This is a genomic window from Diplocloster agilis (assembly GCF_019042275.1).
Classification (GTDB): domain Bacteria; phylum Bacillota; class Clostridia; order Lachnospirales; family Lachnospiraceae; genus Diplocloster; species Diplocloster agilis.
The window spans coordinates 1-57,671 of the sequence record NZ_JAHQCW010000030.1; the positions used below are offsets into that span (position 1 = coordinate 1).

Annotated in this window: 55 protein-coding genes, 1 other RNA gene and 1 pseudogene (1 of these 57 running past the window's edge); 14 read left to right on the forward strand and 43 right to left on the reverse strand. The window is 49.0% G+C overall.

The features are described from left to right. Positions 1-90 precede the first annotated feature (90 nt). The gene (locus KTH89_RS16455) at positions 91-588 is read right to left on the reverse strand and encodes a hypothetical protein (RefSeq protein ID WP_238722429.1); all 498 of its coding nucleotides are present in this window, start codon (positions 586-588) and stop codon (positions 91-93) included. A 204-nt stretch (positions 589-792) separates the two neighbouring features. Between KTH89_RS16455 and KTH89_RS16460 the strand changes: the two genes are divergently transcribed. After that, entirely contained in the window at positions 793-990 is a 198-nt protein-coding gene (locus tag KTH89_RS16460; protein WP_158347373.1) for a DUF6465 family protein, read from the forward strand. Positions 991-1,150: 160 nt separating this feature from the next. On the opposite strand, the gene KTH89_RS16465 is transcribed toward KTH89_RS16460, so the two are convergent. From KTH89_RS16465 to KTH89_RS16475, 3 genes are all read right to left on the reverse strand, one after another. Beyond that, positions 1,151-2,614, reverse strand: coding sequence for a sensor histidine kinase (locus tag KTH89_RS16465; protein WP_158347374.1), 1,464 nt, complete (start codon positions 2,612-2,614; stop codon positions 1,151-1,153). 75 nt (positions 2,615-2,689) lie between these two features. After that, the gene (locus KTH89_RS16470) at positions 2,690-3,370 is read right to left on the reverse strand and encodes a response regulator transcription factor (RefSeq protein WP_158347375.1); all 681 of its coding nucleotides are present in this window, start codon (positions 3,368-3,370) and stop codon (positions 2,690-2,692) included. Between the two features lie 20 nt (positions 3,371-3,390). Continuing rightward, positions 3,391-4,224, reverse strand: a complete 834-nt coding sequence (locus KTH89_RS16475; RefSeq protein ID WP_238722430.1) for a peptidylprolyl isomerase — start codon at positions 4,222-4,224, stop codon at positions 3,391-3,393. A 222-nt stretch (positions 4,225-4,446) separates the two neighbouring features. Between KTH89_RS16475 and KTH89_RS16480 the strand changes: the two genes are divergently transcribed. The 3 genes from KTH89_RS16480 (at position 4,447) to KTH89_RS16495 (ending at position 6,804) form a co-directional block, all read left to right on the forward strand. Next, positions 4,447-5,292 (forward strand): MerR family transcriptional regulator, encoded by an 846-nt coding sequence (locus KTH89_RS16480; RefSeq protein ID WP_238722431.1) that lies wholly within the window; start codon positions 4,447-4,449, stop codon positions 5,290-5,292. A gap of 612 nt (positions 5,293-5,904) precedes the next feature. Beyond that, on the forward strand, positions 5,905-6,348 hold the full coding sequence (locus KTH89_RS16490) for a SufBD protein (protein ID WP_238722432.1): 444 nt from the start codon (positions 5,905-5,907) through the stop codon (positions 6,346-6,348). A gap of 18 nt (positions 6,349-6,366) precedes the next feature. Beyond that, positions 6,367-6,804, forward strand: coding sequence for a hypothetical protein (locus KTH89_RS16495; RefSeq protein ID WP_238722433.1), 438 nt, complete (start codon positions 6,367-6,369; stop codon positions 6,802-6,804). A gap of 189 nt (positions 6,805-6,993) precedes the next feature. Here KTH89_RS16495 and KTH89_RS16500 read toward each other — a convergent pair whose 3' ends face one another. From KTH89_RS16500 to KTH89_RS16520, 5 genes are all read right to left on the reverse strand, one after another. After that, positions 6,994-7,323, reverse strand: coding sequence for a hypothetical protein (locus KTH89_RS16500; RefSeq protein ID WP_238722434.1), 330 nt, complete (start codon positions 7,321-7,323; stop codon positions 6,994-6,996). A gap of 124 nt (positions 7,324-7,447) precedes the next feature. After that, on the reverse strand, positions 7,448-7,642 hold the full coding sequence (locus tag KTH89_RS16505) for a FeoB-associated Cys-rich membrane protein (protein WP_238722435.1): 195 nt from the start codon (positions 7,640-7,642) through the stop codon (positions 7,448-7,450). A 29-nt stretch (positions 7,643-7,671) separates the two neighbouring features. Then, positions 7,672-9,822, reverse strand: a complete 2,151-nt coding sequence (feoB, locus tag KTH89_RS16510; protein ID WP_158347381.1) for a ferrous iron transport protein B — start codon at positions 9,820-9,822, stop codon at positions 7,672-7,674. 164 nt (positions 9,823-9,986) lie between these two features. Beyond that, the gene (locus KTH89_RS16515; RefSeq protein WP_158347382.1) at positions 9,987-10,208 is read right to left on the reverse strand and encodes a FeoA family protein; all 222 of its coding nucleotides are present in this window, start codon (positions 10,206-10,208) and stop codon (positions 9,987-9,989) included. Positions 10,209-10,265: 57 nt separating this feature from the next. Then, a complete protein-coding gene (locus tag KTH89_RS16520) occupies positions 10,266-10,481 on the reverse strand; it encodes a FeoA family protein (protein ID WP_334300827.1) in 216 nt (71 codons plus the stop codon). Positions 10,482-10,908: 427 nt separating this feature from the next. Between KTH89_RS16520 and KTH89_RS16525 the strand changes: the two genes are divergently transcribed. Further along, positions 10,909-11,280: a metal-dependent transcriptional regulator gene (locus KTH89_RS16525; protein ID WP_158347383.1), complete on the forward strand. Its 372-nt coding sequence runs from the start codon at positions 10,909-10,911 to the stop codon at positions 11,278-11,280. A gap of 218 nt (positions 11,281-11,498) precedes the next feature. Next, positions 11,499-11,786, forward strand: coding sequence for a DUF2325 domain-containing protein (locus KTH89_RS16530; RefSeq protein ID WP_158347384.1), 288 nt, complete (start codon positions 11,499-11,501; stop codon positions 11,784-11,786). Between the two features lie 45 nt (positions 11,787-11,831). Here KTH89_RS16530 and KTH89_RS16535 read toward each other — a convergent pair whose 3' ends face one another. From KTH89_RS16535 to eno, 11 genes are all read right to left on the reverse strand, one after another. After that, entirely contained in the window at positions 11,832-13,646 is a 1,815-nt protein-coding gene (locus tag KTH89_RS16535) for an ABC-F family ATP-binding cassette domain-containing protein (protein ID WP_238722437.1), read from the reverse strand. 138 nt (positions 13,647-13,784) lie between these two features. Next, positions 13,785-14,134, reverse strand: a transfer-messenger RNA (tmRNA) gene (gene ssrA, locus KTH89_RS16540). Between the two features lie 149 nt (positions 14,135-14,283). After that, a complete protein-coding gene (locus KTH89_RS16545) occupies positions 14,284-14,496 on the reverse strand; it encodes a DUF3791 domain-containing protein (protein ID WP_158347386.1) in 213 nt (70 codons plus the stop codon). Continuing rightward, positions 14,493-14,963 (reverse strand): DUF3990 domain-containing protein, encoded by a 471-nt coding sequence (locus KTH89_RS16550; protein WP_238722438.1) that lies wholly within the window; start codon positions 14,961-14,963, stop codon positions 14,493-14,495. The genes KTH89_RS16545 and KTH89_RS16550 overlap by 4 nt, the downstream gene beginning before the upstream one ends. Next, positions 14,960-15,199, reverse strand: coding sequence for a DUF3791 domain-containing protein (locus KTH89_RS16555; protein ID WP_158347388.1), 240 nt, complete (start codon positions 15,197-15,199; stop codon positions 14,960-14,962). Before KTH89_RS16555 ends, KTH89_RS16550 begins: the two co-directional genes overlap by 4 nt. Before the next feature lie 188 nt (positions 15,200-15,387). Continuing rightward, the gene (locus KTH89_RS16560; RefSeq protein ID WP_238722439.1) at positions 15,388-15,774 is read right to left on the reverse strand and encodes a hypothetical protein; all 387 of its coding nucleotides are present in this window, start codon (positions 15,772-15,774) and stop codon (positions 15,388-15,390) included. Between the two features lie 262 nt (positions 15,775-16,036). Next, positions 16,037-16,789, reverse strand: coding sequence for a DUF434 domain-containing protein (locus KTH89_RS16565; protein WP_330654918.1), 753 nt, complete (start codon positions 16,787-16,789; stop codon positions 16,037-16,039). A gap of 4 nt (positions 16,790-16,793) precedes the next feature. After that, on the reverse strand, positions 16,794-17,258 hold the full coding sequence (gene smpB / locus KTH89_RS16570) for an SsrA-binding protein SmpB (RefSeq protein ID WP_158347390.1): 465 nt from the start codon (positions 17,256-17,258) through the stop codon (positions 16,794-16,796). After that, on the reverse strand, positions 17,224-19,392 hold the full coding sequence (gene rnr, locus KTH89_RS16575; protein WP_238722440.1) for a ribonuclease R: 2,169 nt from the start codon (positions 19,390-19,392) through the stop codon (positions 17,224-17,226). Before rnr ends, smpB begins: the two co-directional genes overlap by 35 nt. A gap of 63 nt (positions 19,393-19,455) precedes the next feature. Next, positions 19,456-19,692 (reverse strand): preprotein translocase subunit SecG, encoded by a 237-nt coding sequence (gene secG, locus KTH89_RS16580; RefSeq protein ID WP_158347392.1) that lies wholly within the window; start codon positions 19,690-19,692, stop codon positions 19,456-19,458. Between the two features lie 95 nt (positions 19,693-19,787). Further along, positions 19,788-21,101: a phosphopyruvate hydratase gene (gene eno / locus KTH89_RS16585; protein ID WP_158347393.1), complete on the reverse strand. Its 1,314-nt coding sequence runs from the start codon at positions 21,099-21,101 to the stop codon at positions 19,788-19,790. A gap of 227 nt (positions 21,102-21,328) precedes the next feature. On the opposite strand from eno, the gene KTH89_RS16590 reads away from it, so the two are divergent. Both KTH89_RS16590 and KTH89_RS16595 read left to right on the forward strand, forming a co-directional pair. Continuing rightward, positions 21,329-22,174, forward strand: coding sequence for a YitT family protein (locus tag KTH89_RS16590; protein WP_238722441.1), 846 nt, complete (start codon positions 21,329-21,331; stop codon positions 22,172-22,174). Between the two features lie 47 nt (positions 22,175-22,221). Continuing rightward, the gene (locus KTH89_RS16595; protein WP_238722442.1) at positions 22,222-23,232 is read left to right on the forward strand and encodes a hypothetical protein; all 1,011 of its coding nucleotides are present in this window, start codon (positions 22,222-22,224) and stop codon (positions 23,230-23,232) included. Positions 23,233-23,454: 222 nt separating this feature from the next. Here KTH89_RS16595 and KTH89_RS16600 read toward each other — a convergent pair whose 3' ends face one another. From KTH89_RS16600 to KTH89_RS16650, 12 genes and pseudogenes are all read right to left on the reverse strand, one after another. After that, entirely contained in the window at positions 23,455-24,144 is a 690-nt protein-coding gene (locus KTH89_RS16600; RefSeq protein WP_330656709.1) for a Fic family protein, read from the reverse strand. Between the two features lie 87 nt (positions 24,145-24,231). After that, positions 24,232-24,348 (reverse strand): annotated as a pseudogene (locus KTH89_RS25040) (helix-turn-helix domain-containing protein); the annotation flags it as partial. Between the two features lie 188 nt (positions 24,349-24,536). Continuing rightward, positions 24,537-25,808: a diaminopimelate decarboxylase gene (locus KTH89_RS16605; protein WP_238722444.1), complete on the reverse strand. Its 1,272-nt coding sequence runs from the start codon at positions 25,806-25,808 to the stop codon at positions 24,537-24,539. A gap of 72 nt (positions 25,809-25,880) precedes the next feature. Beyond that, positions 25,881-26,846, reverse strand: coding sequence for a beta-ketoacyl-ACP synthase III (locus KTH89_RS16610; RefSeq protein ID WP_238722445.1), 966 nt, complete (start codon positions 26,844-26,846; stop codon positions 25,881-25,883). A 151-nt stretch (positions 26,847-26,997) separates the two neighbouring features. Continuing rightward, a complete protein-coding gene (locus KTH89_RS16615; RefSeq protein ID WP_238722446.1) occupies positions 26,998-28,440 on the reverse strand; it encodes a M20 family peptidase in 1,443 nt (480 codons plus the stop codon). A gap of 72 nt (positions 28,441-28,512) precedes the next feature. Beyond that, positions 28,513-29,172: a hypothetical protein gene (locus KTH89_RS16620; RefSeq protein ID WP_238722447.1), complete on the reverse strand. Its 660-nt coding sequence runs from the start codon at positions 29,170-29,172 to the stop codon at positions 28,513-28,515. A gap of 14 nt (positions 29,173-29,186) precedes the next feature. After that, a complete protein-coding gene (locus KTH89_RS16625; RefSeq protein ID WP_238722448.1) occupies positions 29,187-29,909 on the reverse strand; it encodes a DUF5058 family protein in 723 nt (240 codons plus the stop codon). Positions 29,910-29,958: 49 nt separating this feature from the next. Further along, positions 29,959-33,399 carry an ATP-binding protein gene (locus KTH89_RS16630; protein WP_238722449.1) on the reverse strand — a complete coding sequence of 1,147 codons (3,441 nt, stop codon included), beginning with the start codon at positions 33,397-33,399 and terminating at the stop codon, positions 29,959-29,961. Positions 33,400-33,444: 45 nt separating this feature from the next. Then, complete coding sequence (locus tag KTH89_RS16635) at positions 33,445-33,939, reverse strand: HD domain-containing protein (protein ID WP_238722450.1); 495 nt, start codon at positions 33,937-33,939, stop codon at positions 33,445-33,447. Between the two features lie 390 nt (positions 33,940-34,329). Beyond that, entirely contained in the window at positions 34,330-35,160 is an 831-nt protein-coding gene (locus KTH89_RS16640; RefSeq protein ID WP_238722451.1) for a class I SAM-dependent methyltransferase, read from the reverse strand. A 119-nt stretch (positions 35,161-35,279) separates the two neighbouring features. Further along, the gene (locus tag KTH89_RS16645) at positions 35,280-35,729 is read right to left on the reverse strand and encodes a YaiI/YqxD family protein (RefSeq protein WP_238722452.1); all 450 of its coding nucleotides are present in this window, start codon (positions 35,727-35,729) and stop codon (positions 35,280-35,282) included. A gap of 93 nt (positions 35,730-35,822) precedes the next feature. Further along, entirely contained in the window at positions 35,823-37,457 is a 1,635-nt protein-coding gene (locus KTH89_RS16650) for a Na/Pi cotransporter family protein (protein ID WP_238722453.1), read from the reverse strand. A 345-nt stretch (positions 37,458-37,802) separates the two neighbouring features. On the opposite strand from KTH89_RS16650, the gene KTH89_RS16655 reads away from it, so the two are divergent. Further along, on the forward strand, positions 37,803-38,996 hold the full coding sequence (locus tag KTH89_RS16655) for a DUF6179 domain-containing protein (RefSeq protein WP_238722454.1): 1,194 nt from the start codon (positions 37,803-37,805) through the stop codon (positions 38,994-38,996). On the opposite strand, the gene ybaK is transcribed toward KTH89_RS16655, so the two are convergent. The 3 genes from ybaK to KTH89_RS16670 form a co-directional block, all read right to left on the reverse strand. Further along, on the reverse strand, positions 38,983-39,456 hold the full coding sequence (gene ybaK / locus KTH89_RS16660) for a Cys-tRNA(Pro) deacylase (RefSeq protein ID WP_238722455.1): 474 nt from the start codon (positions 39,454-39,456) through the stop codon (positions 38,983-38,985). The two genes, KTH89_RS16655 and ybaK, sit on opposite strands and share 14 nt — an antisense overlap. Before the next feature lie 11 nt (positions 39,457-39,467). Then, on the reverse strand, positions 39,468-40,814 hold the full coding sequence (locus KTH89_RS16665) for an MATE family efflux transporter (RefSeq protein WP_238722456.1): 1,347 nt from the start codon (positions 40,812-40,814) through the stop codon (positions 39,468-39,470). 248 nt (positions 40,815-41,062) lie between these two features. Continuing rightward, on the reverse strand, positions 41,063-41,926 hold the full coding sequence (locus KTH89_RS16670; protein WP_158347409.1) for a DegV family protein: 864 nt from the start codon (positions 41,924-41,926) through the stop codon (positions 41,063-41,065). 682 nt (positions 41,927-42,608) lie between these two features. Between KTH89_RS16670 and KTH89_RS16675 the strand changes: the two genes are divergently transcribed. Continuing rightward, on the forward strand, positions 42,609-43,724 hold the full coding sequence (locus KTH89_RS16675; protein ID WP_238722457.1) for an iron-containing alcohol dehydrogenase: 1,116 nt from the start codon (positions 42,609-42,611) through the stop codon (positions 43,722-43,724). Between the two features lie 48 nt (positions 43,725-43,772). Here the strand turns inward: KTH89_RS16675 and KTH89_RS16680 are convergent, their stop codons facing one another. Together KTH89_RS16680 and KTH89_RS16685 are read right to left on the reverse strand one after the other, a co-directional pair. Further along, positions 43,773-44,816, reverse strand: coding sequence for a ribonucleotide-diphosphate reductase subunit beta (locus KTH89_RS16680; RefSeq protein WP_158347952.1), 1,044 nt, complete (start codon positions 44,814-44,816; stop codon positions 43,773-43,775). A 98-nt stretch (positions 44,817-44,914) separates the two neighbouring features. After that, positions 44,915-47,446, reverse strand: coding sequence for a ribonucleoside-diphosphate reductase subunit alpha (locus KTH89_RS16685; RefSeq protein WP_238722458.1), 2,532 nt, complete (start codon positions 47,444-47,446; stop codon positions 44,915-44,917). Positions 47,447-47,871: 425 nt separating this feature from the next. Between KTH89_RS16685 and KTH89_RS16690 the strand changes: the two genes are divergently transcribed. Continuing rightward, a complete protein-coding gene (locus KTH89_RS16690) occupies positions 47,872-48,390 on the forward strand; it encodes a transcription repressor NadR (RefSeq protein ID WP_158347948.1) in 519 nt (172 codons plus the stop codon). Between the two features lie 114 nt (positions 48,391-48,504). Next, positions 48,505-49,572: a PTS transporter subunit IIC gene (locus KTH89_RS16695; RefSeq protein WP_238722459.1), complete on the forward strand. Its 1,068-nt coding sequence runs from the start codon at positions 48,505-48,507 to the stop codon at positions 49,570-49,572. A 174-nt stretch (positions 49,573-49,746) separates the two neighbouring features. Here KTH89_RS16695 and KTH89_RS16700 read toward each other — a convergent pair whose 3' ends face one another. Beyond that, positions 49,747-50,019 (reverse strand): hypothetical protein, encoded by a 273-nt coding sequence (locus tag KTH89_RS16700; RefSeq protein WP_158347944.1) that lies wholly within the window; start codon positions 50,017-50,019, stop codon positions 49,747-49,749. 239 nt (positions 50,020-50,258) lie between these two features. Between KTH89_RS16700 and KTH89_RS16705 the strand changes: the two genes are divergently transcribed. Beyond that, positions 50,259-51,368 (forward strand): DUF362 domain-containing protein, encoded by a 1,110-nt coding sequence (locus tag KTH89_RS16705; RefSeq protein ID WP_158347942.1) that lies wholly within the window; start codon positions 50,259-50,261, stop codon positions 51,366-51,368. A gap of 106 nt (positions 51,369-51,474) precedes the next feature. On the opposite strand, the gene KTH89_RS16710 is transcribed toward KTH89_RS16705, so the two are convergent. From KTH89_RS16710 to KTH89_RS16730, 5 genes are all read right to left on the reverse strand, one after another. After that, on the reverse strand, positions 51,475-52,470 hold the full coding sequence (locus KTH89_RS16710; protein WP_238722460.1) for a sugar phosphate isomerase/epimerase family protein: 996 nt from the start codon (positions 52,468-52,470) through the stop codon (positions 51,475-51,477). 105 nt (positions 52,471-52,575) lie between these two features. Further along, the gene (locus KTH89_RS16715; RefSeq protein WP_158347938.1) at positions 52,576-53,025 is read right to left on the reverse strand and encodes an RbsD/FucU family protein; all 450 of its coding nucleotides are present in this window, start codon (positions 53,023-53,025) and stop codon (positions 52,576-52,578) included. Positions 53,026-53,184: 159 nt separating this feature from the next. After that, complete coding sequence (locus tag KTH89_RS16720) at positions 53,185-54,285, reverse strand: substrate-binding domain-containing protein (RefSeq protein ID WP_158347936.1); 1,101 nt, start codon at positions 54,283-54,285, stop codon at positions 53,185-53,187. Positions 54,286-54,580: 295 nt separating this feature from the next. After that, positions 54,581-55,564 (reverse strand): ABC transporter permease, encoded by a 984-nt coding sequence (locus tag KTH89_RS16725; protein WP_158347934.1) that lies wholly within the window; start codon positions 55,562-55,564, stop codon positions 54,581-54,583. Between the two features lie 16 nt (positions 55,565-55,580). Beyond that, positions 55,581-57,068 carry a sugar ABC transporter ATP-binding protein gene (locus KTH89_RS16730; protein WP_238722461.1) on the reverse strand — a complete coding sequence of 496 codons (1,488 nt, stop codon included), beginning with the start codon at positions 57,066-57,068 and terminating at the stop codon, positions 55,581-55,583. A 295-nt stretch (positions 57,069-57,363) separates the two neighbouring features. On the opposite strand from KTH89_RS16730, the gene KTH89_RS16735 reads away from it, so the two are divergent. Beyond that, positions 57,364-57,671: the 5' portion of an AraC family transcriptional regulator gene (locus KTH89_RS16735; protein WP_238722462.1), read on the forward strand. 598 nt of this gene lie beyond the right edge of the window; only the first 308 of its 906 coding nucleotides appear in the window; its start codon is at positions 57,364-57,366; its stop codon lies off the right edge, out of view.

Below are 57,671 nucleotides of genomic sequence, written 5' to 3' on the forward strand. Positions count from 1 at the left end.
GACCCTCCGCAAGCCCCCGGAACCGGACCGCTCCCCCTTCAAAGAAGAGCCGCCCCCAAGTTCCGAGCCTCCGGCGGTCCGCCTCCGCGGCTATTTTCGATCTATATCCAATACCCACTCTCCTGGGTCCGCCTGGATGGCCTCGGAGCGGTCGGAGCTCTCCGTTAGTACCTGGCAGAGTTTGGAGTGGACACGGATGAAATGGGACTTTTGATTGAAATAGGCGGTTTTTTCAAAGGGGAAACGGATGATCTGGGGATATTGGAAGCCTGCGCCCAGCTCCAGGATGAGAAGGTCGTGATTGAGGGTTTGGGACAGCCATTTCAGGTATGCGTCCCATTCCCGCTCTCCTTTTTCCTCTTCCGTGAACAGGGGAGTTACGATTCTGGCCTGATCGAATGGGGCGTGCAGCATCTGATCATCCTCTGCTAAAGAGACGATGTAGTAATTCTTTCCGGTTAGCAGGTTGTTTAGTGTCTCATAGACACATTTTCGCGTTTTCTGGTCGGATTTTGCGGTAATTTCTTCTCCGATTCCGATCAAAATCCGATCGGACCGTTGTAAATATTCTCTGATTTTTGAACTCATAATGCCTCCTGTTCTGCATATAATGAAAAGGGAAATGTCAGATTTTCCCTTTCGGTTTATGGATTATTACCTATATATCCCTGAATTTTAACGCTTTAGCGTAGAGAATTCCACAATCTTTTTGGGGCCAATTGCATTTTACCATAAACTGTACTATATTTATACCGTAGTTTTAATCTGTGTTTCTTTAGGGAGGTAAGTGTTATGAAATGTCAGGTGGTATTGGAATACGCTGGACGCCAGGTGTGTGAAAAGGAAGTCATTGATCACGTAAAGAGCATTTGGCTGGAAGCCGGCAACAAAGTGAAGGATATCAAAACAATGGATGTCTACTTGAAACCCGAAGAAAATATGATTTATTACGTAATTAACGAGACAGAGACCGGCAGTTTTCCCATGTAACTACATAGTTTCCGGATGAATTTTTATATGATCTGGTTTTCATCTGATATGGATCTGGTATGGGAAAGAGTTTAACAGAATAGGAGTGGGTGTCACACGAACACTTTGCGTCCCTTTCAGGGACTGTGTTTTTGCGGCACCCACTTTTTATGTCTGTGATTTAGAGGCCTTTATCCAGGTCAAACCAGAATTCCACACCATTCTCATAGTTCTGTACGCCGCATTCCTTGTGGAAAGATTCCATGATGGCTTTTACTATGGAAAGGCCGATTCCGCTGCCGCCGTATTCCCTGGTCCTGGCTTTGTCCACTTTGTAGAATTTATCCCAGACGTGTTCGATATCCTCCGACGGGATCGGGATTCCTGTATTAAATACGGAGATTCTTACATTTTTATCCATAGGAATCATCCGGATTTCAATGATTTTCTCGTTGGCTGCGTGATGGATCGCGTTGCTCAGGTAATTGGTAAATACTTCTTCCACCTTGAACTCGTCCGCCCAGACATAGACCGGTTCTTCTTCCTTGAATATCACTTTGATCCCGTTCTGGCGGATCAGGATATCCGTGGACATCAGGATATTCCGGATCAGGGAGGTCATGTCGAACCGCTCCATCTGTACTTTGTCATTGCCGAATTCCAGCTGGTTCAGGCTTAGCAGGTTCTTGACCATCAGGTTCATCTTGGAAGCCTCGTCCATAATCACTTCGCAGTAAAAGTCCCTGCTCTGTTCATCGTCATTGATGCATTCCTTTAATCCCTCCGCGTATCCCTGAATCAGGGCGATAGGCGTTTTCAGTTCATGGGAGACGTTGGATAGAAATTCCTTTCTCATCTCGTCGATCTGGATTTTCTCCTGTATGTCTTTTTGCAGCTCGTTGTTGGCCGTTTTCAGTTTGGAAATGGTGTGCTCCAGTGTCTCCGACATCTGATTCATATGGTGGCCCAGTATATCGATCTCATTTTTGCAGACCCTGTGGTATTTGGCGTCAAAATCTAACTTCGTCATTCTTTCCGATATCTGCGCCAGCTCCAGAATCGGTTCCGTGATTCTCCTGGAGATCAGCCAGATGATCAGCGCGCTGACCACGATAATGACCAGTCCGATATACGCCATAAAACGATTGGATATCAGAACGCTTTCCTGTATGCTGGATACAGGAGAACGCAGCAGAAAGACATCCCCTCTGTCCAGCATTCCCCACATTTCCACATATTCCGTTTTCGAATCCGGATCTATGAACTTGTGAACCTCATAAGGCTCTTTCCCGTCCATGGTAAAGTTCGGATCCGTGATATAGTCGTACAACTGATCCCGCAGAGTGGATTCTTCCTCGTTGGGACAGTATTTTAATGCACCTCCGTTGGGCGTAACCACATACATGGATATATTTCCCTTCTGAAGCCGCACTTTTAAAAGCCCCAGGCTCTCCGGTGAGGTGAAGTTATTCTCGCTGGCCGCACGGTTTAATTGCGTGTAGGTTCCCACCAGGTCATCCTGCTTCTTCAGAATATAATAATCTTCCAGAAATACATTGTTGATAACCCAGCCAATTAACAGGGTGGACGCCATAATGATGATAAATATGACGGCCATCTGTATCTTCAATGAATGTCTTTTCATTCTATCCTCCATGCATGCACTGTCCCGCATATCCGGATCAATCCCTTACAGATATACAATGGATGCGCCTTTCGTTCATCCTTCCACCTCGAATTTGTAACCCATCCCCCATATGGTTTTGATAAAGTCTCCTTTGCCGCCCAGCTTGCTTCTGAGTTTCTTTACATGGGTATCGATCGTTCTGGCATCGCCGAAGTAATCATAATTCCAGACATTATTCAGAATTTTTTCCCTGGATAAAGCCCGTCCCTGGTTTTCCATAAAATAAGTGAGCAGTTCAAATTCCTTATAGCTTAATTCCACCGCGCTGCCGTCAATGGTCACGATGTGGGCCGCTTTGTTCACTTCGATGCCGCCGGCGCTTAAGATGTCGTCGGACACGATAGCGTTCGCTCTTCGAAGAATCGCCTCGACTCTGGCTACCAGGATCTTGGGACTGAACGGTTTGGTTACATATTCATCCACTCCCAGCTCAAAGCCCTGCAGCTCATCCCGCTCATCCGCCCTGGCAGTCAGCATAATGATCGGCACCCTGGAGTATTGGCGGATCTCCCGGCACACCTGCCATCCGTCCATCTTCGGCATCATTACGTCCAGGATAATCAACGCGATGTCCTTCACCTTGAAAAACAGATCTATGGCCTGGGCGCCGTCTTCCGCTTCCAGAACCTCATAATTTTGTTTGGTCAGGAAATCACTGACCAGCTTGCGCATTCTGCTCTCGTCATCCACAACCAGGATTTTCAGTCTTTCCATGCCAAAGCCTCCTTCTTATCTCATTCTTTTACGTAAGTAGTAACTTTCTCTATTATTACATCTTGAACCGGTTTATCTTTGACTCCGGGTTCCGAAGTCTCTACCGCAGCGATGGCGTCCACCACGTCCATTCCCTCGAACACCTGTCCGAACACCGTGTGTTTGCCAAATAACCAGGGCGTTCCGCCTTTTTCCTTATATTTATCTATGATCTCCTGCGGCCATTCCATGGCTTCCATCTCGGATACCAGGGACTCATCATATTTTTCATTCTGCACAATAAAGAACTGGCTGCCATTGGTGTTACTCCCGGAATTCGCCATACAAAGCGCTCCGCGCCAGGGATAAAGGCTGTTTGAAAATTCGTCCTCAAACGGCTGCCCCCAGATGCTCTCGCCGCCGGTGCCGTCCCCCTTGGGATCGCCACCCTGAATCATGAACTCATTGATCACCCGGTGGAAGGTCAAACCGTCAAAATAACCGTCCTTGGCGTGGGTCACAAAGTTCTCCACCGCCTTCGGCGCCATATCGGGGAAAAGTTTTATCTGAATCGTTCCGAAATCTTTCACCTGAAGTTCCGCGATCGTATCTCCGGCCTTAGGCTCCTCGAACTGATATTCCACGTCGATGCCCAGATCTTCCGCCGACGCGGCCTGTCCATCCTTAGCCTCGCCGGAATCTGACTGGCCGCTACCGCTGTCCTGACCCTCGGAAGCCGCTTCCGCCTCAGAGCTCTGCTCCGTCTTCCCCGTGTTGTCCGTCGAGCCGTTATCCTTCTTGTCATCGGAACCGCAGGCTGCTGCAAACATAGTCATTGCCGCCAGTATTGCGGCAACTAATAATTTCTTTTTCATCTTTAAAGTCCTCTCTTCTCTTTCTTCTGGGTTTTACTGTATCACACTTTTTTTCAAAATTCCATCCTTCTGTCCAACTGTTCAGGGAATTTTCACAAATATATGACGTATCCGCCCTCTTGCACTATTCCCGTTCACCTTCTATAATAAGTTATACCGTTCGGCGCCGTTTTGCTGCGCCTTACACGAAGGCATCGACGGATCTCAAAGGAAGTGACCGACATGGAAGAATATACGCCCGCCTACTTTACAACCGGAGAATTTGCAAAGCTGTGCGGCGTCACCAAACATACCCTGTTTCACTACGACAGCCTGGGTATCTTCTCCCCCGCTGTACGGCTTGACAATGGTTACCGGTATTATACCGTAGCACAGATCGAAGTATTCAATGTCATCCATATGCTCAGGGAACTGGATATGCCGCTCTCCGATATCAAAGCCTACCTGGACCGGCGCAGTCCCCAGGAACTGGTCAGCCTGTTAAAGACAGAGGAAGAAAAGCTGCACAGCCGCTTAAAATCCATGCAGCGCATGGAAAAACTGATTCACAGAAAAGCGGATCTCACCTGTCAGGCCATGCAGCTCGATCTTGACTCCATAGGCCCTGTTGCCATGCCTAAGGCTTATCTGGTTCTGACCGAATCTGTTCCGCTGACCAACGACCAAAATGTGGCGCTGTCCATGACGAACCATATCCGCTACTGTGATGCCCATAATATCAGCAGCCCCTATTCGATAGGTTCCCTGATCCGCCAGGAGGCCATAGCCGCCGGACGTTTCGGAGACTACAGTTTCTTTTACACACAGCTGATGGGAAAGCCCGGGAAAATCCCTGTGTTCGTAAAGGAAGCCGGCACCTATCTCACCGCCTATCACACCGGCGGCTATGAAACGCTGTATCAGACCTACGAACGGATGATGGCTTATGCGCACAAGAACGGTTACCGGCTCGGAGAATATTTTTATGAGGATGTATTGCTGGATGATCTGTCAGTAAAAGGATATGAGAATTATGTACTGCAGATTTCGATCCGTATCGAGGAGATACACCGCTCTCAGGAATGCTGAATTTACCGGGGGCAGCTCCTGCTTCTCCTATTATATCCTTATTTTTCAAAGCTATTTATGGCTATATGCTCGATGGAGGTAAAGATATGGGGCATTTCGGTTTTTCGTATATCGGACTTTTATTTTTGCTTTTGCTGTTTATACCGAACATTATTTGGACAAAGAAAAAGCCGGAGGGTTATACTGCTGATGGAGAGAATCCGGTTTTAAGTTTGTTTGAACATATTGGCCAAGTGTTCGTGTGCTGTTGTTCTTTGATCTTTTCGGACTTTAATTTCCTGGATTGACGCCATGGACCTGGTGGTTAGCAGCGGCGTTTACTCTCATGATTTTGTATGAAATTTGGTGGATCAGATATTTTCGCAGCGATCGAAAACTCAAGGATTTTTATAGTGGTATTATGTGCATTCCACTTGCAGGGGCAACATTACCTGTCATGGCATTCTTTTTACTTGGAATATACGGAAAGGTTATCTGGCTATTGATTTCTGTACTTGTATTAGGAATCGGACATATCGGAATACACCTGAAACATTACAAGGATCTGAATATAAACATGAAGCAGATAAACTTGCAGAGATAAAATCAAATACAAAAGCGAGGTGCTATACCATGGAAGAAAACATCATAGCAAAGCTGACGTCAAAGGATGACAAGTACGCCTGCGCGATAGCTGCTAAAATCATATCAGAGAGCCAGGAAACAGATGCGTGGTATGAATACTTTGATGACTTTGCATCGCTGCTTGATCATCCTAAATCATATGTGAGAAATCGGGCGCTGCACATCATTTCGGCAAATGTCCGGTGGGACGAAGAAAACCGTTTCGATTTCAATATTTCCGACTTTCTCTCACATATTATGGATGAGAAGCCGATTACCGCCAGACAGTGCATTCAATCTCTTTCGCAGGTAGGAAAGGCAAAGCCACAGTACATTCCTATTATATTGACAAGTTTACGAAACGCCGATCTCTCAAAATACAAAGACAGTATGCGCGGGCTGATAGAAAAAGATATAGCGGAAACGGAAAAAATACTGAGAACAGACTACTAGAAAGGTATGGAGACTACTATGTGTAAAGAATGTTACTCCGATAAAAACAGAATAACTCCACTACTAAATCCCCTGGATTGTTTAGAAAACCATACGCAATATATTTGTGGAACGTGTGGGCGTTGTATTTGTATAGAGCATGACCCAAACAGAGGCTTACAAAGGTGGAATTTCCCTTTCCGATCATTAGAAATTGCTAAACTTTATTTGCGAACCGCCGACTATACAACCAAAAAGGCATGCGGTATTTATGAGATAGAGAATAGCAAAGGCAAAGTATCCTATAAAATCTTTCCAGGGAATGAGGATTTACTGTTATTTTTGAAAAAGAATAAGGACAAGAAATGCAAACGAATGACGCCTGTCTTTACTGTTGGAGACTATAAAGAATACCCGCATACCGAAGTACGGAAATTGACTTCTGATGAAATCAAACGATATATGAACGAACGCTGAACTGCTAATTTGGCGGGGACAGTCACAAAAACGGATACAAACTGCTGGAAGTGCGCTCATAGTAATACAAAATCCTGTGAATAAGAAAGCTTATCATTGAAAGCCTTCTGTTCACAGGATTTCTTATTCTTTATAAGGGAATTACTATAAATAAAACGCAAAGTCTTTATCTAACTCACAGATCACCGCTTAATTCTGATCCGCCTCATCACCGGCAATAAAGACACCGGCTCCAATAACGGAAGAGGATACGGCTGAAACTATGATCACTACGACAATCACAATAAAAATGATCCCGATCAGAAAAATAGCCAGAAACGTGCTTCCTTCCGATTCCTCGGAGCTTTGCGCCTGTTCACTTCCAGCCTCCGCAGTAACAGCCTGAGCCGGCTGATCCGCTGCATAGACTTTCTTTACCCCAAGCGTAAAGGTAGCGATACAAACCCCAATCATCAGAATAAGAAACATCCATAATAAGTAAAGAGAACTTTTCTTCCTTGTTACCTGAACTGCTTCCATTGGAAAACCCCATTTCTATTTTTCTATTTTCTCTTCCTATCTTCTCATAAACTTCATGTACTATTGTATAGTATTTCCCCAAAAGTTTCCAGCCCAAACGAAAAGTTTTTAAAAAATCTCTGCTTTACTCTTTCTTTATGCTGCTTTGACAGTGATAAGAGCACTGGCTGCAGCAGCCGCTGCAGCCGGATTGCTCCCGGCCGCTATGGGTTTTGCAGGATGAACATCCCGCGCACGATCCCTTGTGGCGCATATAGCGGATCGCAAGTACATACAGTACCAGAACTGCCAAACCAATGAGAAATGTCGGTATATTCATAAGAAAACCTCCTTTTTAACGGGCCGCTTCTACGCCCTGGCACCTGCAGGCGCTCCGGCTTTCCTCTGTTTAGCCGCAGGCCTGAAGATCAGATACAGGAATCCGATCAGAACCAGAATCGCAAATACGGTGCCTGCGCCGAAGCTATACGCTCCTAAAATCAATCCGCCCAGCTGATTGATCATCAACGCAATGGCATAGGCCAGAATAGTCTGATAACCGATCGCGAACCAGGTCCACTTCGCACTGGCCATTTCCCGCTTGATGGCTCCGATCGCCGCGAAGCAGGGGGCGCACAACAGGTTAAAGGCCAGGAAGGATACCGCCGCCATGGCATGGGGGAACATCAGGCTGATCTGGGCCAGCAGCCCCGGATCGGTTTCGGATACTTCGCCCAAGCCAAACAGAACGCCTAAGGTCCCCACTACATTTTCCTTCGCCACAAGCCCGGATACGGTAGCGACGGCAGCCTGCCAGTTGCCGAAGCCCAGAGGCGCGAAGAGAGGCGCCAGGAAAGATCCGATCACGGCCAGAAGGCTGGCGGACTCCTCTACCATTCCAAATCCGCCGTCGGAGAATCCAAAGTTGGACAGGAACCAGATCACGCCGCAGGCTACAAAGATTACGGTACCTGCTTTTATGATAAATGCTTTGCCTCTTTCCCACATGTGAATCCATACGCCTTTCGCGGAGGGTATATGATACTGTGGAAGCTCCATGACAAAGGGCGCCGGATCTCCTGCGAACAGCTTTGTCTTCTTTAAAATAATTCCGGAAATCACGACCGTAATCACTCCCAGGAAATACAGCAGCGGCCCCATCAGAGTAAACTGCGGGAACATGGCCGCGCCGATCAGCGCGATGATCGGGAGCTTCGCGCCGCAGGGGATAAAGGTCGTTGTCATGATAGTCATCCGGCGGTCTTTTTCATTTTCGATAGTCTTTGTAGCCATGATGCCGGGCACTCCGCATCCGGAAGAAATCAGCATGGGAATAAAGCTCTTGCCGGACAAACCAAATTTGCGGAAAATCCGGTCCATGATAAAGGCCACACGGGCCATATAGCCGCAATCCTCCAGTATAGAGAGGAAGAAGAACAAAATGAGCATCTGCGGAACAAAGCCAAGCACGGCGCCCACGCCGCCTATGATACCATCCACGATAAGACCATTAAGCCATGACGCCGCTCCCACGCTTTCCAGCCATGTACCGACAGCCGGCTGGATCCACTCTCCAAAGAAGGTGTCATTGGTCCAGTCTGTTACGATCGTACCCAGCCAGGACACTGAGACGAAATACACGATACACATCACCACAAAGAAAATCGGCAGCGCCAGAAAACGGTTGGTAACCACCCGGTCAATCTTATCGGAGGCTGTCATTCCCCTTCTTTGCTTATGTACACATTTTTTCATCAGGTTCGTGATGTAGTCATATCTCTCATTCGTGATGATACTCTCGGAATCATCATTAAGCTCCTGTTCCACCGATGAGATGATCGTCTCCAGCTTATCCTGTGCCGTCTGATCCAGCCGGATCTCCTCCATCACCTTCTCATCCCGCTCAAACATTTTCACCGCATACCAGCGGGTATGTTCCTGCTTCACAATACCTTCATTCAGATCCGCGATCGCCTGTAAGGCTTCCTCCACCGGTTTGCCGAATTCATGTCTCGGAGCGGACGCCTTATTGGCGGCTGCCAGGCGGATGGCTTTCTCCGCCGCTTCCATGGAGCCTTTTCCTTTCAGCGCGGAAGTCTCCACCACCTCACATCCAAGCGCGGCCCCCAGTTTCTTCACGTCAATCTTATCTCCAGACTTTTCAACCAGATCCATCATGTTTAAAGCGATGATCACAGGTATTCCAAGTTCCAGAATCTGTGTGGTCAGATACAGGTTTCTCTCCAGATTCGTCCCGTCCACCAGATTGATGATTGCATCCGGGCGTTCGTTGATCAGATAGTTACGGCTGACCACCTCTTCCAGCGTATAAGGGGACAGGGAATATATTCCCGGAAGGTCCGTGATCACAACATCTTTGTGCCCTTTTAACTTCCCCTCTTTCTTCTCTACCGTAACTCCCGGCCAGTTTCCCACATACTGGCTGGAACCGGTCAGATCGTTGAACATCGTTGTCTTGCCGCAGTTGGGATTACCTGCAAGAGCAATTTTGATACTCATATATTTTTCCTCCTTCTGAATCACAGCATTCATAGCCGCTCCATAGTCCATCACACATCCATTTTGTTAGCTACAGCTAACCATTATCCTGTAAAATAGAGTCCCGCTTGCACAGAAAATATTTTGCAAGCAAAACTCCTGTATTGGCAGCGTCTTACCGCCCGCTAAGCTACTTCAATATTCTCCGCCTCGTTTTTACGAATCGTCAGCTCATATCCCCTCACATTTACTTCTACCGGATCGCCAAGAGGCGCCACCTTACGGACATAGATCTGCGTCCCTCTGGTGATCCCCATATCCATAATCCTTCTTTTCAGCGCTCCCGTCCCGTTTAGTTTCATAACAGAAACGGTTTCTCCGCATTTTACGTCTTTGAGTGTTCTCATTCCCTTACCTCCATTTCCTCATTTTCCGCATAACCCGCGGCCGCATTTTTCCTAAAATCAGCATGCCGTCAGGATACGGTTTGCCATAGACCTGCTGATCGCCACCCGGGTGCCCTTTACATTTACGATTACATTCCCATTCATTTCTGAAACTACCATAGCCGATGCGCCCTCAACGAACCCCAGATTACGCAAAAACCGCTTCGTGTCATCCTTTCCTCTGATTGACACCACCGAAACTTCGACTCCCGTTCCCGCCATGGAAAGCGGAATCCGGGACGCATAAGTCTGCATCGTCTGATTCGTCTGAACAGATGTTCCGCGACCGGTATGTGTAGAAAGTAATGCTGCATGTTCCATACGATTCACCTCAGATTTACTATTTGAATGTTCCAGGCTGTCTTTTAAATCTTCCAGACTGCCCTTTCATGTTCCAGTCCGCCGTTGTTAGTTAATGCTAACTCGTTCCGATTAAAAAAATAGAAGGCATCCACAACGTTCTATTTCTCTCTGTGAGCTTTGATTAGCAGCGGCTAATTCTTTTGTCGTGATAAGTTTACCTCTGCTAACTCATTTTGTCAACCCCAATATGGAAAAATTTGCTTAATCAGTATCCGGTTGAAAAAACAGAAGGCAAATGATAAGATATTAATAAGATAAATTAGAGAGACCGGAAAATCATAAGAAGAAAGGCATACCTATGAAGCTACAGGAATCAGGAGAAAATTATCTGGAAACAATTTTAGTTTTGAAATTAAAATATGGGGCGGTGCGGTCCATCGATGTAGCCAATGAATTATCGTATTCTAAGCCCAGTGTCAGCCGCGCTGTTTCCGTATTAAAAAGTGCGGGGCATATCACGGTCGATGCGAAAGGGATGATCGAGCTTACAGATTCCGGACGCGAGATTGCGGAGACCATCTATGAACGGCATCAGCTGCTGACGCAGTATCTGATGAATATCGGTGTGGATGAGAAAACAGCTGCGGAAGACGCGTGCCGGATCGAGCATGTGATCAGCCCTGTCACTTTTGAAAAGCTGAAGCAGCATGTACAGAAAACGAACCGGTAAGTGGACATCACGGCGGAAACCATACAAAAAGGTGTAGACATTTTTTTAATTTTATGATATAGTATTTTTAGTTAGTTTATGCTAACTAAAAATTACACATACTCTTCCAAATGTATGACGCAGTTCAAAGCAAGCGGCTGCAGTATTTTATCCACTGCAGCCATATATTTTCACCATTAGTTAGTTGTTGCTAACTCATTTTATCAGGAGGTGCTTCCATGAGTGTTGTTATTATCGGGGGAAATGAACGGATGGCCTGTCAATATAAGGATATTTGCAAGCAATATCACTGTAAGGCCAAAGTATTTACCAAATTAAAATCCGGACTTCGGGAACAGATCGGCAATCCGGATTTGGTTATTCTATTTACATCCACAGTCTCCCATAAAATGGTTCGCTGCGCTCTCGCGGAGGCGGATAAATGTAATTCCGCGGTGGAACGCTCCCATACCAGCAGCGCTACCGCCCTCAAGGGGATTCTGAGCAATTACTGTGATCCCTCATAAGTATGGATAAAACTGGGGCGGCCGTTTCCTGTTCTCTCCGGGCTTCTATTCTTTCTGGGCTTCTATTCTCTCAGCCAGATCGTTTAGATATACCCATCGTTCCATTTTTTCTTCCAGCTGCGCTTCCGCCTGCTCTTTTTCTTCCAGCACAGCGGATAGTTTCACGGAATTCGTGGCGTTTGCCAGCATTTCCCGCTCCAGTTCCCCGATCCGTTTCTCCAGCTCCCCGATGGTTTCATCAATGGTTTCGAATTCTTTCTGTTCTTTATAGGAGAACTTCAGTTTCGCCGGTGCATTCTGTTTCCATTCTTTGTTCTTCGTTTTCTTTTTGTCTTCCTGTCCCCTCGTCCCGTTCTTTTGTGTCTCTAAGGCAGCGTTCTTTTCGTTCCTGGTCTCGAGATAGTCCGTATAGCCCCCTTCATACTGCGTTAACTGCCCTTCCCCTTCAAAAGCAAAGATCCGGTCCACCACATTATCCAGGAAATACCGGTCGTGCGATACGGTAATCACGATTCCCAAAAAGGAATCCAGGAAATCTTCCAGTATCGTAAGGGTCGGGATGTCCAGATCATTTCCCGGTTCGTCCAGGCAGAGTACATTACAGCCCTGGCAGATCACCTTCAAGAGATAGAGGCGTTTCTTCTCACCGCCGGACAGCTTTCTGACCGGTGCATACTGCATATCCGGGGTAAACAAGAAGCGCTCCAGCATTTGGGATGCGGAAATCCTGCCTTCCTTCGTGGGAATATACTCCGCCACCTCTTTGATGTAATCGATGACCCGCTGCTCCGTATCCATATCCGGAACCTCCTGGGCAAAGTAACCGATGCGTATGGTTTCACCCAGCTCCACTTCCCCCGAATCCGGTTCGATGATGCCTGCCATGATTTTTAACAGGGTGGATTTGCCGCATCCATTGGGTCCGATAATACCAAGGCGCTGGTTTTTCAGAACAATATAGTCAAAATCATCCACCACGTTCCTGCCGCCATAGCTTTTGCTGATATGATGCAGTTCCATCGTCTTTTTCCCCATCCGGATTCCGACGGAATCCATTTCCACCTTCGAATCCTGCAAGGGAGCGGTACCATTTTTCAGATCCTCCAACCGCTGAAGCCTGGCTCTTTGTTTCGTGCTTCTGGCGCGGCAGCCTCTCTTTGCCCACTCTAGCTCCATCCTGAGTACGCTCTGACGCTTTCGCTCCGAAGCCATCTCCATTTCCTCCCTGATCGCTTTGAGCTCCAGGAATTTGGAGTAATTTGCATCGTAGCTGTAGAGTTGCCCGTGGTCAATCTCCAAGATCTTATTGGTTACCTGGTCCAGAAAATATCTGTCGTGGGTAACCATAATCACAACTCCTTTATACCGGTTCAGATACTCTTCCAGCCACCCGATCATATCACTGTCCAGGTGGTTCGTAGGCTCATCCAGCAGCAGTACGTCAAATGAGGAGGCCAGAACTTTCGCAAGGGCGACCTTCTTTTTCTGTCCACCGGATAAAGACTCTATCCGTCCGTCATGATCCGTAATCCCCAGACGGTTCAGGATACTTTTCGCTTCGCTTTCCGTGTTCCAATCCTGTTTGCTGTTTCCCTCCGTCACATAGGATAGCACCGTGGCCTCTGCCGGAAAGACCGGGCTTTGTACCAGGTACGCGGTCCTCAATCCGTTTTGCGTGATAATCTGTCCCTCATCCGGCTTTTCCAAACCCGCCAGCATGTTCAGAAGTGTCGATTTTCCTGTTCCATTGATTCCGATAATGCCGATCTTCTCACCTTCATGGATACCACAGGAAACGTCGTCAAAGATCGTTTTTTCTCCATATATTTTACTTACGTGCTCTATATTCAATATATTCATCGGTGAACTCCCTTTGCTTTCTACTCAATATCAAATATCATAAGGGATTTTCACCGGATCGTCAATCCCCGGGGGATTTGTATTCTTTAGGGGCTTTTGTATGGAAAAAAATAAACCCTGATAAAATCAAGGTTTATATAGTGGAGCTGAGGGGAATCGAACCCCTGTCCGAAAGCCCATTCACTTAAGCTTCTCCCATTACAGTCATCTCTTTAGATTTCCCTCGTCCAGGCGCCTGATGACCGGCTCGGGGACTCGGTAGCTTCATAAGTTCTTCCATTTCCGCAAAGCTTAGGAAACGAAGTGCCCCGTGAACGTTGATGCCGGGGTCTTAAGCCACGGGAACTTAAGTCCGACAGCTGCAACTAGGCAGCGATTGCTAAATTATTGTCTTCAGCGTTTATATTTAGTTTCCGGATTTTAACGCAGCTCCGGACTGCGAATGGCTTCTTAAGCTTCAAAACCCCCGTCGAAACCAGTACAACCCCTGGTTTTAAGCTGAAGTTCTAAAGAGTATGCTTATTATATAGCACTCTGCCACACTTGTCAACGACTCTTTTTCACTTGCCTGTCAGGGCAGTCAAAGAGCAATCACAATTGCATTCCCTTCAAATTGCCACGCAGTACGTAGCGGTTCTTATTGTTTTTCCTGGTATTCCTGTTCCAGTTCTTCCGCCAGATAAGCATCACTCATGCAGTGCATATCGGAAATGCCATCCCGGATCAGCGGATAGACCTCGGAATGGTAGAAGAAATCCAGTGCCGCATCCAATGAGATGCCCTGCTGTTTGGCAAAGCACTCAATGACACGACTATATTTTTTCTGAAGTAAAATTGGATTTGCGTTCATATCATCTCACTCCCTTCAAAGTGCAAAAGCTCCAGTGCTTTCGCTGTTCGAAAACAGTTTTGCAGGTTCGTTCGTTCATAGCGAAGACGTTTGACGGCTTCCTTCTTGTCGATCAGTCCGTCAAAGAAGAGTTCCACTGTATTAAACACCTTATCGTTGGCAACGCCGCCAACCACAAGGTCATAGTCTGTCGCATCTTTTCCGCTACGGCATTTCAGAATAAAATCCAGCCAGTCCTCGGAATAAGAATCAAATTTCAGCGTTTTCAGTTCAGCTTCCCGGCTTTCCTCATACGCATAACGGGATATGATTCCGTCTTTTCCACGCCGTTTAAATTTACCGCACCATTTTGCCGCCTGCTCATACAGGGGCGTGACATAGAATCCACGCCCAAAATCCACATTGGGGCGGGAATGAAGCAAGTCCGGCTCTGCGATTTCCAAATAAGAACCATGATACAGAATCAAACTTCCACCCCCCTTTCTTTCATCACATCAAGGAGGTCGTCTACAATATATTCTCGGCTTTGCGTGTGCAGGATTTCATATTCCGGCACAATGTAACCGTTCAGAATATCGCTTTTCTCCGCAAATGCCTGATACACCCGTTCCGCATTTACGCCGAGCTTTGCGGCAACATTTTCAATACAAAATACGGCAAATTCCAGCTCTCTGGAGTTTTTGATTTTAACGTCCGGCATCATAAGCAGTCCCTCCTCTTTATTTTAGTCAAAACATCCTTGAAAATTGCATTAGCAATTTCCACAGTTTTATATAATTTACTTTCATCTCTACTTAAATTACCAAGTAAAACTCAGTGTCCACACTTTTTAATCATCATACCATAGGATTGCTCTTTAAACAAGGAAATGCCATTTAGCAAATTAAAGCTCTAAAATATCGCAATAGAATTCTTTTTCGAAATAGAAAAACATCGTTCCGGTACCCTTCCGCTATTCCTACATATATTATATTGTATCATCAGTGAAAGGATACCAAAAAATGCCTGAACAATCTTTTGTACAATATCGTCCGGCATGGCCCGGCTGTATTCTATGCCCACCCGGCAATAGCCGTCCCCCTGCCGGTCCTCCCCCCAGGCCGCCCGTTGGGCCGCCTCCCTGGGGACCTCCTCCAAGGCCTCCGGTTGGACCGCCTCCTTGGGGACCTCCCCCAAGACCGCCCGTTGGGCCACCCTCTTGGGGACCTCCTCCAAGGCCTCCGGTTGGGCCGCCTCCTTGGGGACCTCCTCCAAGGCCACCCGTTGGGCCGCCTCCACGCCCCCCTCATGGACCGGGGCCTGTGAGGCCTCCGGTTGGGCCGCCCCCACGTCACCCTAATGGGCCGGGGCCTGTAAGGCCGCCTTTTGGGCCGCCTCCCCGTCCTCCTCACGGACCGGGGCCTGTAAGGCCTCCCTTCGGTACCATATCAGACATGTTGGATGAGCCTTTTCCTTTCAGCATATCTGGTAACTAAACGCTAACAAAACAGGAGCATTGCCCGCCGCTGATCAAACCCCCAGCTGCGCCGCAATGCCCCTGTTATTTTTTCGTATCCATAATCCGCGTGACATCCGACAGGTCGATCAGATGACGCTGTACGTTTCCCTGATCCGCCAGTATATCCGAAGCCAGATTGATCCAGCTTTTGCAGTGATTCAAGATGATCGCGTCACTGGTGGCCACCAGCTCTTCCTTTTCCAATATCACATCCGCGTTCGGAACCAATTCCACTACTGTCTCAAAGCTCCGGCCCTCCATCAGTTCCAATATCCGCGCCCGCAGCCGCCCTGAGTTTGACACCGGTGCGTCCAGATAGAAGACGGCCCTGCCCACATGACGTTTTTCCAGCTGTGTCCCCACGAGCCTGACCGCCTCATCCGTTTTATCGATCAGCCGGTAGGTGCCCCGTAAGCCGGCCAGATCCCTTACGGTTCCGTCCATGCAGCGGATGAGCGTGGAGTCTGACAGCGCGGTTTCCAACGTAATGATCAGATTGAACCCATCTATACAAACCGTACGTCCATCCAGCATTTCCTCCTGATCCATCAGTTTTTCCACGCGCTGCGCAATAGCTGCCGCCGGCGACGTGGCCCGCACCAGCGCTAATCTCTGCCGCTCCGACAGCAGGTGGTGGTTTCCCACGAATACGGACGCCGATTTGATCGGATAGCCTCTCTCCAACAGCCAGAAGATCTCTTCCTGCGCTCTTTTCAGCAGACTGATGCCGGAGGCCTGATAAAATTCTCTCTCGTCTTCGGATACATAGCCCCGTCTCGTCTCTTTTTCCATCATATCCTTAGAGATTCTTTACCTTGAAATCCCGTTCGGCCTCCCGGCGCTGATCTTTTTTCGCAATGTCCTGCCGCTTGTCGTAAAGTTTTTTACCGCGGGCCAGCCCGATCTCCACCTTCACCAGGCTGCCTTTAAAGTACACCTGGAGGGGGACCATCGTATAACCTTTCTCCGTGATTTTTCCCAGTATTTTATTAATCTCATAGCGGTGCAGCAGAAGTTTTCTCGTCCGAAGGGGATCCTTGTTGAAAATATTCCCCTTTTCATAAGGACTGATATGCATTCCGTATATGAGCACCTCCCCTTTATCCACACGGATAAAGGCCTCCTTGATACTGCATTTGCCCATTCTCAGGGATTTGACTTCCGTTCCCGCCAGTGATATGCCGGCTTCGTATTTGTCTTCTATAAAATAATCATGGTATGCCTTTTTATTATTGGCGATCAGCTTCACGCTCTCCTTGCCCATCTTCCTTCTCCCCTTCCACAAGCTCAAAATCGATCGTGCGCAGAATCCGGTCCGCGCCGGTAACTTCTATCTTCACCTTCTGACCCAGCTTGTATCGTTTATTGGTCCGTTCACCGACCAGCTCATAGGTTTCTTCCGTATAATAGTAATAATCGTCTTTCAGCGCCGTAATGTGGACCATCCCCTCCACCGTGTTCGGCAGCTCCACATATAGTCCCCACGCTGTGACGCCGGAGATTACACCCTCGTATATTTCCCCGATCCTCTGTTCCATATATTCCACTTTTTTGAGTTTATCGGTCTCCCGCTCCGCTTCGTCGGCCCGGCGCTCTGTCTCACAGGAATGTCTGGCGACCTCATTTAAAATGCTTTCATAGTGGTGAATCCTGCGTTCCGTCAGTTCTCCCCTTAGATTCTCCTTGATAATCCGGTGGATCTGAAGATCCGGATACCGTCTGATCGGAGATGTAAAATGACAGTAACACTGGGCGGCCAAACCAAAATGCCCGGTATTCTCCGTGGTATAACGGGCCTGGCGCATGGAACGAAGCGTCAGCCTGCTGATCAGATTTTCCTCCGGGCTATCCTCGATTCTGCCTAACAGCTTCTGCAGCTCCTTGGGATGAATCCCGTCGGGAGATACTTTGATGTCGTAACCAAAATTATTGATAAACATGCCCAGCTTCTGGATTCTGTCCGGGTCCGGCTTGTCATGGGTACGGTATACAAACGGAAGTTCCTGCCAGAAGTAATCCGACGCCACCGTTTCGTTGGCGATCAGCATAAAGTCTTCAATAATCCTGGTGGCTGTATTCCGGTCGTAGGGCCTGATATCAACCGGATGCCCTTTCGCATCCAGGATAATCTTCGTCTCCAGGAAATCAAAGTCGATCGATCCCCTCTGCCTGCGTTTCTCCCTCAGTATCCGTGCCAGAGACGCCATACGCTCAAACATAGGCACAAGCTCCTCATATTCACGGATCTCCTCCTGGTCATGCTCCTCCAGTATTTTCTTCACGCTGGTGTAGCTCATCCGCCTGTCCACCCGGATCACAGACTCGGCAATCGAGTGATCCACCACTTTACCCTTGGCGTCGATGGTCATGATGCAACTGAGCGCCAGCCGCTCGGTTCCTGCGTTCAAAGAGCAGATTCCATTGGATAACTGGTGGGGAAGCATGGGGATGACCCGGTCCACCAGATATACACTGGTACCGCGTTTTAGCGCCTCCCGGTCCAGCGGGCTGTGTTCCGTCACGTAATGGGTCACGTCGGCAATGTGCACGCCCAACATGTAGTGGTCGCCTTCCTGCGTTAATGTGATTGCGTCATCCAGGTCTTTGGCGTCTTCCCCATCGATGGTCACCGTCTGCCACTCCCGCAGATCCAGACGTCCTTCCCAGTCCTTCGGGCTGACTTCATCCGGTATCCCCTCTACCTGCTGCATCACATCCACCGGAAAATCAACCGGAAGATCGTAAGCCCGCACGATCGCCATGATATCCGTTCCCGGGTCATCTATATGTCCGATGATCTCCGTCACCTTGCCCTCGGGGTTCTTATTCTTCGTCCCGTATTCCGTGATTTCCACCACGACCTTATGCCCGGTCACCGCCCCTTTGGAACGCTCCAGCGGCACATAGATATCCTTCGTGAATTTCTGATCGTCCGGAGTCACGTATCCGCACTTCTTTTCCCGTCGGAACGTCCCTACCTGACGCATGAAACCATGCTCAAGTATCTTCACCACCGCGCCTTCCCTGCGCTTCCCGCCCCGCTCCGGGGTCAGGACGATCCGCACCTGGTCCTTATGCGCAGCCCCGTTGGCAGCGGACTCCGGAATAAAGATATCCTCCTCCATCCCCTCCACTGTGACAAATCCAAATCCTCTGGGATGGCCGGTGTAAATTCCCGTCAGGAATTTGCCCTCCGAGCGGCTGTATTTGCCCCGCTTGGACAGATCCACCTTTCCCTCCGTCACAAGCGTGTCCAGCACCTCTTTTAGTTCCTCCCGGTTCTCTCTTGGTATCTGTAAAACTATGGCGATTTCTTTTATTTTCATTGGTACATAATTTTCACTGCAAATAAAATCGTACACGGTCTTTTTTCTCTGTTCGAATAATTCTTTTTCCATACCGTTTCTCCTGTCAGCCTGTAGCTATAAAAAAACACTCTTTTGCAAGAGTGTTTTTATCCATTAAAAGTTAATGTTTAAGACCGCTGCCATAACCATGAAACCAATGGCCATAAACTTTGTGGATTTCTCCAGAGCGCCTTCCACAGAACGTCCTTTGTTTTTGCCCCAATAGGTATCAGCGGCACCTGCGATCGTACCTAAACCTGCGGATTTACCCTCCTGTAATAATACAACCACTGTCAAAGCGATGCAGTCAATTACAAATATGATCGTTATAATAATTCTCAAAATGTCCAACCCGTACACCTCCTAATGATAAAACCATAATCTAGTGTAGCATAGACGTGCCGGATTTTCAACCATTATTTTACATCTTCTGAGCGTCCATTATTTTACATCTTCTGGCTGTCCATAAAGGGATTGATATACTCTCCGACCCTGCCCAGCTGTTCTTCGATGCGGAGTAACTGGTTGTACTTTGCGGTACGGTCAGACCGGCAGGGAGCTCCGGTTTTGATCTGTCCCGCGTTGGTAGCCACCGCTATATCCGCAATGATGGAGTCTTCCGTCTCGCCGGAGCGGTGTGATATAACCGCCGTATATCCCGCTTTGTGGGCCATCTCCACCGCATTGAACGCTTCGGTCAGGGTACCGATCTGGTTGACCTTGACGAGAATGGAGTTGGCGACTCCCAGCTTGATCCCGCTGGCCAGCCGTTTCGTATTCGTTACGAAAAGGTCGTCACCCACCAGCTGAAGGCCGCTGCCGAACTCATCGGTCAGCATTTTCCATCCGTCCCAGTCCTCCTCATGAAGGCCGTCCTCGATGGACGCGATGGGGAATTCCTGAAGCAGCTCTTCATAATAACGGATCATCTCCTCGGTGTTTCTGACGATCTTTTTGCCCTGCATCTGGCTCTCGCCCGGGAACACATATTTCTTGATCTCATCATCATACAGCTCGCTGGCCGCCGCGTCAATCGCGATCCTGAAATCCATCTCCGGCTCATATCCCGCTCTGGTCACAGCCTCTACGATCAGGCTTAAGGCTTCCCGCGCGCTGGGCAGATTCGGCGCGAATCCTCCCTCGTCTCCGATTGCCGTTGAGAGGCCCTGCTTTTTCAGTATCACTTTCAGATGATAGTATACTTCCGCGCACATCTGAAGCGCATGGCTGAAATTCACGGCGCCCACCGGCATAATCATGAATTCCTGCAAATCCACCGTGTTATCCGCATGTTTTCCGCCGTTTAATATATTCATCATGGGAACCGGCAGACGCTTGGCATTCATTCCTCCCAAATACTGATATAACGGCATCCGCAAAGCGTTGGCTGCCGCTCTGGCCACCGCCATGGAAGTACCCAGGATCGCATTGGCTCCGATATTGGATTTGTTATCGGTTCCGTCCTCTTCTAACAGCAGGCTGTCAATGTAGGTCTGTTCCAGAGCGTTTTCTCCCACCAGGGCGGACGCTAACTTTACATCCACATTGTTGATTGCTTTTTGTACACCGAGGCCCATATACCTTTTTTCGCCGTCCCGCAGTTCCACGGCCTCAAATTTACCCGTTGAAGCGCCGGAAGGTACGGATGCCCTTCCTGTGATCCCGCCGTCTACGGTCACTTCCACTTCCACCGTCGGATTCCCCCGGGAGTCCAGAATTTCCCTTCCATGTACGTCTGTAATCGCGATATATCGATCCATCATTTTCCTCCTTTAATTACATATCTTCATTATATTTCCCATTATTACCAAAACTTGCATAAATACACCTACTTTTTTTATGAGATGGAAAAGAGATTTTGGGGATGGTATTGTTATGGCCGGATCGCTTCTCTATAAATGAATTGACAAGTATTGGTCCTGTGTCTAAAATAAAAATATAAGGTTCGGACGCTGTACAAATCTGAAATCAATGGAGAAGAAATCTGATGAATAAGAAAAAAATCAAGGAATTTCTGTTATTGACCTTCAGTACCCTGTTGATCGCCGTCGGCATCTATTTTTTTAAGTTTCCGAATAACTTTACCTTTGGCGGTGTTACCGGTCTGGCTGTGCTGGTGGCCAAAACCGGACTGATTAACGCCAGTGATTTTACCTTTATCATCAATATGGTTTTGTTATTGATGGGCTTCCTGGTATTCGGGAGAAAGTTCGGGATTAAGACTACTTATACCAGCATCCTCTTATCGCTTTCCCTTTCGCTGCTGGAGCGGATCTACCCGATGAATGCGCCGTTCACGGATGAGCCCATGCTGGAGCTGTGTTTTGCCATCGCTCTGCCGGCCCTGGGTTCCGCGATCCTGTTTAATATCGGGGCGTCCAGCGGAGGAACCGATATCATCGCCATGGTTCTTAAAAAATATACCAACGTAAATATCGGAAAAGGACTACTGCTCTCGGATCTTTTGATCACCGCCGCCGGTTGTTTTGTATTTGATATCAAGACAGGCCTCTTCTCCTTCCTGGGTCTGACCATTAAGTCATTTATGGTGGACGGAGTAATCGAGAGTATCAATCTGTGCAAGTATTTCAATGTGGTGTGTAATAAGCCGGAACCGATCTGCGATTACATCGTCCATGAGCTAAACCGAAGCGCTACCGTGTGTGAAGCAAAGGGCGCTTTCACAGGCAAGCATAAATACATTGTCTTTACCGTCATGGGACGCCATGAGGCGGTGCTTCTGCGCACCTATATCAGGCAGATTGATCCGGATGCCTTTATTCTGATCTCCAGCACCAGCGAGATCGTCGGAAAGGGATTTCATAGTATCTGATCGCTGCTTTATCATAAGGGCACGTCTGGTTTATTTAGGAGGTTCCTATGGCAGAATCTTATATATCGGAATTATTACCGAAGGAATATATCAAACGTCATGAATTATTATGTTATTACAATGATTTGATCGTCGATATGTTATATAAGGCAGATAAACACCATTTATCCTCTGTGAGTATAGAATTAAAAGATGAAAATGACCTGCCGAAAGATGAGGAAGAAATGCTCGGTTGGATGTTCCAACATGGTTATGCAAAGGAAGGATACCGAATTACAAAAGCGCATATCTTTTTTAGCTTGCTGCGTGATTTTATTTTATATATGCATGAGTCATTTAATTGCTCCGAAAGGGGCAAGGTAACGGTAGCATTTACTATAAGCCGGAAACCCATGAAAGATGATTTATTCTATCTTTGCTGGCTCCTGGCCGATAGCGAAGAACTCATAGACTGCCTCTTAAATAAGGATATTTCCACCTATGACGTTACGAAGCTCTCCGAACTGAAAAAGCGGGATATCTTAAATAAAGCTTGCCGGCTTGTGAATAAGAAAGAATATGAAGACGTCCTTTATGATTTGATTTATAAAAGGAACTGTGATTATGGCCTTTCCTCTGTATGGGATCAGTCTATTCATTTAGTCACGGAGAACAAACATTATCAAACCACGAAAGGAAACTTAAATTTCGTATTCGCCACAAACGATATCTGGAATGATTACTGGGAATTGTACTATGAAAAATTGCCTTATATTATGAATATTGTTATAGAAGTAGCAACTCAGATTTTCGAGGAAATTCTAAAGCCCCATGAGGTATTCATTACCTTAAACAAGACCATCCGGGATATGAAATTTCTGCTGACCTATGACGATGATCTCGATGTTTCCGTGTATCAGGACTTATTTCAGCTCATCCATATTGAATGTAATAAATGCGGGAAAACTTATGATTTAAAAGATTCCGTATTAGAGGAGTTCATTTCGGAGTACTTGTATACCTGTCCTTATTGCGGCGCGGTTGAGCGGGTCGGGGAATATCATTATACGGAAATTTGATGAGGCGCGCACCCGCCGCCGCTTATGGACTAAGGATACGCCGTCCATGGGGCAGGCATTTGCAGGCCCATTTGAATCATCCACATCCGTTTTAATAAAGGGTATTTCTAATACCTGCCTATAAAACTCAATAAGTTCTTTTGCCTGCTCAGAAAAAATATTTGTACAATAGTATCCTGTTATCATATTCTCTGCCTCCAAAATAGAAATTTTCTGATAAACTTAGTCTTCCAATATTCCCAGGTAACTATCTAACCGCGCAATCACATATCCCTCAAATAACTTTTCCATTGCTTCTAAATTATGTTTTACATGATATTCATCAAAAGCATTGTAATATGAAATCCTATCTGTAAACTTAATATCAATCGGCGGATATCCTGCTTTCATCAATTCCAAATTCACAAGCAGCCTTCCCGTACGGCCGTTCCCGTCGATGAAAGGATGAATTCCCTCGAATTCTATATGAAAACGAGCCAGCCTTCGAATGATATGCTCTGTGCTGTTACTATAAGACTCCAGCAACTGCTCCATCTTGGGTTGAATGAGATACGGCTGCAGCGGCTCGTGCTTTGCTCCCATGATTTTTACCGGAATCCTTCTGTAAACACCGCGGTCATCCTTTTTATCAGCCAGTACCAGATAATGAATCTGTTTGATAATACTCTCCGACAACGGTACCTGCTCCTTTACCAAATCCAGCACAAAATCAAAGGCTTCCTTATGTCCAACCGCTTCCATATGATCTTTCAGCGGCTTTCGGTCAATCGTCAACCCCCGCAGCACCAGATCTGTCTCACGCAAAGTCAACGTATTTCCCTCAATTGCATTTGAATTGTAGGTATATTCAACCACAAATTCTTCTGTCAGGCGCTCCATTTCGCCTTCTGTCAGAGGACGTCTGGAATCCAATTCTATTTTCTTCCTGTCAATGATATCAAGCAGGCTTTCCACAGCCTTATACCGGCCATCTTCTGGTTTTTTCGCCTCTGCCGGGATCCTCCAACTGCGTCCTTCTCGAGTGACACCCGGAATCTTCCCTTCTGAACATAATATACGAACTCTTCTATCTGAAATGCCCCATTTTTCCGCTGCTTGTTTTACCGTCATATGCATAATGCTCCACCTCGTTTCAAACAGTAGTATACTCTGTTATCGGAACAATAGCAACGTTATCGGAATAATATTTTTCGTCTAACGGAACCCCTTTTATCGCGCTAACCGTCTCCAGGGCCCTTGATATCTCTCCTGCCATGAAATAAAAAAGGACTCCCGCCACACATACGGAAAGTCCTTTTTTATTTCTACCTGTATTTCATATTGCTCAGGATATCAAAACAGTCAAAAGTCGCAAAGTAATCCTCCGGAGTCTCTGCTCTACGGATCAGCTGGGTGGAGCCGTCCTCTTTTAATAAGATCTCCGCAGAACGCAGTTTCCCATTATAGTTATAGCCCATGGAGTAGCCGTGGGCGCCGGTGTCGTGGATTACCAGCAGGTCGCCCATGTCGATCTTCGGAAGCATGCGGTCCACAGCGAATTTGTCATTGTTCTCGCACAGAGAGCCGGTGACATCGTATTTGTGGTCGCAGGGCATATTTTCTTTTCCCATGACCGTAATGTGGTGATACGCACCGTACATGGCCGGGCGCATCAGGTTGACGGCACAGGCATCACAGCCGATGTACTCTTTATGGGTATGTTTTTCATGAATCGCGGTGGTGACCAGGCAGCCGTAAGGGCCCAGCATGTAACGGCCCAATTCGGTGTACAGGGCCACATCTCCCATACCGGCCGGCACCAGGGTCTGCTCGTAGACTTCACGGACTTTTTCCCCGATGACCCGGATATCATTGGGCTCCTGATCGGGACGGTAGGGAATGCCAATGCCCCCGGACAGGTTGATAAAGGTGATGTTGGCGCCGGTTTCCTGTTTTAGCTTTACGGCGGTCTCAAACAGGACCTTGGCTAAGGCGGGATAATATTCATTGGTCACGGTATTGCTGGCCAGGAACGCGTGGATGCCGAAGTTCTCCACACCCTTTTCCTTTAGAATCCGGAAACCTTCAAAGAGCTGTTCGGTGGTAAATCCGTATTTGGCTTCTCCCGGGTTATCCATAATATCGGTGCTGATCGTGAATGTTCCGCCGGGATTGTACCGGCAGCAGATCGTCTTGGGAATTCCTGTCGTCTTCTCCAGAAAGTCTATGTGGGTAATGTCATCCAGATTAATGACGGCTCCCAGGTCATAGGCGAGCTTATATTCCCGCGCCGGCGTGGCATTTGACGAAAACATAATATCCGGCCCCTGAAAACCTAACGCGTCGGCCAGCATCAGCTCCGTCTCGGAAGAGCAGTCGCAGCCAAAACCATATTCCTGCAGTATTTTTAATATAAATGGATTCGGGGTGGCTTTTACGGCAAAATATTCCCGGAATCCTTTATTCCAGGAAAAAGCCTCCTTTAGCGCTTTGGCGTTCTCCCGGATGCCTTTTTCATCGTATAAGTGAAAGGGAGTCGGATATTCTTTGATGATTTCCTTGAGCTGTTCCTTGGTTACAAATGTTTTTTTCTCCATCCTTTAGTCTCCTCATTGGCTTTATTTCTCGCTCCACTATAATACAAGGATGTGAGGATTGTCAATATTGGATTACCAGATCAGCAGGCAGGCGCCCCAGGTCAGTCCGGCTCCAAAACCGGAGAGAACCAGACGATCCCCCCTCTTCAAGCGTCCCGCACGGTTCAATTCGTCCAGCAGCATGGGGATACTGGCTGCGGAGGTATTGCCGTACTGTTCCATATTCATGGGGAAACGCTCCTCCGGTACGGCCAGGCGTTTTGCCACGGACCGGATTATACGGGCATTGGCCTGGTGAAGGATAAAGTATTGAATCTCGTCTTTCCCACATCCGTAGTGGTTCAAAAGACCGGTAATACAGGCCGGAACCTGCCTGACGGCAAATTTGAATACTTCCTGCCCATCCATGGCGATTTTTCCCGGCCGGCTCTCCCGCGCTTCCTGAAGGGGATTGCAGTTCTGCGGATTACCACAGGTGAGAACATCTCCCCGGCTCCCGTCGGAGAACTGGGAGAGACCCAGAATGCCCGTCTCTTCCTGATGCAATACCACCGCACCCGCTCCGTCCCCGAAAAGGACACAGGTCCCCCTGTCCGTCCAGTCCAGCAGCCTCGATAAAGATTCTGCCCCAATGACCAGCGCGTTTTTGCAGATACCGGCCTGCAGATAGGCATGCGCCGTATGTAACGCAAACAGAAAGCCGGAGCAGGCCGCATTCAGATCGAATCCAACCGCGTGAACCGCACCCAGTTTCTGCTGTACACGGCACGCCGTATTCGGCATCACTTCCTCCGTTGAGCAGGTGGCGACGATAATCAGTTCTAATTCAGACGGATCCGTCCCGGAATCTTCCAGGGCCAAACGTCCTGCCTCTGCCGCCATGGAAACCGTGGTTTCCTCCTTCACCAGCCGCCTTGCCCGAATCCCCGTACGGCCAGCGATCCATTCATCGCTGGTATCTACCAGTTTCTCCATGTCCGTATTCGTAAAAGAGTGCTCCGGAACATAACTTCCGGTCCCGATTATTCTAGATGTCATATGGTCTCTCCATTATTTTGATATTCAAACTATTTTACCATCAAAGTATATGACATGCAGCTGGGATTGTCAAGCGCAATGCGGGAAAATCAGCTTCACCCAAAAATGGCAGGCGTTCAACTACGGCGCCTGCCACTTTTTTATCTATCTCTTAACACTTTCTAATCAACCGCACATAGAATTCCACAGTTTTCACCAATGTCTCTATGGGCACCCGCTCATTATTGCCATGGATGAATCCCCGCTCCTCCTTTGACAAGGCCATCGCCGAGAACCGGTACACACGGTCCGTGATCCGGCAGTAATGCCTGGAGTCGCTGCAGGCCATCATCAGATAAGGCGAAACCAACGCCTCCGGCCAGGTATTGTGAATCACCTGGGTAAGCTTCTGATATTCCTCACATTCGGTATCCGAGCAGATCGAAGGGTTCATCCCCTCCACCAGCTCCACGTCAATATTCGGATTATGTATCGTCTGTTTCAGATAGGTCTGAATGCTGTCCAGCGTATCCTGGCCCAGCAGACGCAGATTCGTTCCCACCGCCGCTTTCGGAGGCAGCACATTGTATGCTTTACTCCCCTCCATCCTTGTGACCGCGCAGGTGGTCCGCATCATAGCGTTGAGTTCCCCGCCCGATTTCTTGCAGACCATGTCAAGCAGGGGCTTAAAGCACCACAGATTCGCAAACAATATCTTATAAGCGAAGCTGGAATGCCGCCCCAGCGTATCAAACATCTCCGCCACAGGTTTCGTCAGCTGGGACGGGAACGGATGGTTTTCTATATCCACCACGGCCTTGGCCAGTTCCCCGGCGATGGTATGGGTCGGAGGCGTGGAAGCGTGTCCGCCCTGGCTTTTGATGGAGAACTTTACATTTGCCAGGCCCTTTTCCGCCACACCGATCAGCGCGCAGGAACGGGTCACGCCCGGAAATACATTTTCCACTACGGCGCCGCCTTCGTCTACCACCAAAGCCGGTTTTACTCCCCGCTTTTCCAGTTCCGCCACCATAGCGGGACAGGAAGGCCCGTTGATCTCCTCATCGCCGGAAAAAGCCATATAAATATCCTGTTCCGGTACAAAACCATGCTCCATCAGAGACTCGGCTGCTTCCACCACTCCGCACAGGGTCCCTTTGGTGTCCAGTGTTCCCCGGCCCCACAGCACGCCGTCTTCCACCAGTCCCTCAAACGCAGGTTTTACCCAGCCGTCTTCCTCGATGGGAACCACGTCATAGTGGGACATTAAAACGGTGGGTTTATCGGAGGATTTTCCCTTCCAGTGATAGAGAATTCCTGTTTTTCCTATAAACTCCCTGGTACAGTTCTTATGGATGTTCGGAAAACGCTCCTGCAGCAGTTCCTGAAACTTCTTGAATTCGTCGAAATCCGTCAGGCTTTCATCACTGTGCGAGACTGTTTTGCAGCGGATCATCGCCTGCATATCCCCAACGATCCTGTCCTCATCAAGCTCCACATCCCCTTCATTCACAGGCATCTCCGCCTTTGGCTTGAACATCGCGGCACGCGCCAGGATCACCGCCAGAAAAACCACAACCGCCAGTAAAATAACACCTAAGATCCACCAACCCATGTAACATCCTTCTTTCTCTTAAAACTATTTTTTCTTGTCAACCTATCGCCTGTGCCTGAATCCGGGCATCTGTTAAATCATATTCTTTTTGTAAAGAATCCGGGCCGCGCCGATGGAGATCAGCGCCCCTACCGGAACCAGGACGCCCACCGAACCGGCCAGAGACGGTACCAGCAGGAACAGGATCACCATAAACACCAGAGGAGCGATGGATATTTTCCAGTTCTTACTCACATAAACTACCGCCAGACCGCCGAACAGGGCAGGCAGGATATTGTCAAACGCCGGTTTCAAAACCGGAGAATTCAGAATCGGAGCCAGCTGCGCCAGCAGGAACACCCCTGCCGCGATAATCAGCGTGGTGACGATAGAGGACGTGGCGATGGCGATGGTCGATATGATCTCCCCCTCCTCGCTTCCCGGCTTGACCTTGGCATTCTCCATGGCGTTCAACGCACAGGGGACCTTCAGGTTCGTAAGATTTCCCGTCACGAATCCCAGGTAGGAGCCTGCGGTCCCCAGCATCGGGATATAAGTCACCACCTCGATCGCGCCCACGGTCCAGAAGATGGGAGCCACACCCAGCAGCCCTTTCAAAACGGGGGTAAAACCAGGCCAGGCGTCATACCGGATGCAGATCGCCAGCGGTACGCATAAGATCACTACCGCCGCAGTCCAAATCCATAATTTCCCATAAAAATGTGTCTGCTCATCATACGCTCTTGTTTTCATATTATCCTCCCCTCCTATATAATCCACGGTGTAATCACGCAGGCAAAAGCCATCGCTCCCAGCATACTGACGGGAAGCGCATAGTTCTCAAGCCATTTCATCCGGAACTTCTTCACGCACAAGCCGCAGACTCCCATAAGCAGCGCGGAAAACAGTAGTACAAAGATCGGGATCCATCCCGCCAGCCCGTTGCGGATATCGGAAAACACCATACCAAGGAAAGCGGATATCATGCCAAGGAACAGCGCGGTTGAGAAAATATCGCTCCAGCGGCTGTCTTTGTTTTTCATGGAAACCAGCCCTTTTTGGATTTTCCTGATTAACAACGGCACCAGGATGATACTGGGCATGATTCCAAGCGTCATCACCCATGCAATGGCCGAATATACCTTCGGGTCCGTAATGGTCTCCGCTAAGGACAGGCCGAATACGGTGGCCGTCGAAGTGGCGGCCGGAAGCTCGTAAGTGATCGCGCCCACCACGCTTAACCTTACCCAGGGAAGCGGCAGGCCCAGGAACTTAGACAGCGTCACCACCCCCAGCAGGATCGACACGGCCGGAGCGATGGTAAATACCGCCGTGGATACGATGATCTTACGGATCTGCTTCATATCCATTCCGATCTCTTTGGCCCGTCTTAAACCCCTTATCAGGAAAAATACCGACTGGGCGATGACAAACAGAATCACTAGCGCAGCCAGCACAAATAAAAAGCTGCTGTTTGGATTAAAATTCATTTGTTTTCCTCCCTCTTTTTAAACGCATTCTTTTTTCATACAAATCTTTCTATTCCGGCCGGACCCTTTCCGCCTGCATACGGCGTTTAAAGCATTCCGACAGCATTTCGCACAGCTTGGACATGACGATGGGTTTGGACATATGTCCGTTCATCCCGCTCTCTATAGATTTCTTCGTATCCTCATCAAAGGCGTTGGCTGTCATAGCCACGATCGGTATACTCCTGGAATCCGCTTTTCCAAGCGTACGGATTCTCTTCGTGGCCTCCAGCCCGTCCATAACCGGCATGCGGATATCCATCAGGACCGCATCGAAATAATAAGGCGGATTCTTCTCGAACTGCTCCACCGCCTCTCTTCCGTCCCCCGCGGTCTCTACCTGGAACCCATTCATCTGAAGCAGCTCCACGGCAATTTCCATATTTAATTCATTATCCTCGGCCAGAAGGATACGCCTGCCGGTAAAATCATACTCTTTTTCAAGCGGCGCCGGTTTTTCTGCCGCTGCTCTTTCAATCTTACTCCCATAAGGCATGGACAGGGTAAAATAAAACTCCGACCCCTTCCCCGGTTCGCTTACGACCTCCAGGCTGCCTCCCATCATCTGTACCAGGCGCTGGGATATGGAAAGTCCCAGACCGGTTCCGCCATAGCGGGATGCCGTCACGGCTCCTGCCTGTTCAAAAGAATTAAAGATCCTCCCCAGCGCCTCCTGGCTGATTCCGATTCCGGTATCTTCCACGGAAAACCGCAGCATAACCTGCTGGTCGGATTCTTCCAGCACACGGATTCTTACGCTCACCCGGCCTTTGGCTTTTGTAAACTTTAATGCATTTCCCACAATATTAACCAGGACCTGATTCAGCCGCAGCCCGTCGGCCAGAACGTGCCGGCCGCTGCGGAATTCATTTTGCACACAGAATATGATCTGTTTTTGTTCCGCCTGGGTGCGCATCAGATCTTCCAGCTCGCTGATCAGCCTGTTCAGATCCGTATTTTCAAAATTCAGTTCCATTTTCCCGCTTTCAATCCGGGACATGTCCAGAATGTCATTGATCAGCGTCAGCAGATACTCGTTGGCCGATTCGATCTTGTTCAGGCAGTCCAGAGCCTTTTCCTTGTCATCCAGCACGGCTTTGGCGATCGCCGTCATTCCCCCTATGGCATTCATCGGGGTTCGGATCTCATGGGACATTCTGGAAAGGAAATCCGTTTTCGCCTGACTCACCGCATCCGCTCTCGCTTTCATGATAAAGGAAAATATGATTTTAACCATTTCCTTCAGCAGCCGGCGCTGCTCTGCGGACCATTCATAATCCGTATCCCATATTTCAAAAGACAAAGCGCCCGCGTAGAGTCCGCGGCTCCAGATACCCGCATGCAGGCAGGCCCCCTCTTTTGCTTCCCCCGACAGGTATTCCCGGCTGATTCCCTCTTCGTCATACCGGCTGCTGATGGCGTCTATTTCATCCTGATTCAAATAGAATCTGCGCTCCATATCCAGATCCTGCTGCTCTCTGGCCCATTGATAGGTGTACCGGTAGCTCAGATAATCATGATCCACCTCCAGCACCGTTACCCGGTCAAAGCCATAGGTTTTTCCGATCCTGGCCAGCAGCAGGAAAATAGCATCGTCCAGATTTTTGGCCTTTCCCAGCAGCTCCAGGGCAAAGGAAGTCAGATTTTCTTCCTTTTGGCCGGTAGGGCGTTTGATTTCATTGATAAAATGTTTCTCCGTATACAGCTGCGTCAGAACCGTGCCCAGCTCGTTGGACGTGTCCAGATAACAGGCCGCTTTCCCTTTTCCATTATTTTTTACATACTTCAGGGTGCTTTCCGCGCACCGGTAAAGCGCGCTGTATTCATCCACCACCGCGGTTACACACATTCCGATGCTGACAGATACTTTTATTTTATTCTCCTCGCTGCCGAACAGATTCGATATCAATCCGGCAATGCGGGGTCCTAAGACAGTCGCCCGGGCCTTATCACAGTTCTTGACGAACAGCATGAACTCATCCCCGCCCAGACGGATCTGAATATCATCCTCTCCGGTTTCGGCCAGAATGATCCTGGCCGCCTCCTGCAGAATCGCGTCCGCAAATACATTTCCCTCCGCCTTATTAATCTCCTGGAAATTATCCATATCCAGCAGCATCAATCCGCAGACTTCATCCGGACTCTTTTGTTCCATATATTTTTTTACCATCCGGATACCGGCTTCTTTGGTATACAATCCGGTCAGCACATCTCTGGATTTTGCCTCCTCCAGCGCAAACTCCTTCTCTTTCTCCGACTGGATATTGCTGATCTTACCGATGACGATCCGGGCATTCTGGTCGTTACAGGCCGGGGTTACGGTTATTCTCGCCCAGACATACTCTGTGCTTCCCACATACGGCGCCATCTGAACTTCCAGACTGGATACCGTCGTCCTGCAAAACAGTTCCCGGACCTTTTTCAGATACGGCTCTTTGATCTGCGTGCTGACCGCTTTCCCCAGGAAATCCGGAATCGTCCGCTCTATTCCCTGCTTATGTTCCCCGGTCTCCAGGGTTCCGAATGCCTTATATACATCCGTTGCCGGATCATATTCGAAAATAATGGTAGGCGCGCTCTCAATCGCGATCCGGAACCGTTTGCGCTCCTGATCCAGAGCCAGCTGCAGCCGTTTTTTATCCGTAATGTCAATGAGGATATGCTGTAGGGTCAGCTGATCCTTTCCCTCCCGGATCAGTTCGGTAGTACTGTATACCCAGACCATTTCCTCTTTACTTCTATGTATCCGGTATTCGCCGGTATAGCGGTCTCCTGGCTGTTTTAAGCTGCTGATCTGTTCATACACCGCCGGCCTGTCCCGCTCATCAATTTTATCGCAATAGCTCCTGACATCCATGGAAACAAAATTTTCGGGAGTATCCATGCCGAGAATCCGAACCGCCTCATGATTCGCCGTTACATATTTCAGGCCGTCGGCTTCTACCCGATACCGGATGATACCACACATGATGGAATCATAGATGCTGTCCAGAAGCTCCTTTTGTTCATGGATCTTAAGGTTTGCCTCCTCCATCTCCGTCACGTCCAGATAGATACTGTTAATGATCGTTTCCCCATCTTCGCTTTTTACTTTTCGTCCGCTGTCTATAATCCATTTCAGGCTTTTGTCCTTACAGGCCACCCGGTATTTGATCGCGTAATCCACACTGCCGTCTTCAAACGCCTCCACGCACTCCTGCAGCACTCTTGGAAGGTCGGGCGGATATACCGCTCCCACAGCCGTTCCGCCTGTCACCTCCAGAAACTCCTCTTTTGTATAGCCAAATAAACTGCACAGTTCATCGCTCACATAGAGATAAGAGTACATCTCATCATCCCGGCTGATCTTCAGCCCTCCCTGAATCGCGTCCAGAACTACCTGCATCTGATGTTCCCGCTGTTTTAGCTCCTCATACGCCTGAAGCTTAGCATCTTTCACCTGCTTATCCATACATGTCCTTTCTCAAAATCCGCAAAGATACCGCACAACACCGTCTTATTTAACATCCGGAAATAATCTCTCCAATAATTCTGTGCCGCTCTTTGTCCTGAATATATTTTCTTTCGCATGCAAAATCGCCTGCCGGTCCTCTTTCTGCTCATACAGATTCACCAGGAAATCCGCCTCCACCAAAATTTGGTAATCCAAGCCGTCCATATTGGAATAAGTATGATGATGCCCCACCAGATAACAGATCCGCTCGATCAGTTCCTCCCGGTAACCGCATCTTCTCAGCAGTTCTCCAGCCACAGGCGGTCCTTCCAGCTCCTGATAACGACCGGCGCAGCTGTTATATTTTTCTTCGCTGATTTTGATGCCGATGTCGTGCACTGCCGCCGCAGCCTCCAGGATATCCAGCGTCTGTGGGGGAATTTCCTCCAGCTCTCCGATCGTCTTAGCGAAACCATATACCTTCATGAAATGATTGATCCGCTCCGGCTGCCCTTCATAGTACTCCGCCATTTCTCTTATTACCCTGCTGACGTTCAACTTCTCGCCCTCCCTTGCCATTTGCCTTTGGTCTTTTGATCTTCTGACCCTTTGATCCGTAATATTTCGTTTCTAAAATATTAATAATTTTTTTGGTATTTTTTATATAAATTTTATATAGCCGTCACAGATTATACACAATATCCTTTTATACTAGGTCTCATACAAGCGAAAGCTTTTCAGATAAATCCCTCTTTCTCCCGGACCGGTGTAAACTGGTCCGTTTTTTTTATTCATGAGGATACCTGAAATAGCTTTTATTATAAATCTCTAATCCGGCACATATCGGAAAAAGCCTTGCTACGATATATACATACTACCACATACAAGGCCCTTTTTCACTAAATTTGTTTTAATTATGATTTTTCAAACTGTTTTCCTTAAAAAGCTCTACTTTGTAAAAACACCGCAAATTGTTTTGCCCTGATCCGATAATTTCTTTCCCGCTACGTCACCATAGAGCTCGAAATGGTTGAATCCTGCGGGTATTATTTCTGATAATAGCTTTTCTTTTGTAAAGAAATGGTCCCATATATTGTAACAGCTTATAGCTCCGTCAGAAACAACAACACATTGGCGCAGCTCTGTGGCATCCCCATCGTCATATTGATATACAGACTCCAAACAGATATGAGGCTTTTCACACCAAAAACCGCCTTCTTCGCAGTATTTCCATGTACGGCTTTCTTTGTTCCGCATAAGCGGTGTAAAAACATCAACAATAAATTTTCCATTTTTTCTTAACGCCTGATAAACTTTTTTTAACAAACACTGCCTTTCTGTAACCGGCAGCACAGCGTAGTCGCAATAGATTAATGTTATTACATCAAATTGATCTGTAAATTCAATCGTCATATAATCTTGATAATGGTAACGGATCGCGCTGTTGTGCAGCAACGCATGTTCTTTTGCATATGCAATAGAACGTTTTGAGAAGTCCACTCCTGTTACCGAATATCCGGCATTGTGAAAACGCTCTGCATACAGACCAGGACCACAGCCCAAATCCAGTAAAGACTTATATTGGGACGGCGGCGCGATTTGAGTAATCCATTGGACTGACTGGTCAAGAAATTCAGGTCTGCGGGTTGCCGCATCTTCCTGCGGATTTAGATGTGCCGCCAGCATTCCCTTGGATATATGCGTATCATTCCAAAATTCCCCTGTGCTTGGTGCATACAGTTGTGGTTTCTTTAAATAATCACTTAATTGGCTAATCATTAACATTCCTCCCAAATCAAAAAGGTGCACTTTCCTATGGAATAAAAGAAATGTGCCATATATTGCACACAGCACATTCTTAGTCAGGCTTTCTCCGCCTTGAATTTACTCATGGAAATTTACTCATCCGCCAGCTGATCCAGCAAGCGGATCAGCGACTCCGCAAAATGTTCGTCATCCTCCCCCGAACGCTTCGAAGGCCCCTTCAAATGATTTTTCCTGGACGCTCTTCTTGCCTGCTTCGCCAGATGCCGCTCCATCAGCATCGCGTCAATGTTTTCGTTGGTGTACCACTTCCCGCTCTGATGGATAGGATGCGCGCCTTTGCCCAGGGCCATCACCGCCACCCCATAATCCTGCGTCACTACCACGTCGCCCCGCTCCGCCTTCCGGATCAAAGTAAAATCCACGGCATCCGCTCCCTGATCGACCACAAACACTTCCGCCGTCTCAGACTTTATCACATGGCTGGTATCGCACAAGATCCAGACCGGAATGCCCCGCCTGCACGCTATCTTCTCCGTAATCCCCACTACCGGGCAGGCATCCGCATCAATCAATATTTTCATTATAACTCCTCCGAAACCTTCCCCAGTTCCCATGGGGCACTTTATTTGACAATTATTATACCATGCCCCGCCGCTAACGAATAGTGCAAAATCCTATCCTCTGTTTTCTCCCAATTCCTGCCCGATATTCAGAATATGGTCACCGATCCGTTCAAAATCCGTGAGCATCTCCGAGTAAAGAATGCAGGCTTCGTCCGAACAGACACCGGACTGCATTCGGACGATCTGGTTCTGCCGGTACAGCATCGTCATATCATCGATCTTTTGTTCCGCCGCGGCGATGCCGGTGATATCCTCCACATTGGTAGCCTCCATGCAGTCCAGCAGATCCATCGATTTCAGACAGATATCCCGCATGGTTGCGATCTCTTCTCTTGCCTGGTCGGAAAAACCTATCTGCTTCTCTTCCAGCCGCTTCGTATATTCACAAATATTCATAGCGTGATCCCCGATCCGCTCCACATTGCCCGCGATCTTAAAAAAGGCGCTGATTCTGGCCGAATCCTCCGGGTTCGCCTCGTATGTAATAATGTGGGAAATATATTTGGAGATCTCTTTGTTCAGATAATCTATATACTCCTCATTCTCCTCCACCTTTTTCAGCCTCTTTGAATTTCCATCCAGAACCGCCTGAAAACTCAAGCTGACATTTTCTCTTGCCATGGCGATCATTCTTTTGAGTTCTTTGCAGATTCCGTTGATCGCAATGGCGGAAGTCCCGATGTGGTATTCCCTTGCCCCATCCACCGGTTTGATAAATAAAAGGCGCTGTTCGCCGTCCTCTCCTCGTTCCTTGTCGGGAAGGATGCGGGTTGCCAGTTTCGCCATGCCGGTTCCGAACGGAATGAGCAAAAGGGTGGTCACAATATTAAATAGGGTGTGCATGTTGGCTATCTGCGCCGCCGGATTAGACGGTGTCAGAGACTGAATCAGCGCGGTGAGCGGCAATGTCATACAGACGACCGTAAATACCGCCGTTCCGATCATGTTGAACATCAGATGGATAATCGTGGTTCTCTTCGCGTTCCGGTTGGTTCCGATCGATGCTAACACCGCGGTGATACAGGTACCTATATTTTGTCCGAACAAAACGTAGACAGCGCTTGGCAAACCGATCAGCCCGCTGGTGGCCAGCGCCTGCAGGATACCGACCGAAGCGGAGGAAGATTGTATAATCGCCGTAAAAAGCATACCGGCCAGAATCCCCAGCACCGGATTGGAAAATCTGGTCATCAGATGTACAAACGCCTCCGAATCCCGAAGCGGCATCATCGCCGCGCTCATCATATCCATTCCTATAAATAAAATACCCAGTCCGGCAACGATCATGCCATAAGACTGAAGCTTCGGTTTCTTGATAAACACAACCAGCGCTACGCCTAGAAAGGCGATCAGCGGCGCCAGTACACCTATGTCCAGAGCAATCAGCTGTCCTGTGATAGTCGTTCCGATATTAGCTCCCATAATAATCCATACTGCCTGGCGAAGGGTCATCATGCCGGAATTGACAAATCCCACCACCATAACGGTAGTGGCCGAGGAGGACTGGATCACCGCCGTGATTCCCGCTCCCACCAGCACCCCCAGAAAGCGGTTCGACGTCAGGCGTTCCAGAATCCGCTTCATCCGGTTACCGGCTGCGGCCTCCAGGCCGGAACTCATCATCTGCATTCCATACAGGAACAGCGCCAGACCTCCCAACAGGCCTAAAAAATCCGTAATTTTCATTCTCTATCTCCCTTTCCTATGTACCTGGCATTTCCTTACGCATATAATTTCGTCGTAATTGTAAGGGGAGAATCAGAATTACGCAATGGCTTTCCAAATACCTTAACAAAAAATTTATCTCAAATTTGAGAAAATAAAAAAGAGAAAAAACAAAACTTACTGTTTTTCTCTCTCTGCTGTGATTATCATACCACAAAAACGCTGTTTTTTCAAGTCTTGCAGTCGCCATGGCTCTGCTGTATAACTATAGATACTATGATCCTGCCAATACCGTTTCCGGCGTTAACAGCAGGATGCAGAAGAATCCGTAACCTATCGAAGTCCTTAAGATTGGAGGATCCAACTATGGAATTCACTTTAGAAGAACTGCTTCCCCTGCTGCAAAAACGTGTCCGAAAATATACCGGCAATGACAGTACCTCCGTTCCCTACGAGACTGCCCGGGAGATACTCTCCTCAATTCTATACTGCATCGCCGAGTATGACCGGCATCTTCAAAATACCGGCCATGCGCTGGCATCTGCGGACGCGCCGGATGCCGAACTATGCTTCCGGCAGGGACTTGCGCTTGAAAAGGAAAAACTAAAAAACGCGAAAATCCTTCTGGCCAGGCTTCAGAAGCACCGTCTCCCCATCCCTCTGGCCGCTTATCAGGATACCCTGATGAAAGGGATCCCTGAGTTTTTCCCCTTCTATGATGTGGATTATAAAGCTTCCCTGGACGGGGGTACCATCGATTATCCGCTCCTTGTTCCGCAAGCGCCGGAGTTATCCGGAATAGACCTGATCTACGATTACCTGAAACACCTGCAGGCCGAAGATACGTTTCTCGGCTGCTTTCCCCTGCGCGCGGTACGGACGCTTCTGCGAAATTATGCGGCGGACTATCAGGAACTGCTGATCAACATCTGCGGCCTGGTGTTCCCGGACGCTCTTTCCTGTGTCCTGCTGAATCTCCCCGTCCACGACCTTGCGTTAACCCCGGAAGATGTGAACCATCTGCAGACCCTGGTCATCACCCATGAGCCGGATGCCTTGAATCTCCTGTTTCAGGATAGTCTTCAGGCACTTTTAAAAGCCCTGCGCCTGTCCGATCCATTGGCCCGGTCTTATTTGTCCGAAGCTCTTCCGGCACTTCTAAAAGACATGCAGTGTTATGCCCGGGAAAACCGTCTGCGCATCCTTCTGCCCGTCACAGCCTCTTACACCCCCGCTGTCTTTGCCGGCGGTTTCAAAGACGGCGATAAGATGGATGACAGGAATCTGCGGGCGCTCATCGAAGAACTGAAAACCTGCCGTTATCTGAAGGATAAGCTGCAGATCATCAGTACCCAGGTGGGAAGTTTGCGCGATCTGAAAGAACTGCTGAAAGAATGCTTTTGGGAGGAAGAATACCTTTCCGTATTCGCGCTTCTAAGCGACGCCGAAAAGGAATATCTGCGCCGGGATATCCTTCAAAGGCAGGATGACAGCTCCTCCCTGGACCCCTGGGAGCTGGCCCTGCTAAAATCAGAAATTCCCCCTGCTACACAATCGTAAGATCCGCTACCTTCGCCCCGGTAAAGCGGATCAGATCCTGCGGCGCCAGTATCACCTGCATTCCGCGTACCCCTGCGCTGACGGCGATTTCCCCGTAGAGTTCCGCCGTCTCATCAAGCCATATGGGATATTTTTTCTTCATACCGACCGGCGAACAGCCTCCGCGGATATAGCCGGTGGTTGGGAGCAATTCCTTCAGCGGAAGCATCTCTGCCTTTTTCTCCCCCGCTGCCTCAGCCGCCTTTTTAAGATCCACTTCCTCCGCAACCGGGATACAGCAGACAAAGGGGCCAAGCTTTGGCCCCCGCAGAACCAGCGTCTTAAACACCTGTTCGCAGGGCTGCCCCAGCTGCCTGGCTACATGGACTCCGGAGAGATCCGCTTCATCCACCTCGTATTCCGCCGTTCGGAACGGGATACCTGCTTTTTCCAGCTGCCTGATCACATTTGTCTTCGTCATAATATCCTCCCTTATGTCAGCATTTTTCTTTTCCAGATACCACTCAGATAAAAGCCCAGAGACAATACGGTACCGATCACCCAGCCAATCGGCCAGGACAGCCAGATGCCGGTACTGCCCATGGAAAGCAAAAGAGCCATGACATAAGACAGCGCCACTCTGAGAATCAGATCGGAAAACGTGGCCACCATAAACGGCGTCATGGCTCCGGCCCCGCGCAGAACCCCGTCCGCCATCAATTTCAAAGAGATCACAAAATAAAAGGGAGACACAATCCGCAAAAACCGGGTTCCTTCCTGAATAACCGCTGTTACATCCTCTTTGCTGGACAGGAATATCCGTAACATCGCCGGGCTGAACACAAAGTAAGCGATAAAAAAGGGAACGCAGATCAAAAGTATCATGCGTACACCCGCCCTGAACCCTTTCTGCACCCGGTCGCTTTTCATCGCCCCCATATTCTGAGCCGTGAAACCGGACAGGCCGTTGGCCATGGTCGTAAAGGATGTGATGGCAAATGTATTGAGCTTCACCACGGCAGAATAAGAAGCCATTACCGTGGACCCGTAGCCGTTGACCAGCCTCTGGACAAACAGGTTCCCGATGGAAATAAAGCTCTGCTGTAAAATACTTGGAACAGCTACGACGCTGATGCGCCCCAGCATCCGGAAACTGTAAACCGGATATGCCTGGTTTGTCTTAATTTTTCGCAGACGCCTGACCAGGGTCAGGACCGCCAGCAGCGAAGCCGCGTCCTGGCACAAGAACGTGGCCCACGCTACCCCGGCCACACCCATATGGAAGCAAATAACGAAGACCAGGTCAAATACAATGTTACTCACCGATGATCCGATCAAAAAATATAAGGGCGTCCTGGAATCACCCAGAGCGGTAAAAACTCCCGTGCATATATTATATAAAAACAGGAACAAAAGCCCCCATATGTATATCTTCAGGTACAGCGCCCCGTCCCCGAAGACGTCTGCCGGTGTGTCCAGCATCCGCATCAGCGGATTGCAAAACACCGTTCCCGCCACGGTCAGGATCAGGCTTAAGGCCGCCACCGACAGGATGGACGTATACACAGCCGTTTTCATATCCTCATATTTCTTTGCGCCGAAATACTGGGAAATGATCACGGAACTCCCGATATTCGCTCCGGTAGCAATGGCTATAAATATCATAGTAATCGGATAGGACGCCCCCACGGCGGCCAGCGCGCCGACCCCCACGAACTTCCCCGCCACCACGCTGTCCACGATACTGTACAGCTGCTGAAAAATTACACTAAACAAAAGCGGCAGGGAAAAACTCCATAATATCTTTCCCGGCTCGCCCTGTGTCATATCTTTTACCATATCTCTCCTGCCCTTCCTCACATAAATTCACCGTTCCCTATCATAGCACATTCAGCGGAAAAATCAATCCGTCCGTGAACCGTATGTCCGTGAAGTGTAAGCAGCATCTTCCTTTCCGCCGCTGTGCGGTCTCCCCCGGAGGGCTTTTATTCCATAGGGGTCTTTCCTATAAAATAAAAAATGATGATGCCGGGTTTTTCCGCCCGAACACCATCATTTTTATATACATTTTATAGATAACTCAACTCTTAACGGGAGTTCCCCATAAAGAACAACGCCACCGTGCCTGGGCCGGAATGAGCGCCGATCGTCGGTCCTACCGTATTGATCAGGAACGACTGTATCCCGAACCGCTCCCGAACCAGCCGCGCCACGAATTCCGCATCCGTAAGACAATCCCCATGGCTGATAAAAATCGTATCATTTTCAAATTTCCCGACTTGTTTTTCCATGTTATCCACCAGTGTGGTCAAGGATTTTTTACGTCCCCGCACCTTGGATACCGGAACCAGGTGTCCCTCATCATCCACATGCAGCACCGGTTTGATATTCACCATTGTCCCGAACACGGCCGCCGCCTTGGAAACCCGGCCGCCCCGATAGAGATGATTCAGATCGTCAACAGTAAAGTTATGGCACAGATGCAGTTTATTCTCTTCCAGCCACTCGGTAATCTCAGCCAGAGATTTTCCCTCTTTTTTCTGGCATACCGCTTTATGCACCAGCAGTCCCTCACCCAGGGACGCACACAGAGAATCCACGACCACGATCCGCCGGTCGGGAAAGTCTTCCTGAAGCTCTTCCGCAGCGATCCTGCAGCTGTTATAGCTGCCGCTTAAGCCGGATGAGAAGGAAATGTGCAGAATGTCTTTTCCTTCCTTCAGATATTTCGTGAACTTTTCTTTCGCCATATCCGGGTTAATCTGCGCCGTAGTCGGCATGGAACCATTTCTCATTCTCTTATAAAATTCGGCCGCCGACAGCTGATTTTCACGCTCATAGGTCTCCCCATCAATTGTATAGGATAAAAACAATATGTCCAGATCATTTTCACTTATATAACTATCCGGTAAATCCGACGTATTGTCCGTTGTAATGATAAATTCACTCATCTTCTCTTACCTCCCTGTCAATTATTCTGACACAATCATACCATGATTTTCAATCAGACGCAAATAAAAGATGCGTGCGAAGGGGGACATGTCCATTTTGATCGGGGACTGTCCCACGAGCTTAGCGCTCTTCCTGGGGAGCTTCGTATGCCCGCTGCTTATGGCTTGGAACCATGGGCGCTATACGGGGGACGCTCCGGGTGGCCGGGTTCTTTTGTATCTCCCTGAGGGCGCATAGGGCGGCTGAGAATACGCTTAGTGAAATTGGAAAGCCGGATTCAGGATGCACGGCGGACTTCACGTCCGACGGGCAAGAGCCTCTGAACCGGGAACACGTCAGGTGTTCCTGGTGAATAGGCTCGGTTCCTGAATCCGGCTTTTCGATTTCACTTAGCGTATTCCAGCGCTAGCCCTCCGCGCCCCCAGGGAGATACAAAAGAACCCGGTCACCCGGAGCGTCCCCCGTATAGCGCCCATGGTTCCAAGCCGTAAGCAGCGGGCATACGAAGCACCCAGGAAGAGCGCTAAGCTCGTGGGACAGCCCCCGATCAAAATGGACATGTCCCCCTTTAATAATTTAAACTGATGCAGGCTTGAAATATTTCTTGTAAATGTTTGAGGGATAAGGTAAACTAATCTTAGAAAATCGAATAAATGATCTGTTAAGAAAGAGGGGATGTGTATGAACTGCTTCTCTGTCCGGCCCAATATTTTGTATTTTGATCATTTTGATGAATTTACCAGAAAGTTTTTGATCGGTCCCAAGGATCTGCTGATCACGAATCAGAAAATCGCGGATACCTGGTTCCGGGAAAAAATAAAAACCGCCGCGCTTATTATACCCAGTGATTATTCAGAGGGTGAACCTTCCGATCAGATGGTGGAATACATTTATAATGATATTCGTTATACTGCCTATGACCGGGTGATCGCCATTGGAGGCGGTTCCGTCATGGATATCGCGAAGCTTTTCTCTTTGAAACAGATCACCCCGGCTCTGGACTTGTTCCAGAAATCCGCTCCGGTAATCCGAAGCCATGGTCTGATCCTGGTGCCCGCGACCTGCGGTACGGGCAGTGAAATCACCAACATTTCCAATCTGAACATGATCTCTTTACATACCAAACTGGGGTTGACGGATGATTCTTTGTATGCAGACTATGCCGTCCTGATCCCGGAGCTTCTGAAAACTCTTCCTTACTCTTACTTTGCAATCAGCACGTTTGACGCTCTTTGTCATGGGGTGGAATCTTATCTCTCCCCGGCTGCGACCCCTTTTACGGAACTCTATTCTAAGAAAACGATCGATATGGTCTTGAAAGGGTACATGGAAATAGCTGCCCGTGGACTGGACAGCCGCTTTGAGTCCCTGGATAATTATCTTCTGGCCGGGACATACGGCGGTATCGCCATCAGCAACGCCGGCTGCGGCCTGATCCATGCCCTGGCCCACCCGCTGGGATCGCAGCACCGGATTCCGCACGGCCAGGCTCTGCGTATCTTATTTACCGCGGTTTTAAAATGTTATGAAACTTATGTCCCGGATTCCAAGATCCGCACCCTGACCGCCTATCTGTCCGATCTGCTCAACTGCCCCCAGCAGAACGCCCTGGAACGGCTGGACGCCCTGATTCAGACAATCCTGCCGCTACAGCCGCTTAAGACTTATGGCGTCCGGCAGACGGATCTGCACACGTACGCCCGCAGTATTCAGAGCCTGCATCAGAAGCTTTTGAATAACAGCCCCTATCAGCCAACGTTAAAGAATATAGACGAAATCTACCGGTCGGTATATTGACCGGTAGATTTTTGTCATGAAAAAAGTATGAAGCGAAATCTGTCTTTTTTATAAATCGTCAACCAACGCGCTGCTCTTGGCATATGCCGTGCTGCGGGCTTCGAAGAAGTCTGTTTTAATCAGATTCGCATTGGAGAACTGGCTGACCCAGCTCATACTGGACGGCTCCGTATCGTGGCCCTCGTACAGTTTTTCAAATCCCAGGTTTGTACAGCGTAAGTTGCCCAGGTACTGGATGTAGTCGGTGACCATGGATTTCGTGAGTCCCTGGACCTCATCGCCGATGGCATAATGCCCCCATCGAATCTCCTGCTCGCAGCCTTCCCGGATCATTTCCCGGTATACCTCCACTCTCTCAGGGGTGAATAAGCCGGGTTCTTCCTTTTTAAGCTCCAGCAGAATATTGCGGAACAGCCACAGATGAGTGTTTTCGTCCCGGTTGATGTAGCGGATCTCCTGTACAGAACCGGGCATCCGGTTGTTCCGCCCCAGATTGTAGAAGAACATAAACCCGCTGTAGAAATAAACGCCCTCCAGAATATAGTTGGCTATGGCAGTCTTTGCAAGCGTGAACGGGCTTTGATCTCTCTGGAATTCGTTGTAGAGATCACCGATAAATGTATTTCTGGCCAGCAGATGCTCATCATTTTTCCACTGATAAAGCACCTCATTTCTCTGCTGCGGCTCGCAGATGGTGTCCAGCATATAGCTGTAGCTCTGAGAGTGCACCGCTTCCTGGAAGGTCTGGATAGAGAGGCACAGATTCACTTCATTGGCTGTGATATATTCTCCGATCGAGGGAAGGTTAGCCGTCTGGATGCTGTCCAGAAAAATCAGGAAGGACAGGATCTTATCGTAGGCCCTGCGCTCCGGAGCGGGAAGTCCCGGATATTCCTTCTTGTCCACTCCCAGATTGATCTCCTCGGGCACCCAGAAGTTATTCATGGCCTGCCGGTACCAGTCGCTGGCCCATGCGTATTTCATATTATTAAAATCATTCAGATTCGTAGTGTTTCCGCCGATCATCCGGCGGTTTTGTACGTCTATATCCCCCTGCGGGTTAAATAACGGTTTTTTCTTTAAGTGCTGCATTTTGGTTTCCCCTTTTACTGTAGATTTATTCTGTCATATTCTTACGCGGCGCCGGATTTTGGCCTGCCATATTTTCGCCGGCCCGGTTTCAGCAGACATCATGAGGAACAGGACTCACATTCTTCCACTTCCAGGCTCTTGGAACGGATGTAATAGATCGTCTTGACCCCCTCTTCCCACGCCAGCACATACAGATCCAGAACTTTGCGGAACGTATAATCATTGGTGATATAAAGATTCATGCTCTGGGCCTGGTCGATATGTCTTTGCCGGACTCCGCAGGCACGCACGGACCAGCTCTGGTCGATCAGGTGGGCGTTCTTATAGTACCAGTAGGTCTGGGGGGACAGCTCCGGAGCCACCCGGGGTACCAGCCCGTTTTTCTTCTCTTCCAGGAAATACCGGTTCATGATCGGATCCAGTCCGGCTGTGGTTCCCGCGATCATGCTGGTGCTGCTGGTGGGCGCCACTGCCATCAGATATCCGTTTCGCAGGCCATGGACGGCCACTTTGGCCGCCAGCTCCCGCCAGCGGCCGGAGTCGTAGCCCCGTTTGCTGAAATAAGCGCCGGTTTCCCAGTCGCTGCCGGAAAAGTATTCGTATCTTCCCTTTTCCTGCGCGATCTCACAGCTGGCTTTAACCGCCGCGTAGTTGATCTCCTCAAAGACCTTGTCCACAAATTCCAGATGTTGCCCGCTTTCCCACATGATTTTGTTTTGCGCCAGCATGTGGTGGTATCCGCTGATCCCAAGTCCGACCGGACGGTATCTGCGGTTGGTGATTTTCGCGTAGGGAAGCGGATAATAATTCAGATCGATGACATTGTCAAGGGCCCTAACGGCGCTGGCCGTGATCCGCTGAATCTCTTCCGGATTCCTGACGTCTATCCTTCCAAGTGACAGACTGGCCAGGTTGCAGACCACAAAATCACCCGGTTTTGTCCTGGTCACGATCACCGTCTCCCCATCTACGGTTTCCACCGACTGGTCGAGGCTTTCGATCCCGCTCATATTCTGAGCGATCTCCGTACAGAGGTTGCTGCAATAGATGATTCCCCGGTGGCCGTTGGGATTCGCCCTGTTGACATGATCCCGGTTAAAGGTAAAGGGGGTTCCCGTCTCCACCGCGCTTTTGATAATCAGGCGGATCACATCTTTGACCGGTATCACCCGCTTCACGATCCGGCTGTCATGGACACATTCCCAGTACCTGCGCTCCCACTCTTCACCGTAGCTGTCCTCCAGCGCATATCCCTTTGCCATCAGGATGTCGTGAGGACACATGAGGTACCAGTCCGCTTCGATATTCTCTTTCGCAAGCTTCCAGAACAGATCCGGATAGCAGACGGCCGGGAACACATCATGGGCTTTCATCCGGTCGTCGCCGTTGTTGGTCCTCAGGTTTAAGAATTCCGGCAGGTCCCGGTGCCACGCGTCCAGATAAACCGCCACGGCGCCCTGGCGCATCCCCAGCTGATCTACCGCCACAGCCGTGTCATTGGCCAGTTTAATCCATCGGATCACCCCGCCGGCCACACCGGGAAATCCCTGGATGCTGCTGCCGCTGGCCCGGACCTTGCCAAAATAAAGCCCCATGCCGCCGCCCAGCTTGCTGACCTTCGCAAAATTATCGATGCTGCGGTAGATCCCCTCCAGGCTGTCCGGTACGGTATCGATAAAACAGGAGGAGAGCTGATGAAACGGCTTGCGCGCATTGGAAAGGGTCGGCGTCGCCATGGTCACCTGCAGCTTGCTTAACATCTCATAAAAGCGGAAAACCCAGTTTCTTCTGTCCTGTTTCTCGGGAATCGCCAAATGCATGGCGATTCCAAGGAACATCTCCTGCGGCGTCTCCAATGGAATATTCAGCCGGTCCTTAATCACATATCTTTTCAGCAGCAATTCCAGCGCGGAATACGTAAACAGGTGATCCCGCTCCGGCTCCATGAAGTCTGCAAAGTCTTCGATCTCGTCTCTGGAATACGTCTGTAAGATATAAGGGCCGTACAGATTATTTTCGGTCAAATAGACCAGTTTCTCGTAGAAATTATGAATTCCCCTGTTCGCACATTCCGTTTTGACCTGTTCGTGAAACAGGAGCATCCGGAATCTGGCCGCGATAAATTCCCAATCCGGCGCTTCCTGAGTCGTCAGCTCCACCGCCGCCCGCAGCAGGGCATTCACGCTCTCCTTTTGTCCCATGCCCGGTTTATAAAATGCCAGAAACTTGGTCTGCAGATGAGCCAGGCCGTATCCCTCATCGGGATAATCCTGCTGGATCTGCCGCAGAACATCCCGGATTCCCGGCAGATCCTCTAAATATTCCGCCAGCTGATGTCTCGTCCTTCTCTTCTGGGCCCGCTCTTCCCGGTATAGGATGTAGCTCTTCATGACCGGATAGTAATTCCGCTCCATCAGCGTCTTTTCCACCATATCCTGTATATCTTCCACATGGACCGCACAACCGTCCCCGCACATCTGCTGTATTTTACTCTCTACCTGAGAGGTAATCTCATCCAGAGTCCGGTCATCCACCTGTTCCGCTACACTCGCAAACGCCGCCTTTACCGCGTTTCTGATCTTTGCCGCGCAGTATTCTTCTTTTGTTCCGTCTCTTTTAATAATGTCCATTCTCCCTAACCTCATCTCTTAAGCTTCACTATGTATTGTATGCACAATTCAATATACCACAAGATATAGTATATCTCAAGATCTATTTTAAATTTCTATCATACAGCAGAAACATCCTGTCATAATCATCATGTGCAATTCCTGTCTTTCTCATTCCCTTATGGAAACTTTATGTTTCTTTAAGAAATTTTCTTTTTATTTTAGAAAACCGACATACTTTCAACACAATTACCCTTTATAATGAATTTCAGATAGTTGATTCACACACTCACTATCTCCCCCCCTCATAAAAAAATGGCGGATGTGCGAAAGCACATCCGTCGCCTATTTCAGGGATAAATATTCCTGTCCTTCCTCTTTTTCTTGGAAAACTCCAGCTGTTATGCTATAATGTCGGCAATATGTAACCGGAAGGAATGGTGAGAATGGACGGCAACAAACGAAGGGCACAGATCATTGAACTGCTCTCCTTGGCAGAGGAACCGGTCTCCGGAGCCGCGCTGGCCAGAAAGCTGGGCGTCAGCCGCCAGGTCATCGTACAGGATATCGCGCTGCTTCGCGCCACAAATAAGGACATCCTGTCAACAGCCAGAGGATACCTGCTGTATCAGCAGGAAAATACCAAAGTAAACCGCTGTTTTCTCGTATCCCACTCTACGGATCAGATCGAGGATGAATTAAATACCATCGTGGATCTGGGAGGGAAAGTCCTGGATGTGATCGTAACCCATCCGATCTACGGTATCATAAACGTGGATCTGCTGATTTCCAACCGCCGGGAGGTCGCGGAATTTGTGGAAAAGATACGGACAAACCGCACCAAACCGTTGAAGGAGCTGACAAATGACATCCATTATCACACGGTAGAAGCGGATAACGAACAGGTTCTGGATCAGATCCAGAATGCCCTGGCCTTAAAAAAATACTTGCGCCCTTCTTCGTAGTGTGGTATTTTTATGCAATGAGGTGACAAGACACCTGTGTTTACATATGTAATGTAACCTTATGACTTAATACTTACACCTGTTGTTACAATTCAATTATGAGAGGGATCGAGGATGGAAAAGCTAAAGAAAATCTGTAACCGAATATTTATTGAAGGATTGTCCGGCATGGCACAGGGATTATTTGCCACTTTACTGGTGGGAACCATACTGGAGCAGATCGGAACGTTCATAGGCGGCAGTATAGGAACTTACATAATCGTAGTCGCCACCGTGGCGAAGAAGCTGACCGGCGCCGGAATCGGAATCGGAGTGGCAAGTAAGTTTAAACAGCCGCCGTTAGTCACCGTCTCCGCCGGAGTAGCCGGCATGATCGGGGCCTATGCCAAACAGATTATGGCGGGCTCCCTGCTGGTGGAGGGTACCTTCACACTGGCCGGGGTGGGTGACCCGCTTGGTTCCTTCGTCGCCGCTTATCTGGCTGTGGAAGTGGCCGGCCTGGTCGCAAACAAAACAAAAGTAGATATCCTGGTCACCCCTGTGACCACCATAGCGGTCGGTTCCATTGTCGGCCTGTCGATCGGCGTGCCCATCGCGGCATTTATGACCAAAGTGGGGGAACTGATCAACTGGGGAGCCATGCAGCAGCCGTTCCTGGCCGGCATCATCGTATCCGTGCTGATGGGAATCGCACTTACCCTGCCGATCAGCTCAGCCGCCATCGGCGTATCGCTTGGCCTTAGCGGAATCGCGGCCGGCGCCGCCGCCATCGGCTGCAGCGCCAATATGATCGGCTTTGCCGTCGCCAGTTTCCGTGAGAATAAGATCGGCGGCCTGGTCGCCCAGGGCCTTGGAACATCGATGCTGCAAATGCCGAATATCCTGCGAAAGCCGCTGATCTGGCTTCCGGCTATCATTACCAGTGCGATCCTTGGCCCCGTCTCCACCTGCCTCTTGCAGATGACCAACAACCCCACCGGTTCCGGTATGGGAACCTGCGGATTCGTCGGCCAGATCATGGGATACCAGACTATGGTACAGGAAGGCGTCAGCAGCGGAATCGCTCTGCTTCAGATCGGAATCATGCATTTCCTGGCTCCGGCCCTCTTAGCCCTGCTGATCTCCGAAATTATGCGTAAAATGAACTGGATCAAAGCCGGGGACATGAAGCTGGAGATCTAATATAACATCAACTCTTATTCTATAGGAGCATTTTCCTATGGAATAACAAAGAGGTCCGGCATAAGGACCGGCTTATGATATGCGCAGAAAAATAATGTTCTCTCCGCAAAGCCGGTTTCTTATGCAGGACCTCTTTGTTATGCAGGACCTCTTTGGCATCTGCGATAAAATTTTTTATGCAATTCCCTGCTGCTCTTCCTCCGCTCTTTGGGGGATGATTTCTTTTTTTACTATATCGGTTACCTGATTGACGCTCAATCCGGTCAGTTCCATAAAATCACAGAGCTCATTCAATTCTTTATCTCTTTTCTCCCGCAGAAGAGCCGCGTATTCCTGGTTCAAATCCACCAGTTTACTTTTCTCCCTGTTGACTACCGCCTTTTGTTTTTCGATTGCCTCCTGCATCAGCGCGATCCGCTCTTCGACCGGTTTTTTCGTTCTGGCCATATGATTCCTCCTTCTAAGATATGCGTTATTACATATTATAGTACGAGCCCTAACAAAATATTCCAACAACTTGGCTCCTCTGCAAAGATTGCAGGATACCAAATATTCCCCCACAGTGATATAATAATGGTATTTCATATTAGCAGCGCCCGTAAAAGCCCCGCTGACTAATATTCATGCATTGCATAGAAGAGGTAAAAACTGCCGCAAAAGCTTACAGCTAAAAAAGGAGAATTCATATGGAGAAATCTAAAGTTTATTTTACAAACATGCGTACCAAAACGGATGTAAATCTTCAGGAAAAATTGTCGCGCCTGCTCAAAAAAGCAGGTATCGGTACCATTGATTTTAATCAGAAATACACCGCTGTAAAAATGCATTTCGGCGAGCCCGGCAATCTGGCTTATCTAAGGCCTAATTATGCCAAAACCGTAGTTGACGTGATCCGGGAGCTGGGCGGAAAACCCTTTCTGACCGACTGTAACACACTCTATGTGGGCGGCCGCAAAAACGCGCTGGATCATATAGACAGCGCCTACACAAACGGCTTCTCCCCCTTTTCCACCGGCTGCCATATCCTGATCGGGGATGGATTAAAGGGTACCGACGATGTATTGGTTCCCGTCGCCGGAGGCGAGTATGTGAAGGAAGCCAAAATCGGGCGGGCCATTATGGACGCGGATATCTTCATCTCACTGACCCATTTTAAAGGCCATGAGCTTACCGGATTTGGCGGCACTTTAAAAAATATAGGCATGGGCTGCGGTTCCCGGGCCGGAAAGATGGAAATGCACAGCGCCGGCAAGCCCTTTGTAGATCAAGAGCTGTGTGTCGGCTGCGGCTCCTGCCGGAAAGTCTGCGCCCAGGACGCCATCACCATCTCCTCTAAAAAAGCCGCTATCGATCATGACAAATGCGCCGGCTGCGGACGCTGCATCGGGGTCTGTCCCCGCGACGCGGTAAATCCCGCCTCCGACGAATCCGAAGACATTCTGAACCGGAAGATCGCCGAATATACCAAGGCCGTCATTACAGGCAGACCGAATTTCCATATCAGCCTGGTTGTGGACGTGGCCCCCTTCTGCGACTGCCACCCGGAAAATGATCTGTCCATCGTACCTGATATCGGTATGTTTGCCTCCTTTGATCCGGTGGCTCTGGATGTGGCCTGTGCGGATGCGGTAAATGCGCAGCCTGTCATCAAAGGCAGCCTTCTCGCAGAATGCGACCACGAAGGACACGACCATTTCAGCGCCGTCAGCCCTAACACAGACTGGCGTGTGGCCATAGCCCATGCGGTAAAGCTGGGTATCGGTCAGGATACCTATGAATTAATCGAAGTTTCTTAACGACTTAATAAGATGTATGGTTCAAATATAGTTCATCCCCGGGTTTGGGTATGCCCGCCGCTTCGGGCTGGGGCTGCGGCCGTATCCGGGGATGAACTCTCCCTGATTATTTAAACAGGCATTCCCGGATCACCTTTGTCATCTCGCAGGGATTGCCTTCCTCGATCAGCCCGCCCAGACGCTCGAAACCGATCCGGTCGATGGCTTCGTCGTATTTTTGCATATTCAGCACACTCTGGCGGGTAGCCTCATATTGGTTCTCGCGGTAAGGGAAGATGTCTACGGAAATGAAACCGTCATAGTCTGCTTTCCGCAGGGCGTAGAACATCTCGATAAATTCGGTCAGACGCAGGGCGCCTACCATCATGTCGTCATCCCACAGATTGTAATTATCATTGGCATGGATCATGAACAGTTTGTGGTAGCGGGCGGCCACCTCGATGTTCTGGGCGACGCTTTGCTGTGCCTGAAATACATGGCCGGTGTCGATGGCAACGCCTACGTTGGGGCGGTCTACCTCCATGCAGACTAAAAGGGCGGTCATGGTGGTATCGATCAGGCAGCGGTTTCTGGGCTCTCTGATTTTACCTTCCAGAGTCAGCTTGATGTCGGGATTATAATCGGCCAGTTCGCGGACATTGCCGATCAGATAATCCCACTGTTTCGTGTAGTCGGTCTGAAGAGGATAGTCAAAACCATCCTGGCCCAGCCAGAGATTGACACTGGGACTGCCCACCAGGCTGGCATTAAAATCTATGTTTTGTTTGCACAGATCCATGGCTTCTTTCCTTACCGCCGGGTCGGCAGCGGCTATGGAACCCTTCTGATATTTGCGTTCACCGAAGACCTGAGGAAGAACGGAGGAGGCTACCAGATTCGATTTGGTAAGAATTTCATTTACCACCTCGGGGTCAGCGTAGGGGCCGCTGGGGGCCTGATAGAGATCCGCGCCGGATAATACCTGCATCTGCTCCAGACTTTTGATGACATCCGGGAATTCTACCTGATCTACTTTTGGGTCCTTGTATCCGCATTTCATAAATCTGTCTGAGGTCTGCCCCAGCGATCCGATAATTGCACTGTACTTTATCTTACTTGCCATATTATATTCCTCCTCAACTTTTTGTCTGCTTTTCATTTTTCATGAATTCAACTGCTCTCTTTTCCATGAATGAACTTGTTTTATTTTCCGGGAATGTGTCTGCTCTTATTTTCCTGAGAACTCTCCGATCACGCCTTTTTTTAAAATCATACACGCGTATAGCGCGTCCTCACTGGTTTGTACCGCAACAAAACTGTTTTTTGCCCTTTCATAGAACGCAAAGCGTTCCATCTGTTTCATTTCCTTGTACGCCCCGCTGAAGTCATTGGCCCGGATAATACGGTCATACTCGCTCCAGATCGGAGGCGTCCCCTCGTATAGCTCTCCGGGCGTCATCACATTGACCGGATCGGGTACGAAGACATCCAACGGCATTAGCTTTAAGATTGCTTCCAGAATTTCTGTGGCTCTGATTCCTTTTGTGTAAACACAGCGTTTGGACATTGTATAAGACGGAAAATTGATATCACCGATGACGATTTCATCCCCGTGTCCCATTTGCATCAATGCCAGCATCAGTTCTGGCGGAATTACTTCCGGAATATTTTTCAGCATATTCTCCTCCATTTAGTCCAGCGTTTTCCAGCCTCAATTTTTAGTTGTATGCGCATACCGCAGCGGTTCGCGGTATGCGCACATACTCTACACGGTAAGTATCCATTGCTTATTTTACTGTATTGCTTATTTACTGTATTGCTTATTTTATTGTATTGCTTATTTTACCGCATTTGCCCAATTGGTCTCATCATCCACGTTAGTGGAGTCGATTACATAGTGGCCCTGAATCTGATCCTTTTCGACCGTTTCCCCGTTGACTGCCTGGATCGCCAGCTCGATAGCCTTTTTCCCCATGCCGATGGGATCCTGGGATATGGTCACGTCGATGCTTCCCTGGCGGATGGCTTCCAGCGCGTCGGCCACACCGTCGATACCAACGATATAGATGTGTTCTTTATCACCGGCGGGTTTTAAAAGTCCCGCGCCTTCGATTGCTTTGAGCGAGCCCAGGGTACAGTCGTCATTGTGTCCGTATACGGCGTCGAATTCCGGTTGTGCCTGGATGATGTTCTGCATCACATTCAGGGATGTCTCCTGGTTAAAATCGCCTGCCTGCTGGGCCACTACTTCGATATCCGGATATTTTGCTTCCAGCTGCTTATGGAAGCCTTCTCCGCGGTCTCTGGTCGCCGATGCGCCCGCCAGTCCTTCGATCTCTACGACTTTGCCTTTGGGTTCACCGTATTTTTCCGTCAGGAACTCCGCGATTTTGTCGGCAGCGATGGCGCCCATGGCCACATTGTCTGTCGCCAGGAATGCGGTATAGCCGTCGCTGGTAGATCCGCGGTCCGCGTAGATCAGAGGGATCCCCGCGTCTATGGTTTTCTGCTGTGCGGTGACGATAGCGTCACTGTCAATTGGATTGCAGATAATGGCATTGGCTCCCTGGGAAATCAAGTCTTCGATCTGGGATGTCTGTTTCGCCGTATCATTGTCCGCATTGGTCTCCACAAGCTTCACACCGTTTGCCTCGGCTGCTTCTTCCAGCCCCAGTTTCATGGCTACAAAGAATTCGTTGGTCAGTGTTGATATGCTGGTACCGATCGTGATGTCCCCTGCCGCCGGTGCCTGATCTCCTGCAGAATCCGGAGTCGATGCTGCTGCCGGTTCTGCCGGTTTGGTGTCCTCCGTTGAACTGCCGGCCGTCCCCCCGGATGCCGCCGGTTCTTCTTTCTGGCCGCCGCAGGCGCTTAATGCTGCCATCACCATGGTCATACATACGAAAACGGTCAATACCTTTTTAAAACTTTTTTTCATAGTGCTACCTCCTTCTTTGGAATGCTCCAATACCTTCCTCATTTACTTTTTTATCGAAATAAAATCTATATAGGAAATCGTAACGGACCTGCCTGTTTTTCGGTTTACTTCGTACTTTTTTACTTTTTCCTCTGCTTACCGTGTAGAGTTTTTAATTTATAGCATGTCATCCCCAGATGTTTTGTAATGTAAACCTTACATATCGTTGTGTGATATTTCGCCAGGCTTCATCGTTCACTAAGAGAACAGGGTATTTGCCGCATGATTCCTATATGCCGATTCTATCAGCCCTAAATTACGCTAACTCATTTCTGTTTTTCAGAGTGTCCAGAAGTACCGCGATCAGGATCACGACTCCCCGTACCACTCCGGTATAGAATGTATTCACATTCAGAAGATTCATGCCGTTATTCAGAACACTTAAGATCAATACGCCTACCAGCGTTCCCTTCATGGTACCGCGGCCTCCTGCCAGGCTGGCGCCTCCGATTACGGCAGCTCCGATGGCATCCATCTCCAGGCAGTCTCCCGCTGTGGATACGGCCGTTCCCAGCCGGGCCGTCAGTATCATAGCGGCCAGTCCCGCTGTGAATCCGCTGACTCCATAGACACACATTTCGATCCGTTTCGTGTGGATACCGGACAATTCCGTCGCTTCCCGGTTACCGCCCAGCGCATAGATCCCCCGTCCGAAGGTTGTAAACTTCAGGACATAGAAGGCAACCAGGTATACCAAAAACATAATCAGGACGGCGATCGGGATAACACCCGCGATATAGCCGTTTCCGATCAGCTGGTAGCTCTTCGGTATGCCGGAGATCGTCTTTCCCTGTGTAAATACCAGTGTAAATCCCCGCCCGATGGACATCCCGGCCAGTGTTACGATAAAAGCCGGTACCTTGAGCCTGCTAATCAGTATCCCCTGTATGAATCCAAAGGCGGTTGACACGGACAGCATAATCAGAACTCCGATCACCACCGGCGCACCATTTTTCATGGCAGCCGCTCCCAGGGCGGCAGAAAGCGCCAGGACAGATCCCACGGACAGATCGATGCCCCCCGTGATCACGACATACGTCATACCCACTGCGGCCATCCCCATGGTGGTGGACTGCATCAGAATATTCATGATGTTCTTTACTGTCAGAAACCTGGGGGTACATATGGTCAGTATCAGGCACATAACTACCAGAGCGGCCAGTATGATGTTTTGAGAAAGGAATCCCGCCACTGGATTTTGCTTATTCTGTGCTATGACAGCATCTGTTGATTTCTTCATCTTTTTCCTCCGTTTCTCATCCTCCGATGGCATACTTGATCACCTGTTCCTGGGTTAGCTCATCGTGTTCCAGGATTCCGGTGATCCTGCCTTCATGCATCACCGCCACCCGGTCACTCATTTTAATCACCTCGGGCATTTCCGAAGAAATCAGGATTACCGAGCGTCCGGAATTCGTCACCTCATTGATCAGTTCATAGATTTCCGCTTTTGTACCAATATCGATCCCTCTGGTCGGGTCGTCCAGTATCATCACTTCCGGGTTGGTCAGCATACACTTACCGATAACCACCTTTTGCTGGTTTCCCCCGGAAAGGGTTCCCGTAATCTGCTCTTTTCCGGTGCACTTAATATGTAAGGCCTCGATTTGTTCATCTGCCATCACTTTTTCTTTCGGGGTGTCTATATAACCGAAGGCCTTGCGTATTTTATAGATCATGGACAGTACCGTATTGTTCTCAACATCCTGCGCCAGAATCAGTCCCTGTTTTTTCCGGTCTTCCGGAACCAGGTAGATGCCGTTTCGGATCGCGTCCCTGGGACTTTTGATGTCGATCTTCTGCCCGTTCATCAGGATCTCACCGCTGTCCTTTTTATCCGCTCCGAAGATCAGACGTACCAGTTCACTTCTGCCCGCTCCCACAAGTCCCGCGATCCCGAATACCTCGCCGCGCCTCACGGTGAAGCTCACATCTTTTACATACTTTCCCCTGTTCAGGTTCCTGACTTCTAAAAACGGCTCTCCCGGTCTGTTGGTCTTGGCCGGGAATCTCTGGGATATCTCCCTGCCGACCATCATCCGGATCAGCTCATTTTCCGATACTTCCTTAACCGGCTTCTCTCCCATGTCCTGTCCGTCTCTTAAGACCTGGACCCGGTCACAGCATTCCGCGATCTCCTCCAGCTTGTGAGAAATAAATACGATACCCACGCCTTTCTTTTTCAGCACTTCCATCGTGCGAAATAGATTCTGTGTCTCCTCCGTTGTCAGCGACGATGTGGGTTCATCCATAAGGATCACCTTGGCGTTATAGGAGAGCACCTTGGCGATCTCCGTCAGCTGCTGCTCCGCGATGGATAAAAGCCGGACTTCTTTGTGGGGGTTCAGCTTCAGGCCGTAAGCGCTTAGCAGCTCTTCCACCTGTTGATATAGTTTTTTGTATTGGACGGTCCCCAGCCGGTTTTTCGGAAGCCGCCCCATATAAATATTCTCCGCCACACTCATATTGCTGTGCAGTTTCAGTTCCTGGTGCACAATGGCGATGCCCAGTTCAAACGCGTCATTCACTCCCTGCATCTTCACAGACTGCCCTCTCACCCGGATCTCCCCCTCGTCCGGCTGGTAGATGCCGCTTAAGACATTTAGCAGCGTAGATTTTCCGGCTCCGTTCTCGCCCAGCAGCCCCAATATCTCTCCGCTGTTTACAGTGATATTGACATCCTGCAGGGCCCGGACTCCGGGGAAAAACTTGGATATATGACTGGCCTTTAACAACTCCTCCATAACCTCCTCCTTTCAGGCTCTAAAAGTTCCTGCTATACCATTTCCCAAACTCTCTTCTCCTTGCTCACTCCTTAACTTTATGATGAATTTATTTTCAACCGGTTGCTTTTCGCATTTGAGTATAATATAATTATAAAGATGTTTTTGCCGTATTAATATAATATTTTGGACTTTTCATATAATTATCAAGCCATTTTTGACAAATCAGAATATTGCAAAGCAAAACTCATGTTCTATCTGTACAAATTACACAAATCAATTACAAAAACATTACTCAAAAAGGATGAGGCCGAACATGATAATCAACGAAATACGCCTGAGCAACAACCGGCAGGAAATGATCGAGGGAATGACGCCGGAATTTCCCTACAGCGTCCATTACTGTAATATGAAGAATTATATCGGACATACCGTGCCCTGGCACTGGCATGAAGAAGTGGAATTTTTCTATATTTTAAAAGGCACTCTGGTATATACCACCAACAACAACCGCTATGCGGTATCGGAAGGTACCGGAGGCTTCGTCAATTCCAATGTATTACACACGGAAACTTCGCTGGATTCCTCTAACGACGTGATCTTTACCGCCCACAAATTCAGCAC

What these genes read in the sequence shown, in the direction of transcription:
- KTH89_RS16730 (WP_238722461.1), bottom strand. Translation starts at nt 57,068, where the DNA reads ATGGAGGAGTTGTTAAAGGCCAGTCATATATCCAAGTTTTTCCCCGGA.
- KTH89_RS16460 (WP_158347373.1), top strand. Translation starts at nt 793, where the DNA reads ATGAAATGTCAGGTGGTATTGGAATACGCTGGACGCCAGGTGTGTGAA.
- KTH89_RS16515 (WP_158347382.1), bottom strand. Translation starts at nt 10,208, where the DNA reads ATGAGAACACTCAAAGACGTAAAATGCGGAGAAACCGTTTCTGTTATG.
- ybaK (WP_238722455.1), bottom strand. Translation starts at nt 39,456, where the DNA reads ATGACGAAGACAAATGTGATCAGGCAGCTGGAAAAAGCAGGTATCCCG.
- KTH89_RS16530 (WP_158347384.1), top strand. Translation starts at nt 11,499, where the DNA reads ATGAGTGTTGTTATTATCGGGGGAAATGAACGGATGGCCTGTCAATAT.
- KTH89_RS16470 (WP_158347375.1), bottom strand. Translation starts at nt 3,370, where the DNA reads ATGGAAAGACTGAAAATCCTGGTTGTGGATGACGAGAGCAGAATGCGC.
- KTH89_RS16690 (WP_158347948.1), top strand. Translation starts at nt 47,872, where the DNA reads ATGGACGGCAACAAACGAAGGGCACAGATCATTGAACTGCTCTCCTTG.
- KTH89_RS16705 (WP_158347942.1), top strand. Translation starts at nt 50,259, where the DNA reads ATGGAGAAATCTAAAGTTTATTTTACAAACATGCGTACCAAAACGGAT.
- KTH89_RS16590 (WP_238722441.1), top strand. Translation starts at nt 21,329, where the DNA reads ATGAATAAGAAAAAAATCAAGGAATTTCTGTTATTGACCTTCAGTACC.
- KTH89_RS16625 (WP_238722448.1), bottom strand. Translation starts at nt 29,909, where the DNA reads ATGAATTTTAATCCAAACAGCAGCTTTTTATTTGTGCTGGCTGCGCTA.
- KTH89_RS16640 (WP_238722451.1), bottom strand. Translation starts at nt 35,160, where the DNA reads ATGATTAGCCAATTAAGTGATTATTTAAAGAAACCACAACTGTATGCA.
- KTH89_RS16610 (WP_238722445.1), bottom strand. Translation starts at nt 26,846, where the DNA reads ATGACATCTAGAATAATCGGGACCGGAAGTTATGTTCCGGAGCACTCT.
- KTH89_RS16700 (WP_158347944.1), bottom strand. Translation starts at nt 50,019, where the DNA reads ATGGCCAGAACGAAAAAACCGGTCGAAGAGCGGATCGCGCTGATGCAG.
- KTH89_RS16525 (WP_158347383.1), top strand. Translation starts at nt 10,909, where the DNA reads ATGAAGCTACAGGAATCAGGAGAAAATTATCTGGAAACAATTTTAGTT.
- KTH89_RS16715 (WP_158347938.1), bottom strand. Translation starts at nt 53,025, where the DNA reads ATGCTGAAAAATATTCCGGAAGTAATTCCGCCAGAACTGATGCTGGCA.
- eno (WP_158347393.1), bottom strand. Translation starts at nt 21,101, where the DNA reads ATGGATCGATATATCGCGATTACAGACGTACATGGAAGGGAAATTCTG.
- KTH89_RS16490 (WP_238722432.1), top strand. Translation starts at nt 5,905, where the DNA reads ATGGAAGAAAACATCATAGCAAAGCTGACGTCAAAGGATGACAAGTAC.
- KTH89_RS16480 (WP_238722431.1), top strand. Translation starts at nt 4,447, where the DNA reads ATGGAAGAATATACGCCCGCCTACTTTACAACCGGAGAATTTGCAAAG.
- KTH89_RS16455 (WP_238722429.1), bottom strand. Translation starts at nt 588, where the DNA reads ATGAGTTCAAAAATCAGAGAATATTTACAACGGTCCGATCGGATTTTG.
- KTH89_RS16720 (WP_158347936.1), bottom strand. Translation starts at nt 54,285, where the DNA reads ATGAAAAAAAGTTTTAAAAAGGTATTGACCGTTTTCGTATGTATGACC.
- KTH89_RS16615 (WP_238722446.1), bottom strand. Translation starts at nt 28,440, where the DNA reads ATGGGTTGGTGGATCTTAGGTGTTATTTTACTGGCGGTTGTGGTTTTT.
- KTH89_RS16710 (WP_238722460.1), bottom strand. Translation starts at nt 52,470, where the DNA reads ATGGCAAGTAAGATAAAGTACAGTGCAATTATCGGATCGCTGGGGCAG.
- KTH89_RS16655 (WP_238722454.1), top strand. Translation starts at nt 37,803, where the DNA reads ATGGAATTCACTTTAGAAGAACTGCTTCCCCTGCTGCAAAAACGTGTC.
- KTH89_RS16545 (WP_158347386.1), bottom strand. Translation starts at nt 14,496, where the DNA reads ATGAACGCAAATCCAATTTTACTTCAGAAAAAATATAGTCGTGTCATT.
- KTH89_RS16685 (WP_238722458.1), bottom strand. Translation starts at nt 47,446, where the DNA reads ATGGACATTATTAAAAGAGACGGAACAAAAGAAGAATACTGCGCGGCA.
- KTH89_RS16680 (WP_158347952.1), bottom strand. Translation starts at nt 44,816, where the DNA reads ATGCAGCACTTAAAGAAAAAACCGTTATTTAACCCGCAGGGGGATATA.
- KTH89_RS16605 (WP_238722444.1), bottom strand. Translation starts at nt 25,808, where the DNA reads ATGGAGAAAAAAACATTTGTAACCAAGGAACAGCTCAAGGAAATCATC.
- smpB (WP_158347390.1), bottom strand. Translation starts at nt 17,258, where the DNA reads ATGGGCAAGGAGAGCGTGAAGCTGATCGCCAATAATAAAAAGGCATAC.
- KTH89_RS16495 (WP_238722433.1), top strand. Translation starts at nt 6,367, where the DNA reads ATGTGTAAAGAATGTTACTCCGATAAAAACAGAATAACTCCACTACTA.
- KTH89_RS16725 (WP_158347934.1), bottom strand. Translation starts at nt 55,564, where the DNA reads ATGAAGAAATCAACAGATGCTGTCATAGCACAGAATAAGCAAAATCCA.
- KTH89_RS16630 (WP_238722449.1), bottom strand. Translation starts at nt 33,399, where the DNA reads ATGGATAAGCAGGTGAAAGATGCTAAGCTTCAGGCGTATGAGGAGCTA.
- KTH89_RS16665 (WP_238722456.1), bottom strand. Translation starts at nt 40,814, where the DNA reads ATGGTAAAAGATATGACACAGGGCGAGCCGGGAAAGATATTATGGAGT.
- KTH89_RS16500 (WP_238722434.1), bottom strand. Translation starts at nt 7,323, where the DNA reads ATGGAAGCAGTTCAGGTAACAAGGAAGAAAAGTTCTCTTTACTTATTA.
- KTH89_RS16620 (WP_238722447.1), bottom strand. Translation starts at nt 29,172, where the DNA reads ATGAAAACAAGAGCGTATGATGAGCAGACACATTTTTATGGGAAATTA.
- KTH89_RS16475 (WP_238722430.1), bottom strand. Translation starts at nt 4,224, where the DNA reads ATGAAAAAGAAATTATTAGTTGCCGCAATACTGGCGGCAATGACTATG.
- KTH89_RS16535 (WP_238722437.1), bottom strand. Translation starts at nt 13,646, where the DNA reads ATGAATATATTGAATATAGAGCACGTAAGTAAAATATATGGAGAAAAA.
- KTH89_RS16670 (WP_158347409.1), bottom strand. Translation starts at nt 41,926, where the DNA reads ATGAGTGAATTTATCATTACAACGGACAATACGTCGGATTTACCGGAT.
- KTH89_RS16505 (WP_238722435.1), bottom strand. Translation starts at nt 7,642, where the DNA reads ATGAATATACCGACATTTCTCATTGGTTTGGCAGTTCTGGTACTGTAT.
- KTH89_RS16565 (WP_330654918.1), bottom strand. Translation starts at nt 16,789, where the DNA reads ATGATGGAAAAAGAGACGAGACGGGGCTATGTATCCGAAGACGAGAGA.
- KTH89_RS16645 (WP_238722452.1), bottom strand. Translation starts at nt 35,729, where the DNA reads ATGAAAATATTGATTGATGCGGATGCCTGCCCGGTAGTGGGGATTACG.
- KTH89_RS16465 (WP_158347374.1), bottom strand. Translation starts at nt 2,614, where the DNA reads ATGAAAAGACATTCATTGAAGATACAGATGGCCGTCATATTTATCATC.
- KTH89_RS16695 (WP_238722459.1), top strand. Translation starts at nt 48,505, where the DNA reads ATGGAAAAGCTAAAGAAAATCTGTAACCGAATATTTATTGAAGGATTG.
- KTH89_RS16595 (WP_238722442.1), top strand. Translation starts at nt 22,222, where the DNA reads ATGGCAGAATCTTATATATCGGAATTATTACCGAAGGAATATATCAAA.
- rnr (WP_238722440.1), bottom strand. Translation starts at nt 19,392, where the DNA reads ATGGAAAAAGAATTATTCGAACAGAGAAAAAAGACCGTGTACGATTTT.
- feoB (WP_158347381.1), bottom strand. Translation starts at nt 9,822, where the DNA reads ATGAGTATCAAAATTGCTCTTGCAGGTAATCCCAACTGCGGCAAGACA.
- KTH89_RS16650 (WP_238722453.1), bottom strand. Translation starts at nt 37,457, where the DNA reads ATGAAAATTACGGATTTTTTAGGCCTGTTGGGAGGTCTGGCGCTGTTC.
- KTH89_RS16555 (WP_158347388.1), bottom strand. Translation starts at nt 15,199, where the DNA reads ATGATGCCGGACGTTAAAATCAAAAACTCCAGAGAGCTGGAATTTGCC.
- KTH89_RS16675 (WP_238722457.1), top strand. Translation starts at nt 42,609, where the DNA reads ATGAACTGCTTCTCTGTCCGGCCCAATATTTTGTATTTTGATCATTTT.